Annotated in this window: 58 protein-coding genes, 1 tRNA gene and 1 pseudogene (1 of these 60 only partly in view); 24 read left to right on the top strand and 36 right to left on the bottom strand. The window is 70.0% G+C overall.

Features of this window, described 5'->3' with window-relative positions:
* Positions 1-170: 170 nt before the first annotated feature.
* Positions 171-1,565, bottom strand: coding sequence for a lyase family protein (locus tag ASC98_RS26695; protein ID WP_056808708.1), 1,395 nt, complete (start codon positions 1,563-1,565; stop codon positions 171-173).
* 95 nt (positions 1,566-1,660) lie between these two features.
* Here ASC98_RS26695 and ASC98_RS26690 point away from each other — a divergent pair.
* Positions 1,661-1,747 (top strand) — tRNA-Leu (locus tag ASC98_RS26690).
* A gap of 29 nt (positions 1,748-1,776) precedes the next feature.
* Here the strand turns inward: ASC98_RS26690 and ASC98_RS26685 are convergent.
* Positions 1,777-3,330: an Ig-like domain-containing protein gene (locus ASC98_RS26685; protein WP_157598266.1), complete on the bottom strand. Its 1,554-nt coding sequence runs from the start codon at positions 3,328-3,330 to the stop codon at positions 1,777-1,779.
* Here ASC98_RS26685 and ASC98_RS26680 point away from each other — a divergent pair.
* Positions 3,329-4,330 (top strand): annotated as a pseudogene (locus ASC98_RS26680) (alpha/beta fold hydrolase). The gene ASC98_RS26685 and the pseudogene ASC98_RS26680 overlap by 2 nt on opposite strands.
* Positions 4,331-4,378: 48 nt before the next feature.
* Here the strand turns inward: ASC98_RS26680 and ASC98_RS26675 are convergent.
* The gene (locus tag ASC98_RS26675; protein WP_056808710.1) at positions 4,379-5,542 is read right to left on the bottom strand and encodes an epoxide hydrolase family protein; all 1,164 of its coding nucleotides are present in this window, start codon (positions 5,540-5,542) and stop codon (positions 4,379-4,381) included.
* A gap of 196 nt (positions 5,543-5,738) precedes the next feature.
* Here ASC98_RS26675 and ASC98_RS26670 point away from each other — a divergent pair, with 196 nt between their 5' ends.
* Positions 5,739-6,635 carry a LysR family transcriptional regulator gene (locus tag ASC98_RS26670; protein ID WP_056808711.1) on the top strand — a complete coding sequence of 299 codons (897 nt, stop codon included), beginning with the start codon at positions 5,739-5,741 and terminating at the stop codon, positions 6,633-6,635.
* A gap of 92 nt (positions 6,636-6,727) precedes the next feature.
* On the opposite strand, the gene ASC98_RS26665 is transcribed toward ASC98_RS26670, so the two are convergent.
* The 3 genes from ASC98_RS26665 to ASC98_RS26655 all read right to left on the bottom strand — a co-directional run bounded on the left by ASC98_RS26665 (position 6,728) and on the right by ASC98_RS26655 (position 8,417).
* A complete protein-coding gene (locus ASC98_RS26665; protein WP_200953109.1) occupies positions 6,728-7,105 on the bottom strand; it encodes a hypothetical protein in 378 nt (125 codons plus the stop codon).
* A 20-nt stretch (positions 7,106-7,125) separates the two neighbouring features.
* The gene (locus ASC98_RS26660) at positions 7,126-8,016 is read right to left on the bottom strand and encodes an acetylhydrolase (protein WP_157598267.1); all 891 of its coding nucleotides are present in this window, start codon (positions 8,014-8,016) and stop codon (positions 7,126-7,128) included.
* Between the two features lie 149 nt (positions 8,017-8,165).
* Positions 8,166-8,417: a hypothetical protein gene (locus tag ASC98_RS26655; RefSeq protein WP_056808713.1), complete on the bottom strand. Its 252-nt coding sequence runs from the start codon at positions 8,415-8,417 to the stop codon at positions 8,166-8,168.
* An 88-nt stretch (positions 8,418-8,505) separates the two neighbouring features.
* Between ASC98_RS26655 and ASC98_RS26650 the strand changes: the two genes are divergently transcribed.
* Together ASC98_RS26650 and ASC98_RS29865 are read left to right on the top strand one after the other, a co-directional pair.
* Complete coding sequence (locus tag ASC98_RS26650) at positions 8,506-9,117, top strand: TetR family transcriptional regulator (RefSeq protein ID WP_056808714.1); 612 nt, start codon at positions 8,506-8,508, stop codon at positions 9,115-9,117.
* 110 nt (positions 9,118-9,227) lie between these two features.
* Positions 9,228-9,521, top strand: coding sequence for a hypothetical protein (locus ASC98_RS29865; protein WP_056808715.1), 294 nt, complete (start codon positions 9,228-9,230; stop codon positions 9,519-9,521).
* On the opposite strand, the gene ASC98_RS26645 is transcribed toward ASC98_RS29865, so the two are convergent.
* Complete coding sequence (locus ASC98_RS26645; protein ID WP_056808716.1) at positions 9,457-10,527, bottom strand: aldo/keto reductase; 1,071 nt, start codon at positions 10,525-10,527, stop codon at positions 9,457-9,459. The two genes, ASC98_RS29865 and ASC98_RS26645, sit on opposite strands and share 65 nt — an antisense overlap.
* A 142-nt stretch (positions 10,528-10,669) precedes the next feature.
* Between ASC98_RS26645 and ASC98_RS26640 the strand changes: the two genes are divergently transcribed.
* Positions 10,670-11,560, top strand: a complete 891-nt coding sequence (locus tag ASC98_RS26640) for an AraC family transcriptional regulator (RefSeq protein ID WP_056808717.1) — start codon at positions 10,670-10,672, stop codon at positions 11,558-11,560.
* A 122-nt stretch (positions 11,561-11,682) separates the two neighbouring features.
* Positions 11,683-11,985 carry a hypothetical protein gene (locus tag ASC98_RS26635; RefSeq protein ID WP_056808718.1) on the top strand — a complete coding sequence of 101 codons (303 nt, stop codon included), beginning with the start codon at positions 11,683-11,685 and terminating at the stop codon, positions 11,983-11,985.
* A gap of 21 nt (positions 11,986-12,006) precedes the next feature.
* Here ASC98_RS26635 and ASC98_RS26630 read toward each other — a convergent pair whose 3' ends face one another.
* Genes ASC98_RS26630 through ASC98_RS26610 form a run of 5 tightly spaced genes read right to left on the bottom strand, consistent with a single transcriptional unit; the run spans position 12,007 to position 18,581 of the window.
* Positions 12,007-13,491 (bottom strand): efflux transporter outer membrane subunit, encoded by a 1,485-nt coding sequence (locus ASC98_RS26630; protein WP_056808719.1) that lies wholly within the window; start codon positions 13,489-13,491, stop codon positions 12,007-12,009.
* A 17-nt stretch (positions 13,492-13,508) separates the two neighbouring features.
* Positions 13,509-14,621: an ABC transporter permease gene (locus tag ASC98_RS26625; protein WP_056808720.1), complete on the bottom strand. Its 1,113-nt coding sequence runs from the start codon at positions 14,619-14,621 to the stop codon at positions 13,509-13,511.
* Between the two features lie 5 nt (positions 14,622-14,626).
* Positions 14,627-15,790, bottom strand: a complete 1,164-nt coding sequence (locus ASC98_RS26620) for an ABC transporter permease (protein ID WP_056808721.1) — start codon at positions 15,788-15,790, stop codon at positions 14,627-14,629.
* Positions 15,787-17,577: an ATP-binding cassette domain-containing protein gene (locus tag ASC98_RS26615; protein WP_056808722.1), complete on the bottom strand. Its 1,791-nt coding sequence runs from the start codon at positions 17,575-17,577 to the stop codon at positions 15,787-15,789. The genes ASC98_RS26620 and ASC98_RS26615 overlap by 4 nt, the downstream gene beginning before the upstream one ends.
* Complete coding sequence (locus ASC98_RS26610) at positions 17,574-18,581, bottom strand: HlyD family efflux transporter periplasmic adaptor subunit (protein ID WP_056808723.1); 1,008 nt, start codon at positions 18,579-18,581, stop codon at positions 17,574-17,576. Before ASC98_RS26610 ends, ASC98_RS26615 begins: the two co-directional genes overlap by 4 nt.
* A 103-nt stretch (positions 18,582-18,684) precedes the next feature.
* Between ASC98_RS26610 and ASC98_RS26605 the strand changes: the two genes are divergently transcribed.
* Positions 18,685-19,365: a TetR/AcrR family transcriptional regulator gene (locus tag ASC98_RS26605; protein ID WP_056808724.1), complete on the top strand. Its 681-nt coding sequence runs from the start codon at positions 18,685-18,687 to the stop codon at positions 19,363-19,365.
* Between the two features lie 7 nt (positions 19,366-19,372).
* On the opposite strand, the gene ASC98_RS26600 is transcribed toward ASC98_RS26605, so the two are convergent.
* Positions 19,373-20,305 carry an AraC family transcriptional regulator gene (locus ASC98_RS26600; protein ID WP_056808725.1) on the bottom strand — a complete coding sequence of 311 codons (933 nt, stop codon included), beginning with the start codon at positions 20,303-20,305 and terminating at the stop codon, positions 19,373-19,375.
* Positions 20,306-20,430: 125 nt separating this feature from the next.
* On the opposite strand from ASC98_RS26600, the gene ASC98_RS26595 reads away from it, so the two are divergent.
* Entirely contained in the window at positions 20,431-21,267 is an 837-nt protein-coding gene (locus tag ASC98_RS26595) for an oxidoreductase (protein WP_056808726.1), read from the top strand.
* 10 nt (positions 21,268-21,277) lie between these two features.
* Here the strand turns inward: ASC98_RS26595 and ASC98_RS26590 are convergent, their stop codons facing one another.
* Both ASC98_RS26590 and ASC98_RS26585 read right to left on the bottom strand, forming a co-directional pair.
* Positions 21,278-21,811 (bottom strand): hypothetical protein, encoded by a 534-nt coding sequence (locus ASC98_RS26590; RefSeq protein ID WP_056808727.1) that lies wholly within the window; start codon positions 21,809-21,811, stop codon positions 21,278-21,280.
* An 18-nt stretch (positions 21,812-21,829) separates the two neighbouring features.
* The gene (locus ASC98_RS26585; protein ID WP_056808728.1) at positions 21,830-22,015 is read right to left on the bottom strand and encodes a DUF3606 domain-containing protein; all 186 of its coding nucleotides are present in this window, start codon (positions 22,013-22,015) and stop codon (positions 21,830-21,832) included.
* A 170-nt stretch (positions 22,016-22,185) separates the two neighbouring features.
* Here ASC98_RS26585 and xth point away from each other — a divergent pair, with 170 nt between their 5' ends.
* A complete protein-coding gene (gene xth / locus ASC98_RS26580) occupies positions 22,186-22,986 on the top strand; it encodes an exodeoxyribonuclease III (RefSeq protein WP_056808729.1) in 801 nt (266 codons plus the stop codon).
* Between the two features lie 37 nt (positions 22,987-23,023).
* Here xth and ASC98_RS26575 read toward each other — a convergent pair whose 3' ends face one another.
* Positions 23,024-23,467, bottom strand: a complete 444-nt coding sequence (locus ASC98_RS26575) for a GFA family protein (protein WP_056808730.1) — start codon at positions 23,465-23,467, stop codon at positions 23,024-23,026.
* A gap of 134 nt (positions 23,468-23,601) precedes the next feature.
* Here ASC98_RS26575 and ASC98_RS26570 point away from each other — a divergent pair, with 134 nt between their 5' ends.
* The gene (locus tag ASC98_RS26570; RefSeq protein WP_056808731.1) at positions 23,602-25,395 is read left to right on the top strand and encodes a YbhB/YbcL family Raf kinase inhibitor-like protein; all 1,794 of its coding nucleotides are present in this window, start codon (positions 23,602-23,604) and stop codon (positions 25,393-25,395) included.
* A 25-nt stretch (positions 25,396-25,420) separates the two neighbouring features.
* Here the strand turns inward: ASC98_RS26570 and ASC98_RS26565 are convergent, their stop codons facing one another.
* Complete coding sequence (locus tag ASC98_RS26565; RefSeq protein ID WP_056808732.1) at positions 25,421-26,206, bottom strand: SDR family oxidoreductase; 786 nt, start codon at positions 26,204-26,206, stop codon at positions 25,421-25,423.
* A 163-nt stretch (positions 26,207-26,369) separates the two neighbouring features.
* Between ASC98_RS26565 and ASC98_RS26560 the strand changes: the two genes are divergently transcribed.
* Positions 26,370-27,068, top strand: a complete 699-nt coding sequence (locus tag ASC98_RS26560) for a cysteine hydrolase family protein (protein WP_082542281.1) — start codon at positions 26,370-26,372, stop codon at positions 27,066-27,068.
* Here ASC98_RS26560 and ASC98_RS26555 read toward each other — a convergent pair.
* Together ASC98_RS26555 and ASC98_RS26550 are read right to left on the bottom strand one after the other, a co-directional pair.
* A complete protein-coding gene (locus tag ASC98_RS26555) occupies positions 27,011-27,274 on the bottom strand; it encodes a hypothetical protein (RefSeq protein WP_056820576.1) in 264 nt (87 codons plus the stop codon). The genes ASC98_RS26560 and ASC98_RS26555 overlap by 58 nt on opposite strands.
* A complete protein-coding gene (locus ASC98_RS26550) occupies positions 27,267-27,467 on the bottom strand; it encodes a hypothetical protein (protein WP_056820574.1) in 201 nt (66 codons plus the stop codon). Before ASC98_RS26550 ends, ASC98_RS26555 begins: the two co-directional genes overlap by 8 nt.
* 101 nt (positions 27,468-27,568) lie before the next feature.
* Between ASC98_RS26550 and ASC98_RS26545 the strand changes: the two genes are divergently transcribed.
* Complete coding sequence (locus tag ASC98_RS26545; RefSeq protein ID WP_056809214.1) at positions 27,569-28,888, top strand: chloride channel protein; 1,320 nt, start codon at positions 27,569-27,571, stop codon at positions 28,886-28,888.
* Here the strand turns inward: ASC98_RS26545 and ASC98_RS26540 are convergent.
* From ASC98_RS26540 to ASC98_RS26530, 3 genes are all read right to left on the bottom strand, one after another.
* Positions 28,875-29,876 carry an NADP-dependent oxidoreductase gene (locus ASC98_RS26540; protein ID WP_056808734.1) on the bottom strand — a complete coding sequence of 334 codons (1,002 nt, stop codon included), beginning with the start codon at positions 29,874-29,876 and terminating at the stop codon, positions 28,875-28,877. The genes ASC98_RS26545 and ASC98_RS26540 overlap by 14 nt on opposite strands.
* Before the next feature lie 91 nt (positions 29,877-29,967).
* The gene (locus ASC98_RS26535; RefSeq protein WP_056808735.1) at positions 29,968-30,564 is read right to left on the bottom strand and encodes a TetR/AcrR family transcriptional regulator; all 597 of its coding nucleotides are present in this window, start codon (positions 30,562-30,564) and stop codon (positions 29,968-29,970) included.
* A gap of 109 nt (positions 30,565-30,673) precedes the next feature.
* The gene (locus ASC98_RS26530; RefSeq protein WP_056808736.1) at positions 30,674-31,555 is read right to left on the bottom strand and encodes an aldo/keto reductase family oxidoreductase; all 882 of its coding nucleotides are present in this window, start codon (positions 31,553-31,555) and stop codon (positions 30,674-30,676) included.
* A gap of 93 nt (positions 31,556-31,648) precedes the next feature.
* Here ASC98_RS26530 and ASC98_RS26525 point away from each other — a divergent pair, with 93 nt between their 5' ends.
* Both ASC98_RS26525 and ASC98_RS26520 read left to right on the top strand, forming a co-directional pair.
* Positions 31,649-32,569: a LysR family transcriptional regulator gene (locus ASC98_RS26525; protein WP_056808737.1), complete on the top strand. Its 921-nt coding sequence runs from the start codon at positions 31,649-31,651 to the stop codon at positions 32,567-32,569.
* An 11-nt stretch (positions 32,570-32,580) separates the two neighbouring features.
* Positions 32,581-33,039, top strand: coding sequence for a hypothetical protein (locus tag ASC98_RS26520; RefSeq protein WP_157598268.1), 459 nt, complete (start codon positions 32,581-32,583; stop codon positions 33,037-33,039).
* A 6-nt stretch (positions 33,040-33,045) separates the two neighbouring features.
* Here the strand turns inward: ASC98_RS26520 and ASC98_RS26515 are convergent, their stop codons facing one another.
* The 8 genes from ASC98_RS26515 to ASC98_RS26480 are packed head-to-tail and all read right to left on the bottom strand — an operon-like array spanning position 33,046 to position 38,501.
* Entirely contained in the window at positions 33,046-33,453 is a 408-nt protein-coding gene (locus ASC98_RS26515) for a VOC family protein (RefSeq protein ID WP_056808739.1), read from the bottom strand.
* Positions 33,450-33,956, bottom strand: coding sequence for a helix-turn-helix domain-containing protein (locus ASC98_RS26510; protein ID WP_056808740.1), 507 nt, complete (start codon positions 33,954-33,956; stop codon positions 33,450-33,452). Before ASC98_RS26510 ends, ASC98_RS26515 begins: the two co-directional genes overlap by 4 nt.
* Positions 33,953-34,546, bottom strand: a complete 594-nt coding sequence (locus tag ASC98_RS26505) for a hypothetical protein (RefSeq protein WP_056808741.1) — start codon at positions 34,544-34,546, stop codon at positions 33,953-33,955. Before ASC98_RS26505 ends, ASC98_RS26510 begins: the two co-directional genes overlap by 4 nt.
* Positions 34,543-35,196: an SCO family protein gene (locus tag ASC98_RS26500; RefSeq protein ID WP_162249354.1), complete on the bottom strand. Its 654-nt coding sequence runs from the start codon at positions 35,194-35,196 to the stop codon at positions 34,543-34,545. Before ASC98_RS26500 ends, ASC98_RS26505 begins: the two co-directional genes overlap by 4 nt.
* A 19-nt stretch (positions 35,197-35,215) precedes the next feature.
* On the bottom strand, positions 35,216-35,659 hold the full coding sequence (locus ASC98_RS26495) for a group III truncated hemoglobin (protein ID WP_056808743.1): 444 nt from the start codon (positions 35,657-35,659) through the stop codon (positions 35,216-35,218).
* A complete protein-coding gene (locus tag ASC98_RS26490) occupies positions 35,652-36,242 on the bottom strand; it encodes a cytochrome c (protein WP_056808744.1) in 591 nt (196 codons plus the stop codon). The genes ASC98_RS26495 and ASC98_RS26490 overlap by 8 nt, the downstream gene beginning before the upstream one ends.
* 14 nt (positions 36,243-36,256) lie before the next feature.
* Positions 36,257-36,865 (bottom strand): cbb3-type cytochrome c oxidase subunit II, encoded by a 609-nt coding sequence (locus tag ASC98_RS26485; protein WP_056808745.1) that lies wholly within the window; start codon positions 36,863-36,865, stop codon positions 36,257-36,259.
* A 31-nt stretch (positions 36,866-36,896) separates the two neighbouring features.
* Positions 36,897-38,501, bottom strand: a complete 1,605-nt coding sequence (locus ASC98_RS26480; RefSeq protein WP_056808746.1) for a cbb3-type cytochrome c oxidase subunit I — start codon at positions 38,499-38,501, stop codon at positions 36,897-36,899.
* 196 nt (positions 38,502-38,697) lie between these two features.
* Here ASC98_RS26480 and ASC98_RS26475 point away from each other — a divergent pair, with 196 nt between their 5' ends.
* Positions 38,698-39,195, top strand: coding sequence for an Rrf2 family transcriptional regulator (locus ASC98_RS26475; protein WP_056808747.1), 498 nt, complete (start codon positions 38,698-38,700; stop codon positions 39,193-39,195).
* Between the two features lie 9 nt (positions 39,196-39,204).
* On the opposite strand, the gene ASC98_RS26470 is transcribed toward ASC98_RS26475, so the two are convergent.
* The gene (locus ASC98_RS26470) at positions 39,205-39,864 is read right to left on the bottom strand and encodes a peroxiredoxin (protein WP_056808748.1); all 660 of its coding nucleotides are present in this window, start codon (positions 39,862-39,864) and stop codon (positions 39,205-39,207) included.
* A gap of 52 nt (positions 39,865-39,916) precedes the next feature.
* Positions 39,917-40,624 (bottom strand): hypothetical protein, encoded by a 708-nt coding sequence (locus tag ASC98_RS26465; protein WP_056808749.1) that lies wholly within the window; start codon positions 40,622-40,624, stop codon positions 39,917-39,919.
* A gap of 159 nt (positions 40,625-40,783) precedes the next feature.
* Here ASC98_RS26465 and ASC98_RS26460 point away from each other — a divergent pair, with 159 nt between their 5' ends.
* The 3 genes from ASC98_RS26460 (at position 40,784) to ASC98_RS26450 (ending at position 44,194) form a co-directional block, all read left to right on the top strand.
* Positions 40,784-43,300 (top strand): winged helix-turn-helix domain-containing protein, encoded by a 2,517-nt coding sequence (locus tag ASC98_RS26460; protein WP_056808750.1) that lies wholly within the window; start codon positions 40,784-40,786, stop codon positions 43,298-43,300.
* A 138-nt stretch (positions 43,301-43,438) separates the two neighbouring features.
* Positions 43,439-43,786, top strand: coding sequence for an H-NS family nucleoid-associated regulatory protein (locus ASC98_RS26455; RefSeq protein ID WP_056808751.1), 348 nt, complete (start codon positions 43,439-43,441; stop codon positions 43,784-43,786).
* A gap of 18 nt (positions 43,787-43,804) precedes the next feature.
* On the top strand, positions 43,805-44,194 hold the full coding sequence (locus tag ASC98_RS26450; protein ID WP_056808752.1) for a nuclear transport factor 2 family protein: 390 nt from the start codon (positions 43,805-43,807) through the stop codon (positions 44,192-44,194).
* Here the strand turns inward: ASC98_RS26450 and ASC98_RS26445 are convergent.
* A complete protein-coding gene (locus ASC98_RS26445) occupies positions 44,145-44,732 on the bottom strand; it encodes a carboxymuconolactone decarboxylase family protein (RefSeq protein ID WP_056808753.1) in 588 nt (195 codons plus the stop codon). The two genes, ASC98_RS26450 and ASC98_RS26445, sit on opposite strands and share 50 nt — an antisense overlap.
* 126 nt (positions 44,733-44,858) lie before the next feature.
* Here ASC98_RS26445 and ASC98_RS26440 point away from each other — a divergent pair, with 126 nt between their 5' ends.
* Entirely contained in the window at positions 44,859-45,695 is an 837-nt protein-coding gene (locus ASC98_RS26440) for a helix-turn-helix domain-containing protein (RefSeq protein ID WP_056808754.1), read from the top strand.
* Between the two features lie 11 nt (positions 45,696-45,706).
* Here the strand turns inward: ASC98_RS26440 and murI are convergent, their stop codons facing one another.
* Positions 45,707-46,522 carry a glutamate racemase gene (gene murI / locus ASC98_RS26435; protein ID WP_056808755.1) on the bottom strand — a complete coding sequence of 272 codons (816 nt, stop codon included), beginning with the start codon at positions 46,520-46,522 and terminating at the stop codon, positions 45,707-45,709.
* Between the two features lie 200 nt (positions 46,523-46,722).
* Between murI and ASC98_RS26430 the strand changes: the two genes are divergently transcribed.
* From ASC98_RS26430 to ASC98_RS26415, 4 genes are all read left to right on the top strand, one after another.
* Complete coding sequence (locus ASC98_RS26430) at positions 46,723-47,472, top strand: electron transfer flavoprotein subunit beta/FixA family protein (RefSeq protein WP_056808756.1); 750 nt, start codon at positions 46,723-46,725, stop codon at positions 47,470-47,472.
* Positions 47,473-47,474: 2 nt separating this feature from the next.
* Positions 47,475-48,407, top strand: coding sequence for an electron transfer flavoprotein subunit alpha/FixB family protein (locus tag ASC98_RS26425; RefSeq protein WP_056808757.1), 933 nt, complete (start codon positions 47,475-47,477; stop codon positions 48,405-48,407).
* A gap of 192 nt (positions 48,408-48,599) precedes the next feature.
* A complete protein-coding gene (locus ASC98_RS26420) occupies positions 48,600-50,393 on the top strand; it encodes an acyl-CoA dehydrogenase (RefSeq protein WP_056808758.1) in 1,794 nt (597 codons plus the stop codon).
* A 34-nt stretch (positions 50,394-50,427) separates the two neighbouring features.
* Complete coding sequence (locus tag ASC98_RS26415; RefSeq protein ID WP_056808759.1) at positions 50,428-51,381, top strand: nitronate monooxygenase family protein; 954 nt, start codon at positions 50,428-50,430, stop codon at positions 51,379-51,381.
* Positions 51,382-51,429: 48 nt separating this feature from the next.
* On the opposite strand, the gene ASC98_RS26410 is transcribed toward ASC98_RS26415, so the two are convergent.
* Together ASC98_RS26410 and ASC98_RS26405 are read right to left on the bottom strand one after the other, a co-directional pair.
* Positions 51,430-52,434 (bottom strand): expansin EXLX1 family cellulose-binding protein, encoded by a 1,005-nt coding sequence (locus tag ASC98_RS26410; RefSeq protein WP_056808760.1) that lies wholly within the window; start codon positions 52,432-52,434, stop codon positions 51,430-51,432.
* 130 nt (positions 52,435-52,564) lie between these two features.
* Positions 52,565-53,404, bottom strand: partial view of a porin gene (locus tag ASC98_RS26405; protein WP_162249355.1) — the 3' portion only. The gene runs 525 nt beyond the window's last position; 840 of the gene's 1,365 nt are visible here — the last part of the coding sequence; its start codon lies beyond the right edge, outside the window — the gene reads right to left on this strand; its stop codon occupies positions 52,565-52,567.

Below are 53,404 nucleotides of genomic sequence, written 5' to 3'. Positions count from 1 at the left end.
CGGATGGTGCAAGCACCATCCGCCTGAAGAAGCCGCAGTGTCATTGGGAGGAGGGAGGAGGTAACTGCGGCTCCGTGGTCGATACTCTATCGCCGCCCATAGGCCCAATCTGTAGGACGACATGCCGTTTTTCGATGCATGAGTGTTTCCGCATGTGAGCGCCGCGGCGCTCATCCGCCACCGCCGCCTTCGCCCTCGCCATCGGCCAGGCGTGACGGGTCGAGCAGCCGCTCGAGCTCGGCGCGGCCGAGCGTGGTCTGCTCGTCGGCCACATCGATGATCGGCCGGCCTTCGCGGTAGGCCTGCTTCGCGATCTCGGCGGCGCGCGCGTAGCCGATCAGCGGGTTCAGCGCGGTCACCAGGATCGGGTTGCGCGACAGCGCATCGCGCAAACGATCGCCCCTCACGGTGAAGCCGGCGATCGCCTTGTCGGCCAGCAGCCGGCTGACGTTGGCCAACAGCTCCAGGCTCTCGACCAGGTTGCGCGCGACCAGCGGCAGCATCACGTTCAACTCGAAGTTGCCGGACTGGCCGGCGATCGTGATCGCGGTGTCGTTGCCGATCACCTGTGCCGCGACCATCGTGGTGGCCTCGGGGATCACCGGGTTGACCTTGCCCGGCATGATCGACGAGCCGGGCTGCAGCGCTTCGAGCTCGATCTCGCCGAGCCCGGCCAGCGGGCCGGAGTTCATCCAGCGCAGGTCGTTGGCGATCTTCATCAGGCTGGCGGCCAGGCCCTTCAGCTGGCCCGAGACGGCGAGCGCGGTGTCCTGCGCGCCCATCAGCGCGAAGTAGTCGTCGCCCGGGCGGAACACCTGGCGCACGAGCCCGGTCAGTTCCTCGCAGGCGAGCCGCGCGAAATCCGGGTGCGCATTGACGCCGGTGCCGACGGCGGTGCCGCCGAGCGCGAGCTGCGCCAGGTCGGCCCGCAGCGCCTCGAGCCGCGCGATCTGCGCATCGACCTGCGAGGCCCAGCCGCCGAGCGCCTGGCTCAGCCGCACCGGCATCGCGTCCATCAGGTGGGTGCGGCCGGTCTTCACGTGCTGGTGCACGCTGCGCGCCTTGTCGCGCGTCACCTTCGACAGGTGGTGCAGCGCGGGCAGCAGTTGTTCGGCCAGCACGACGCCGGCGCTGAGGTGGATCGCGCTCGGGATCACGTCGTTGCTGCTCTGGCCGTGGTTGACGTGGTCGTTCGCCGAGACCGGGCGGCCGAGGCGGCGCGTCGCGAGGGTCGCGATCACCTCGTTGGCGTTCATGTTGGAGCTGGTGCCCGAGCCGGTCTGGAACACGTCGAGCGGAAAGTGCTGCATGAAGTCGCTGTCGAGCAGCTCGCGGCAGGCCGCCTCGATCGCCTGCGCGGTGTCGGGCTCGACCGTGCCAAGGCGCGCATTGGCGCGGGCCGCCGCGAGCTTCAGCTGGATCAGCGCCCGGATGAAGGCTGCCGGCAGCCGGCCGCCGCTGACGGGGAAGTTCAGCACCGCGCGCTGGGTCTGCGCGCCGTAGAGGGCGTCGGCGGGGACGGCGATGTCGCCGAGGCTGTCGTGTTCGAGGCGGGTCGCGGGCATGGGGCGTGTCGCAGGAGGAGGGGAGGCTTGGATCATGGCCGAGGTGGCCCGACCGCGACGCATGCATTGATAATCCAGCGCCTGACGTGCCCGCTGCCGGCGTGGCGAAATCGGTATACGCAAGGGACTTAAAATCCCTCCTCTTCACGGAGATGCGGGTTCAAGTCCCGCCGCCGGCACCACCGACGCGCTCGCGTCGCGCGCTCGAACCTCAGCCCCCGATCTTCACCGACACCACGGCCGCCGCGACGCCGCCTCGCCGGTCGGTCGCGACATACACGAAGTAGTCGATCCCGCTCGTCACGCCCGCCGGCGGCGTGTACGTCACGGTGCGGCCATTCAGCACCGCCTGCCCGCCCAGGCTCGTCGCGCTGCCGGGCAACTCGAAGGCCAGGCCGAAGCCGTCGCGGTCGTGGGCCAGGGCCGACAGGTGGATGCGCCGCGGCGTGTCGGCGGGCGTGGCGACGTCGGCGAACGCGGCACGCGGCAGCCTGTTGTGCCCCAGTGCGGCGATGCGTGCGTCGAGCCACGCGGTCAGCTGCCCGATCGTGTCGTTCTCGATGCCCAGGTAGCCGTGGGCGCTCAGCGGCCCGCAGACGTCGGGTGTCGAGCCGTTGCCCGGTGCCGTGACCTGCACGCCGCCGGTGGCGATGTGGAACGCCGTATCGACGCCGGCCGCCACCAGGCTGTCGTACAGCGCGCGCGATCCGGTCGGCCACGATCCGAAGCAGGCGTCCTGCGCATGCCACAGCACGTGCGTCGGCCGCTGCACGAAGGTCGGCAGCAGGTTCGGCGTGTCGGGCCGGCCCACGTAGAGGTGGCGCCCCTGGTCGCCGGCGTCGCGGGTGGCGCTGCTCGACGTGGAGATGCCGGTCGCGATGCGGTTCTGCGCGATCACCGACATCGAGCCGCGGCTGGTGCCGACCAGGAACACCGGCAGTCCGCGCGGGTCGAGCGACTTCAGCACCGCGAGGATGTCGACCGAATGGTCCACCGACACGCGGTACAGGTCGGTGGCGGTGACGATATCGGTCGACCCCGGCGGTACCAGCGGCCCGGGTTCCGGCCGGTCCAGCGCCACCGTCAGGTAGCCGGCGTCGGCGAACAGCTGCGCGGTGCGCACGACGAAGTTGTTGGCGCCGCCGGTGATGTCGCCGATGCCGGTGGCCAGGTCGCCGCGGATCGCCATGTTGAAGTCGCCGCCGCCGAGCAGCACCACGACCGCCTTCGGCGCGGTGCCGCTGGACGGCCAGTTGACGAAGTAGTCCATCGTCACCGGCGTGCCGTTCGCGGTGGTGCGGGTGGTGGTCTGGCCGTAGAACGCGCAGCCGTTCGACTTGGTGCGGGTGGCCAGCACGCCTGCCGGCGTGACGGTGCTGTTCTGCCGGCAGGTGGCCAGCATCGCGTCGTCGTACACCACCAGCCGCGCGACGCCATCGACGCCGAGGCCGCGGTGGTCCTTCGCGCGGTACGCGAAATTGTCGGCACCTCGCGTCGCGGGGGCGGCGTACAGCAGCTGCCGGCCGTCGGCCGTGACCGAGGCCGAGCCGCTCACGGGGGCCGACAGCAGCTCGAAGTGGTGGTGGCGGTCCCACCAGTCCGGGTCCTGCACCACCGGCGTGAACGCGATGCTGCTGCCGGCATGGACGGCGCGGCGGGCTTCGGTGAAGGTGGGCGCGTCGTTTGCCCCACCGGCGGAGGCGTGGCCGTGGAGGGCGCCGAGCGCGAGGAAGAGGGCAGTTGCAAGACTTGGTTGATTGGGCATGCGCGGTCCAAAGCGCTGGATGCTGCGGGCACCGCAGGCGGGCGGCAACCTCCAGGTTGAGGATGAGCAGGCACTCGCGGCGCGTGGTCGGCGTGCCATTGACATCACCCGGGAGAACTGGATGTTCGACGGCTTCAAACTCGAGTTCATCGACGTCGGCGACGTGACGCTGCGTGTCCGGCACGGTGGACACGGCCCGGCGTTGCTGCTGCTGCATGGGCACCCGCGCACCCACGCCACCTGGCATCGGGTCGCGAAGCTGCTGGACAAGCGCTTCGCGGTGGTGTGTCCCGACCTGCGAGGCTACGGGCAGTCGACGAAGCCGGCGCCGCAACCGGACCATGCCTAGGCGAGCAAGCGCGCGATGGCCGCCGATTGCGCCGGCTTGATGGAACGCCTTGGACACCGCGAGTACGGCGTGGTCGGGCACGACCGCGGCGGCTTGGTGGCCTTGCGGCTGGCGCTGGATGTCCCGGACCGGGTGCGGCGCCTCGCGATCCTCGATTCGCTGCCCGTCGTCGAGCACCTGGAACGCTGCGACGACCGGTTCGCCAGCGCGTGGTGGCACTGGTTCTTCTTCCTGCAACCGGACAAGCCGGAGCGGGCGATCCTCGCGGATCCCGACGCCTGGTACGGCAGCAACGACACGAAGCGCGCGCTGATGGGGTGCGACGAGGCGTGGGCCGACTACCTGGCCGCGACGCGCGACCCGGCGACCGTGCGGGCCATGCTCGAGGACTACCGCGCCGGCCCCGGCATCGACCGGCGGCTCGAGACCGAGGACCGGGCGGCGGGCCGCCTGGTGCGGTGCCCGCTGCTGTGCCTGTGGTCGGGTCGCGACGACCTGGCCGAGCTGCACGGCGATCCCCGTGCGATCTGGGCGACGTGGGCGAAGGACGTGCGTGGGGGGCCCGTCGACTGCGGCCACCACATGGCCGAAGAGGCGCCCGACGAACTGGCCGGCGCGCTCGCTGGCTTCTTCGGGTCGCCCGCCGGCTAGCCGTCAACGCCAGGAAGCAACTGTCGCAGCAGGCCAGACGCTCCAGGATCAGGCGACTCGCCCGAAAGTGCTTCGAATGTCCGCCGCGAGAATCTCCGGCTGCTCCAACGCGGCGAAGTGTCCGCCCGCCGTGCCCTCGTTGAAATGGACGACGCTCGCGTACCGTCGTTCGATCCAGCGACGTGACTTGCGCACATGCTCGTTCGGCAACATCGTGAAGCCGCTGGGCACGGAGATGGGGCCGGCCGGCTGGCCCCCCGCTGGGCCGCCTGCACGCGCCATTTCCCAATACAGGCGGGCCGACGATGCCGCGGAGTTCGTCAGCCAGTACATCATCACCTCATCGAGGATCTCATCCTTCGAGAAGGTCGCTTCGGCGTCGCCTGGCGTGCCGCCGGTGTCCTGGAACATCGCGTAGATCCAGGCGGCCAGGCCGGCTGGGGAATCGGCGAGCGCGTAGCCGATCGTCTGCGGCCGCGTCGATTGCACCTTCGCGTAGCCGGAGAGCCGATCCCAGAAATGGCCCGCGCTCCTGAGCATCTCTTTTTCTTCGGGCGTGGCCGCTGCTGCTTCGTCGGGCGTCGTCATGAACATCGCGAAGTTCAGGTGCATGCCGACCAGCCCCGCCGGCTTCTTCCGGGCGATGGCGTCGCAGACGCCTGCACCGATGTCGCCGCCCTGCATGCCCCAGCGCGTGCCGTAGTCGAGGCGCGACATCAGCTCGATCCAGGCGTCGGCGATGCGCGGGAGGCCCCAGCCCGGCGCGGTCGGCTTGCCCGAGAAGCCGAAGCCGGGCATCGCCGGCGCGATGACATGGAAGGCCTGCGCACCGGGTGCGCCATGCGCCGCGGGAGCGGTCAGCGGGCCGATCAGCTTCTGGAATTCGAGCACCGAACCGGGCCAGCCGTGGCACATCAGCAGCGGCAGGGCGTCCGGGTCGGACGACCTCGCATGCAGGAAGTGGATGTCGAGACCCTCGATGCAGGCCACGAACTGCCCGAAGCCATCGAGCAGGCGCTCGACTCGGCGCCAGTCGTAAGCCGTGCGCCAGTGGTCGCAGAGCGCGCGCAGGCGCGCGAGCGGCACGCCTTGCGACACGTCGGGGACGGTCTCGCTGTCCGGAAAGCGGGTACGGGCCAGGCGCGCACGCAGGTCGTCGAGCTGCTCCTGTGGAACGGCGATCGTGTAGCGGCGAATGTCGTGAGCGGTCATGCAGGGTTCCTCAGCAGGTTGGCGAGCAGGTCAGGTCGACGTTCCGGTTCTCGCCGCCCGGTGGTTCCGGCGACTGCGACAACACGTTCCATGTCGGTTCCCTGAATCGATGACAGCGCGATCCTAGGCATCCAGCGATGCCGTCGATAGGCACGCGGGCTGGACGATTCGTTCCAGTTGTGGAACGATTTCAGGCATGGAACTCTCCGACTTGCGCATCTTCGTCCGGGTAGTCGACTCCGGATCGTTGTCGTCCGCGGCACGCTTCACCGGGCTGCCGAAGTCGTCGATCAGCCGTGCGTTGACGCGGCTGGAGGGCGACGTCGGTGCCGCGCTGCTCGATCGCAGCGGTCGTCGCATCCGGCTGACCGATGCGGGCAACGTGCTGCACCCGCATGCAGTGAGGATGCTCAACGCAGCCGCCGAGGCGCAGGCTTCGCTGGACGACCTTTCGGAGGTTCCGAAGGGCACCCTCAAGGTGAACGCGCCGTTCGCGTTCGCAGCCGGCCTGCTGTCGCCGATGCTGGCCGACTTCATCAAGCGGCACCCGCAGCTGCAGGTGGTGCTCGATGTCGACAACCGACGCATCGACCTGGCGGCCGCGGAGGCGGACCTGGCGATCCGTGTCGGCGCGTTGCCCGACTCCGAGCTCGTGGCGCGTCGCCTGGCGAGCATGGCGTTGTGGACGTGCGCGAGCCCGGCCTACCTCAAGGAGCGCGGCCAGCCCGCGCACCCCGGCGATCTGGAGGGCCATCGGCTTGTCTCGCGCGTCAACCAGTTGGCGCACTGGCGCTACACCGCGCCGACGGGCGAGCCGATCGACATCGCCGTCGCGCCGCGCACGGTCATTCCCGACGTTGCGGCGCTGCTGCCCCTGCTGGCGAACGGCTGCGGGGTCGGGCGCTTGCCGGACTTTCTCGCGGCGCCCGCCGTCCGCCGCGGCGAACTGGTGCGACTGCTGCCCGACTTCACGTCAGAGGTGGTCGATGTCCACGCGGTCTACACGAGTCGTAAAACGCTGGCGGCCAAGTCGCGCGCCTTCATCGATGCCGTTGCCAGACACCTCGAAGCGGAACAGGCCCACTGGCGATGAAGCGCGAGGCGACCACCGGACGCTCCAGGCACCAGCATCGGGAGCCGAAAGCGGACGCCCACCATCGACCACCGGAGAACCGGCGGCGCAGCTCATCCCGGCGCGATGTGCGTCACCAGGACGGCCAGTGCGAGCGCGCAGAAGATGCCGACGTTGACCTTCGGCTCCCAGTAGCTCATCGACAGGAAGGTGATCGCCAACCACCCCAGCCCTGCCAGCAGCGTGAGGACCAGCACGGCGGGCTCGGTCACGATCTCCATGGCGCGCCATGCGAGGTACAGGCCGAGGGCTCCGAAGGCCACCTGGCCCAGCGAGAACGCGGTGTTCAAACCGTAGTAGAGCGTCGTCTCCGGGCCCGGCGGGTGCTTGCCGCGCACTGCGTGCGACACCACGTCGATCAGGAAGTGCAGCGTGCCGCTCAGTGCGAGCCAGCCATAGCTGGCGTAGACGAGGTACTTGCTCAAGGTCATGGGGTCTCCAGGAAGGGGCGTCACGATGCGGTGCGAGGGAACCCGGCTCCCGGCTCCTGCGCCAGGATGGCTCGCCAGTCGGCGCGCCATCGCGTGAGGGCGGTGTCGTCGCCACCGAAGGCCAGGTCGAGGAATGCGATGGCGAGCTCGGCGGTGGCAGCCTTCACCTGGGGGTTCAGTGAAGTGCCGCCCGTGAGGGGCCGGTCGGTGAAGATGCTGTGAGAGCCGCCGCGGAAGACGGCGAGCAGCTTTCGCGGATCGCCGATGGCGTCGAACACGGCCAGTCGATCCTTCGCGCCCGAGCGGTACCCGGGGATCTCGATGACGTCGTCGGTGGCGGTCACGTGGACGGTGGGCACCGACACCGGGGCGAGGACCGCCGCGAGGTCGGTCTCGCCGTAGAACGGCGGCGCCGAGATGACGATGGCCGCCGAGAAGCGGCTGTCCTGGCAATGGACCGTGCGGCCTTGTCGGACCACCTGCGCGCCCACCGTCAGCAGCGTGGTGTTCGCACCGTACGAATGACCGGCCGCGACAAGGCGTCGGCGGTCCACGGCGGCACCGAGGGCGCCGGCTTCGTCCGAGAGCATCCGGTCGAGCGCGAAGCGCACGTCGGCAGCCCGCGCGATCGCTTCGCTTTCCTGTGCCGCAGCCTGCAGCCGGCCGACGATGCCGAACGGGTTGCCGCGCCAGACGGCGGCGTCGCTGCCCGCATGCTGCACGTGCAGGCTGGCAACGCCGTGGGACGACCAGTGCCGGCCGAGGTAGCTGTAGCCCTGCCGCGAACCGCCGATGCCGTGCGAGAACACGACCAGCGGAACCTGCGCCTGTGTCGGCAGGTCCGCCGGCCAGTACAGGCGCGATGGCACGGGGCGCGATCGGGCGGCGTCGATCCAGTCGAAGTCGAGCATCCGATACGGCGGCGTCGCAGGCTGGCTGCGTGCCGGGTTCGGCAGCGACAGTGGGAGTGGCAGTGCGGCTGCGAGCAGCAGCGCATTGAAGCGGCGGCGCTGCGGGTTCGCCGGGCTTGCCGGGTTCGCCGGGCTTGCGAGACCCGCGTTCAAAAGCGCACTCCGGTGAGCCGGGCCGATTCGTCCCACAGCCGCTGCGCATCCTTCCTGTCCAGCGCCTGGATCGGGATCCGGGCCGCTGCCGGGTGGCCGCGCGTCTCGCCGAGCCGGTCGGGCCCGTAGTAGAAGCCGCCTTCGGCCTGTGGCGCCGTGGCCGCGAAGAGCGTGGGCAGCGCGCCGCGTGCCGCGACCGCGGTGCGGCCTCTCTGCGAAGGGATGTCGGAAGCTGTCCAGTGCGCCATGGGTCCTCGTCGGTAGAATCTGAATGCATAAAACATGCACTGAGTGCAATTATTGATGCACCCGGTGCGAAAACGCAAGAGACTTCCCATGTCCGCAAATTCCCGTCCCACCGATGACGCGTCCGCCGAAGGTTTGCGGGACCGCAAGCGTCGCGAGACCCGCCAGCGCATCGCCGAGACGGCGTTGCGCCTGTTCCTCGCCGATGGCTTCGACGGCACGACGCTCGACGTGATCGCGGCCGAATCCGGCATCTCCCGGCGCACGTTCTTCTCGTACTTCAAGTCGAAGGACGACATCCTGCTGTTCTCGCAAGACGCGCACTGGCGGGCCATGTACGACGACCTGCTGAAGACCTCGCCGGACGTGTCTCCGCTGGAGGCGGTGCGCGACATCATGGTGAAGTACATGGCGCGTTACACCACCGAGGAGATGGTGGCCATCGACACGCTGATGCGCTCGAGTGCGACGCTGCAATCGCGCAAGCAGGCCTTCTATGCGGAGCAGGAGCAGGTGCTGTTCGCGCACCTGTGCGAGGTGTGGCGCCAGCCGGAGCGCCGCACGGCACTGCGCATGGTGGCGATGGTGTCGATGGGGGCGATGCGCGTGACGACCCAGACCTGGAACGAGCAGCCCGGTCCGCGCAGGCCGATGGCGAAGCTGCTGCGCGAGACCTTCGAGGGCCTGAAGTCAGAGCTCTGAGGCGCCTCTCAGTCGTCCACGCTTCCCATCGTCAGGTTCACCATGTCCCGTCATGCCGCTCGCACGGTCTGCCGCCGGTTGGAGGCATTCGATCATGTGGCGCACACCCTATGAAGCGATGGACCCAAAATGCGACGCTGTTCATCGATGCCGGCAGCACGGTGTCGCTGCTGGCCGAAGAGCTGGCGTCGCTGCGCGGGCTGACGGTCGTCACCAACTCGTTCGACGTCTCGCTGCGACTGGCCACGCCGGTGCTGGAAGGCGGCGCGGCCCGGCACGACGTGCACGTTCTCGGCGGGCGGCACGGTGACGCTGGCCTGACGGGAACACGCCGGCCGCTCACGCGCGGCGCCGGACCTTCGCGTCGCCGAAGATCAGGCGCTGCGGCATCGGCATGTCGATGAAGCGCGCCGGGAAGATCGGGGCGATGGCGCTGGCGTCGTCGAGCCGGGACCGCTGCGCCGCAGTCAGTTGCAGGCCGAGCGCGCCGATGTTGTCCAGCGCCTGTGCCACGGTGCGCGCCCCCATCACCGGCGCCGTCACGGCCGGGTTGGCCAGCGTCCACGCGATGGCCACCTGCGACGCGCTGGCGCCGACCTCGCGAGCCACCTCCTGCACCGCGTCGGCGATGTCCAGCGCCCGTTCGGTCATGTGGCCCGACGACGCGATCACGCCCTTGCGCGAGGCCGACACCCCGGCCTCGGCCTGCTGCGCCAGGTCGCTGCGGGTGTACTTGCCGGCCAGCAGGCCGCCGCCCAGCGGCGACCACGGCAGCACGCCCAGGCCCAGCTCGGCGGCCATCGGGATCAGCTCGTGCTCCACGGTGCGCTCGACCAGGCTGTATTCGATCTGCAGCGCCACCAGCGGTGCCCAGCCGCGCAGGTCGGCCAGCGTCTGCAGGCGCGCAACCTGCCATGCCGGCGTGTTGCAGATGCCGATGTAGAGCACCTTGCCGGAACGCACCAGGTCGTCGAGCCCGCGCATCACTTCGTCGGGCGAGGTGGTGAAGTCCCAGGCATGCAGGTAGAGCAGTTCGATGCGGTCGGTGGCGAGCTGGCGCAGGCTGGCCTCCACCGAACGCAGCAGGTTCATGCGGTGGTTGCCGCCGGAGTTCGGATCGGCCGGGTCGCGGGCCATCGTGAACTTGGTGGCCAGCACCAGCCGGTCGCGCCGCCCCTGCATCAGGCCGCCCAGGATGCGCTCGGACGCACCCCCTGTGTAGTTGACCGAGGTGTCGATGAAGTTGCCGCCGCGGTCGACGTACAGGTCGAAGATGCGACCGGCTTCGGCACCGTCGGCGCCCCAGCCCCAGTCGGTGCCGAAGGTCATCGTGCCCAGGGCCATGGGCGATACGCGCATGCCCGATCGTCCGAGCAGGCGGTAGTGGTCGAGTGCGAGGGCGGTGCTCATCGAGAAGTCCTTTCGAGGCAAGTTGTCTGGAAAGGATTCTGGTCGCGGCCCGCCTGCAGCCTGTAGACGCTTCGTCCGCCGTTCTTGCACGATCGTCCAGCCCGCGGCGACGGTGGGCCGCCACGGGCTGACAATGGCCGCCATGCCTTCGCACCCCGCCATGCTGGTCGACCTGCTGGACCGCCACACCATCACCGACGGCGTGCACGCGACCGCCATCCCGGGTGTGAGCCTGGTCCGCAGCTCGGCCCCGACGATGCCGATGCCGGTGGTCTACGAGCCCACGCTGTGCCTGGTCGCGCAGGGGCGCAAGCGCGCGATGCTCGGTGCCACCCGCTACGTGTACGACGCGGCGCAGCACCTCGTCGCGTCGGTCGACCTGCCGGTGGTGGGCACGGTGATCGAGGCCAGCGTGGCCAGGCCCTACCTGTGCCTGGTGCTCGACCTCGACATGGCCCGCCTGGGCGAACTGGCGCTGCGCCACCCGCTGCCCGAGGCCGGCAGCGGCCTGTCGCCGCGTGGCATCGCCCTCAACCAGACGACGCCCGAGCTGCTGGGTGCCGCGGTGCGCCTGGCCGCGCTGCTGGACGCGCCGCAGGACATCGCCGAGCTGGCGCCGCTGGTGCAGCGCGAGATCCTGTACCGGCTGCTGACCGGGCCGGGCAACAGCCTGGTGCGCCACATGGCGCAGGCCGACAGCCACCTGAACCAGATCGCGCGGGCCATCGCGTGGATCCGCGGGCGCTATGCACAAGCCTGGACCATCGACGAGGTGGCTGCGGTCGCGGGCATGAGCCGTTCGAGCTTCCACGCCCACTTCAAGGCCGTGACCTCGATGAGCCCGCTGGCGTTCCGCACCCAGCTGCGCCTGCAGGAGGCGCGCCGGATGATGGTGGCCGAGGCGATGGACGCAGCGAGCGCGGGCTTCCAGGTCGGCTACGAGAGCCCGTCGCAGTTCAGCCGCGACTACGGCCGCGTGTTCGGCATGCCGCCGGCGAAAGACGCGCAGCGCCTGCGGTCGGGCGCCGCCTAGGCGGTGCCCACGCGGTGCGATCGTGGCGTGTGCGAATCGACCGACACGCGCTCGCTGCATCGTCCGGCTGACGGAGTCGCTCGCAGGCGCCATGGTGGGTGCCTGGACTTCAAGGAGCGATCATGCCCAGAGGCGACAAGTCGTCGTACACCGACAAGCAGAAGCGCGAGGCCGCGCACATCGAGAAGGGCTACGAGCAGCGCGGCGTCGCGAAGGACGAGGCCGAGCGCCGGGCCTGGGCCACGGTCAACAAGGAGACCGGTGGCGGCAAGAAATCCGGCTCCGGCCGTGGCGAGCCCGAGAACCACGAGCCGGCGCGCAAGGGCGGGCGGCTCGGCGGCGCAGCGGCGGCCAGCCGCACCGCGGCCGAACGGTCGGCGTCGGCGAAGAAGGCCGCCGCCACGCGCAAGCGCAACGCCGGCTGAGCGGCGCGACGGGACGGGGCGTCAGTCGACCGGCACCGCGGCAATCGCCTTGTTGAGCGCGACGAAGCGCAGCTTCAACCGGTCTTCGCTGGCGACCCGCTCGCGCCCGGCCTGCAGCAGGCCGCGCTGACCGTCGAGCACCGACATGTGGTCGACGGTGCCGCTGCGGTACCGGGCCGTCGCCAGCGCATGGACCTGCCGCAGGCTGCGCTCGCGCTCCTGCAGCTGCAGCCACTGCTGGCGCTCGGCCGCGTAGGCATTCAACGCGTCGTCGATCTCGTGCCAGGCCTGCAGCACGGTGCGCTGGTAGGCCACCGCGGCTTCCTGCTGTTCGAGTTCGCGCAACTGCACCACCCGCAGGCGCCGCCCGCGGTCGAACAGCGGCAGGTCCAGCGTCGGCTCGACCGACCAGGTGCGGCTGCCCCAGCTCGCGAATTCGCTGCCGAGGTAGGACTCGGTGCCGACCTTGGCGCCGAGCCGGATCGTGGGGTAGAGATCGGCTTTTGCGACGCCGATGGTCGCGGTGGCGCGCCGCAGCCGGGCTTCGGCGGCCTGGATGTCCGGTCGGCGTTGCGCCACGGCCGACGGCAGGCCGAGTGCCAGCTCGGGTAGCGTGGCGCTCGCCGGCGGCGCCGGGGTGGCAAGCAACGCGCCGAGCGCGCCGGGGCGCTCGCCCAGCAGCAGCTCGACCTGGCCGGCGGCGGCCGCCTGCTGCACCAGCAGCGCCGGCCCTTGCCCCTGGCTCGCGGCGAGGTCGGCACGCAGCGGTTCCAGCGCCAGCGCATCGAGCACGCCGGCGCGGACCCGCGCGTCGAGCAGGTCGATGCGCTGCTGCTGCGCCGCGATGTCGTCGCCCAGCAGCTGCGATTGCTGCTGCGCCGCGCGAAAGTCCAGGTAGTGGCGGGCCACGTCGCTGGCCAGGCTCAGCCGGGCCAGGCCGAGCAGCGCGGCCTGTGTGGCGACGTCCGCGTTCGCCGCGTCGACGGCCTGGCTGACGCGGCCCCACAGGTCCAGCTCCCACGACGCATCGAACCCGGCCTGGTACAGCGTGAAGGGCTCGCCGAGCACCCCGGCCAGGTGGTCCCGGTCGCCGCCGATCGCGTCCAGCAGCCGTGTGCCGGCACCGAACTCGCTCTGGCGCTGGCGAACGACGCCGGCATTGGCCCGCAGCTGCGGGCCCGCCTGCGCTTCGACCGCGCCGCGTTGGGTGCGCGCCTGCGCGAAGCGAAGCGCCGCGGTGCGCAGGTCGGGGCTGGCGGTCACGGCGCGTCGCTCCAGTTCGTCGAGCACCGGGTCGCCGAGCACGGACCACCAGGCCAGCGGCCAGGCCTGGTCGGTGGCCACCGGCGGATGGAGCGCTTCATCGCCGCTGCGCCATTGGCGCCAGTCCGACGGTGTCGGCGTCTCGGGCGGGACGTGGACCGGCGCGTCGGCACAAGCCGCCAGCACCAGCGCCAGCACCAGCGCGATCGACGGCAGCCAGCAGCTCGCAGGAGCAGGACACATCGCAGGACCTCCGAGGATCAGGACAGGCGGTTGCGGAACAGCCAGGCCGCCAGCGGCAGCGTCACCGCGGCCACGGCCAGCATCGGCACGAAGTCGAACGCGACCTCGTGCAGGCCGGCGCCTTCGAGGTAGACGCGGCGCACCAGGTCCATGCCGAAGCGCAGCGGGTTGGCATAGGTGGCGATCTGCAGCACCGGCGGCATGTTGCGCACCGGGGTCAGCAGGCCCGACAGCAGCATCAGCGGCATGATCAGCAGGAAGGTGTAGAGCATCGCCTGCTGCATGCTGACCGACAGCGCCGAGATCGACAGCCCGATGCCCACCGCCGCCAGCGTGAAGGTGACCAGGCCCAGGTACAGCAGCGCGACCGAGCCCTGCATCGGGATGCGGAACCAGAACACCAGGACCCCGAAGATCAGGGTGGACTGCAGCAGCCCGACCAGCATCGACGGCAGCGCCTTGCCGACCAGCAGCTGCATCGGCGTGAACGGCGTCACCAGCAGTTGATCGAAGGTGCCTTGCTCGCGTTCGCGGGCCACCGACAGCGCCGCCACCAGCAGGGTCTGCATCATGCTCAGCGCGGCGATCAGGCCCGGCATGATGTTCCACCGCGATTCGAGGTTCGGGTTGTACCAGGCACGGCGCTCGATGCCGACGGCGGCCGCGGCGCCGCGCGCCTGGTTCATCTGCGCGACGATGGCACCGACCTGCGCCGCCGCCGCGCCGGCGGTCGACGAATTGCGGCCGTCGAGGATCAGCTGCAGCGGCGCCGCCTGGCCCGCGGCCAGCTTCTGCTCGAAGTCCGACGGGAAGACGAGCACCAGCAGCACGCCGTCGTCGTCGATCGCGCGGGCGATGTCGCGGCTCGAGGCCAGCACCGCGTCGCGCTGGAAGACGCCGGTGCCGTCCAGCCGGTCCAGCAGCGCGGCGGCGGTGGCGCCGCGGCTCGGGTCCAGCACCGCATAGGGCGCGTGGGTCAGGTCGTAGGTGGCGCCATAGCCGAAGAGCAGGGCCTGCATCAAGGCCGGCGCGATCAGGATGACCCGGCTGCTGGGCTCCTTCAGCAGTGCCAGCAGCTCCTTGCGGCACAGGAAGCCGATGCGCACCAGCGCGGCGATGAAGTCGTGCATGGTGTTCAGTCCAATGTCTTGCGCAGCAGGCGTCGCGTGGCCAGCAGCAGCACGATGGCGTAGACCGCCAGGATCGAACCGTCGCGCAGGATCATGGCCCGGTTGTCGCCGGCCAGGAACAGCGTCTTGACGAGCCCCATGAAGTGCGTGGCCGGCAGCAGCTGGCTGATGACCTGCACGACGACCGGCACGTTGCGCAGGTCGAAGACGAAGCCCGACAGCATCATCGCCGGCATGAAGCTCGCGAGCATCGCGATCTGGCTGGCCTCGAACTGGTTGCGGGTGACGCCCGAGATGAACAGCCCGAGCAGCAGCGCGACCGTGAGGTACAGCATCGAGGACGCGACGATCACCGCCAGCGAACCGCGGATCGGCACCTCGAACAGGTAGCGCGCCGCGAGCAGGCACATCGCCAGGTCGATTGCGCCGACGACCAGGTAGGGCACCAGCTTGGCCAGCACGATCTCGAGCGGCCTGACCGGCGTGACGAACAGCGATTCCAGCGTGCCGCGTTCCCACTCGCGGGCGATCAGCAGCGAGGTCAGGAAGGCGCCGATCAGCGTCATCACCAGCACGATCAGGCCCGGCACGAGGTACCAGGTGCTGGTCGATGCCTCGTTGAACCACATCCGCTGCACCAGCTCGATGCTCCCCGGCCCGCCGGTCGCCTTGGCACCGCTGCGCGCGGCCTGCAGCAGCGCCGATTGGCCGAGGGCGCCACCGACGTAGCCTTCGACCGACGCGGCGGTGTTGGAGTCGACCCCGTTGAGCACCAGCTGCAGCCGCGCCTGGCCGACGGCGAGTTGCCGCGAGAAGTCGGCGGGCACGCGCAGGATGGCCTGGACCTGGCCGTCGCGCAGGCGTTGCTCGGCCGCCGGGGCGCTCGTCATCCAGACCGGCGACAGGTACGGCGAGCCGTTCAGGCCGGCGACGACATCGCGCGCCGTCGGGGAGCTGTCCTCCATCACCACGGCCAGCGGCACGTTCTTCACGTCGAACGACAGCCCGTAGCCGAACAGCAGGATCAGCATCACCGGCAGCAGCAGGCCGACCGCGAGGTTGCTGCGGTCGCGCAGCATCTGCCGCGCTTCCTTGCGCAGCAGCGCGGTGAAGCGGCGCAGGAAGCCGTTGCGTCCCGTTGCCGGCGTCGGAGTCGAGAGCGCGCTCATGCGGCCGCCGCGCTTGACGCCTGCCGTCGACGGCCCTGTTCGACGATCGCGATGAACGCCTCGTTCATGTCGCTGCCATGGCCGGTACCGGCCTGGTCCCGCACCTGCTGCGGCGTGCCGAGGGCCAGCACGCGGCCGGCGTCCTGGATCGCGATGCGGTCGCAGTACTCGGCCTCCTCCATGAAATGCGTGGTGACGACGACGGTGACGGCGCGCTGGGCGAGCCCGGTGATCGTGCGCCAGAACGCGCGCCGGGCCAGCGGGTCGATGCCGCTGGTGGGTTCGTCGAGGAACAGGATCTCCGGCTCGTGCAGCAGGCTTGCGGCCATCGCGAGGCGCTGCTTGTAGCCGTTGGGCAGGTCGCCGCTGCGGGCGGCGGCGTCGAGGCCGAACTGGGCCAGCAGCGTGGCCACGCGCTGCCTCAGGGCCTGGCCGCGCAGGCCGTAGGCGCCGGCGAAGAACTCCAGGTTCTCGCGCACGCTGAGGTTGCCGTACAGCGCGAACTTCTGCGACACGTAGCCGATGCGCTGGCGGGCCTGCGCGCGGGCGCGCCGCAGGTCCACGCCGGCCACCTGCAGCTGGCCGCTGGTGGCCGGCAGCAGGCCGCACAGCATGCGGAAGGTGGTGGTCTTGCCGGCACCGTTGGGGCCGAGCAGTCCGAAGATCTCGCCGCGACCGACCTCGAAGGAGGTGCTGGCGACGGCGGTGAAATCGCCGAACCTGCGGACGAGATCGCGCACCTGGATCACCGGCGCCTGCCGGCCTGGCGCCTGTGCCGGTGGCCGCTCGACGAGCGCCGGAGGCGGCGCGACCGCAGCGGCGTCACGCGGGCGGGCGGGCGACGACGCCTGCGCCGCCAGCATCATCATGAAGGCGTCTTCCAGCTCGTGCGGACGCGTTCGCACCTGCGCCCCCTGCAGCAGGTCGCCGAGGGCGTCGGCGTCGGCCCCGGGCTGGCGGATGAAGCGCACGCCGTCGCCTTCGGGCACCGCATCGACGACACGGTCGCGCGCATCGATGAGGCGCGCCTGCAGGTCGCGCGCAGCGACGCCCGCGGGCGGTGCCGCGAGGAAGGTCAATCCCGTCGCGCGCTCCTTCAGGCGATCCGGCGGCCCCTCGGCCAGCACCACCCCCTGGTGGATCACGAACACCTGGGCACAGCGCTCGGCCTCGTCCAGGTAGGCCGTGCTGACGACGACGCTCAGCCGTTCTTCGTCGATCAGCTGCTGCAGGATCTGCCACAGGTCGCGCCGCGACAGCGGATCGACGCCGACGCTCGGCTCGTCGAGCAGCAGCAGCTGCGGCGAGCGGACCAGCGTGCAGGCCAGGCCGAGCTTCTGCTTCATGCCGCCCGACAGCTGGCCGGCCGGGCGGTCGGTGAAGCGGGCGAGGTCGGTCATCGCCAGCAGGCGCGCGAAGCGCGCGCGGCGCACCGCCGCCGGCACGCCGTGCAGGTCGGCATACAGGTCGAGGTTCTCCTGGACGCTCAGGTCTTCGTACAGGCCGAAGCGCTGCGGCATGTAGCTCACGCGGTCCTGCACCGACTGCGGGTCGGCGACCACGTCGGTGTCGAGCACGCGCAGCGTTCCCGCATCGGGCGTCAGCAGGCCGGCCACCATGCGCAGCAAGGTGGTCTTGCCGGCGCCATCGGGCCCGACCAGCGCGGTGAGCTGCCCCGCGTGCACCTGCAGCGCCAGGCCGTCGACCGCGACGATGCGGCCGCCCGCCGGCGCGGCGAAGGTCTTGCGCAAGGCCTGGGCGGCCACCGTGACGCGGCCGTCGGTCATGGCGGCGTCGCGGCGACCGACAACTGCACGGTCGCCGGCTGCCCCATGCGCAGCACGTCGGCGCTGTCGTCGATCCGGATGCGCACTTCGTAGACCAGGCTGGTGCGCAGCTCCTCGGTCTGCACCGATTTCGGCGTGAACTCCGCGATCGGCGACACGAAGGCCACCTGCCCCTGCAGGGCCTGCCCCGGCTGGCTGTCGGTGAGCACGCGTGCGGGCTGGCCGGGGCGCACCCGCCCGAGGTCCGGCTCGCCGATGTAGACCCGCACCCACTTGGGACCGCCGAGCGCCAGCGCGAAGACCGGCCGCTGCGGCGTCGCCATGTCGCCGGCTTCGAGCAGGCGCGAGCGCACCACCGCATCGGCCGGCGCCTTCAACTCGCCGAGGTCGATCTGGTGTCGAAGCAGCGCCAGCTGGGCCCGTGCGCCTTTCAACTGCGCCGCGGTGGCGGCCACGTCTTCCTGGCGGGCGCCGCGTTCGACCAGCTGCAGCGCTTGCGCCTGTTCGTTCGACCGGGCCCGCGCCACCTGCGCGGCGGCTTTGGCGCGATCCAGGTCCTGCGCACTGACGCCGCGCCCCTCGGTCGACGCCGCGACCTGTTGCAGCCGCACGAGTTCCTGCTCGGCACGCGCGGCGCCGACCTGCGAGGCGGTCGCGCGGCTGCGGGCCTGCGCGACTTCTTCCGGGCGCGCGCCGCGTTGCAGGCGCAGCAGGTTCTGCTGTTGCGCGTCGATCTGCGCTTCGGCCTGGTCGGCCTGCAGGCGCAGCGTGCTGACGTCGAGTCGCGCCAGCACCGCGCCGGCCTGGACGCGATCGCCTTCCTGGACCCGCAGCTCGGCGACGCGCCCGCTGCCGTCGAACGCGAGCGAGACTTGCCGGATGTCGACGTTGCCATGCAGCTCCAGCACCCCGCTGTCGCGCGCCGGGCGGTGATGCCGCCACCACAGGCCGGCGGCCAGCAGCGCGACGGCCAGAATGGCAACGAGAATGAGCGGCTTCTTCATCGGCGTGTGGCCACGGCAAGAGGAACAGGCTGACCGGAACGGGCTTACTTTAAATGCAATTTAGACTAAATTCAATGCTGCTTCAAGGGCCGCAGCCGACGCCATGACGAAGACGCCACCACGTCGCAGCACGCGGGTCGACGGCGACCAGACCTACGCCCGCATCCTCGAAGCCGCGGGGCCGCTGTTCGCGGCGACCGGTTTCGCCGAGACGACCAGCAAGTCGATTGCCGCCGCCGCCGGCGCCGATGTCGCGTCGATCAACTACCACTTCGGCAGCCGCAACGGGCTGTACCAGGCCGTGCTGGCCGAGGCCCATCGGCGGCTGATCCGGCTCGACACGCTGCAGGACATCGCCGGCAGCGGCCTGCCGGCGTCAGACAAGCTGGCGCGGCTGATCGACACCTTGCTGGCCGCCACGACCGGCGAGCATGGCTGGCCTGCGCGCGTGCTGGCGCGGGAGGTGCTGGCGCCGACGTCGAACGCCCGCCTGCTGCTGGATGCGGAGATCGAGCCGAAGCTGGTCGTGGTGCAGGGCGTGCTGAGCGAGGTGTCGGGCATCCCGCTCGGCGACCCGGCGCTGTTGCGCTGCATGGTGAGCGTGGCGGCGCCGTGCCTGATGCTGCTCGTGGCCGGCAACGGCCTGCCGGGGCCGATCCGGCCGGTGCTGAGCGGTTCATCGGCCGATCTGGCGGCCCACCTGCATGCGTTCGCGCTGGCGGGCTTGCATGCGGTGGGCCAGCAGTACCGGGACCGGCCGCGCCGCAAGAAGAAGGCGCCGTGACGGCCGGTCAGTGCGACGTGACCCAGGCCGGCTCGCGCGGTGGCGGCGGCATCGCGAAGCTCGATTTCAGCCGCGCCACCTCGGCGCGCGGGCTGAGCCCGAAGAAGCGCTTGAACTCCCGGCTGAATTGCGACGCGCTTTCGTAGCCGACCGCGACGCTGGCCGCCGCCGCCGTCAGTTCGTTTCGCAGCATCAGCAGGCGTGCCTGGTGAAGGCGCACCGACTTGAGGTACTGCACCGGAGAGCTCTGCGTGACGGTGCGGAAGTGGGCGTGGAAGGTCGGGATGCTCATGCCTGCCTCGCGGGCCAGGCGGTCGACGCTCAGGCGTTCGGCAAACGACGCGTGGATGCGCCGCACCGCCTTGGCAATCTTGCCGAACTGGCCCTGGCTCGCCAGCGCGGCGCGCATCGACGCCCCCTGTTCTCCGGTGAGAACCCGGAAGTAGATCTCGCGCACGATCGCCGGCCCGAGCAGCACGGACTCCACCGGCGAGCTCATCGCTTCGAGGAAGCGCAGGACGGTCCCTGCCAGCGCATCGTCCATCGGCGTCGAGAACATGCCGACCGGCGCGGACCGTGGGCTTGCGGTGAGTTCGTCGACCTGCAACGCGAGGGCGGCCAGCACGGTGAGGTCGAGGCTGAAGTAGATCGCGAGCAGCGGCTCGTCGGCGCTGGCGTCGGTCTCCATCGTGAACGGCACCGGCACCGACACCGCCAGGTAGTGCTGCGCATCGTAGAGGTAGACCTGCTCGGCCCAGTAGCCGCGCTTGCGCCCCTGGCAAACGATGACGATCCCGGGCTCGTACAGCACCGGGGTCGAGGCCAGCGGGCGATCGGAGCGCAGCAGGCGCACGTCCGGCAGGGCCGTCAGCGTGTAGCCCTCGCGAGGGGCGAGTCGTTTCAACAGCGCAACCATGCGGGCCTGGCGTGATATCCCCATGCAGCGTACTGTGCATCAACCAGGTCGAAGCTGCCATCGGCAGCCGCGGCCTGCTCATAGGAACAGGCAAGCATGGCAGAGGATTGCGGCTGGCTCCGCCGGCCGCCCGATTCCAGAATCCACCCATGCAAAACACCAGGACATTCTTCATCACCGGCGTCAGCAGCGGCTTCGGCCGTGCCCTCGCCAACGCTGCGCTGCAGGCCGGCCACCGGGTCGTCGGAACGGTGCGCAGCGCGCAGGCGGCGACCGAGTTCGAACGGCAATTCCACGGCAAGGCGCATGCGAGGCTGCTCGACGTGACGCAGTTCGACGCGGCTGCACCACTCGCCGCGGCCATCGAGGCGGAGATCGGGCCGGTGGACGTCGTGATCAACAACGCGGGCTACGGCCACGAGGGCATCCTCGAGGAATCGTCCCTCGACGAGATGCGCCACCAGTTCGACGCGAACGTGTTCGGCGCGGTCGCGGTGATCAAGGCCTTCCTGCCCTTCATGCGGCAGCGCCGGCGCGGCCACATCGTCAACATCACGTCGATGGGCGGCTACATCACGATGCCCGGGATCGCGTACTACTGCGGCAGCAAGTTCGCGCTCGAAGGCATCTCCGAGACGCTGGCGAAAGAGGTGAAGGGCTTCGGCATCGCGGTGACAGCCGTCGCGCCGGGTTCGTTCCGGACCGACTGGGCCGGCCGCTCGATGCAACGCAGCGCGCGTTCCATCGGCGACTACGACGCGTTGTTCGATCCGATCCGGCAATCGCGCATCGACAAGAGCGGCAGGCAGCCGGGCGACCCGGACAAGGCCGCGTCGGCGATCCTCGCACTGCTGGAGATGCCGGAACCGCCGGTGCACCTGCTGCTGGGCAGCGATGCGCTCGGGTTGGTGCGCTCGCAGCTGGAGGCGATGCAGGCGAGCCTGGCCCGCCATGAAGCGCTGACGCGCTCGACCGACACGGCCTGACGGCGCAGATCTACGCGTCGCCCGCGAGCAAGGACTGGTGCTGCACCGACCAGCGCCAGCCGACGTCGTCGTCGCGGGCGAACACCCAGACCTCGTCGTAGCAGTCTTCATCCCAGCGGCGCGTTGCCGCTTCGGCCACGCCCAATGCGCCCGCCAGCACCGGGATCTGCTCGTGGCGCCAGCAGAGCAGCACCGGCCCGTCGACGGCGAGCGCGCGGCGGATCACCTCGTGTTCACCGCCGTCGGAGCGATGCTCCGACTGCACCGGAATGCGCAGCGCCGCGGCGAGCGGTGCGACGGTCAGGGCAGGGCGCCGGGTGCGGCTGTGCGACGCCGCGGCAAAGATGCTGGCCGGCGGCGCGATGCCGGGCTGTCGCGACGAACTCGTCCGCGACGCGAAGTAGGGCACGAGGGCGCCGGCGCGCTGCCATCCGCGCACCGACAGCCCCGCGGGGTCGGCCATACCGCGCTCGTCAACCGCGGTCTCGTCACCGCCGGGCCGGGGCTTCTCGGCATGGCGAATGACCATGACGAGGTGCGCCATGGCGGTGCAGCCTGCCGCTCAACGCGGCTTCGCGCTCAGGTGCTTCTCCACGTCCTTCGCGGCGGTACCGACTTCCTTCACCGCGGCTTTCAGCCGGTCCGGGCTCACGTTGAGCTTCTTCGCCCAGTCGCGCAGTTCGTAGTCTTCGTTGACGTTGATGCGGGTGCGATCCTGCCCGCCCGCCTTGCTCTTGTCGTCAGCCATGTGTGCTCCTGGTCTGTCCACGCCCGAACGCCGGGACATTGCCTGCATGGTGGTCAAGGACGAGGCTGCACGGCGCAGGACAAGGCCGCAATCGCGTGACGGCATCGTCCGACAGACCGAAGGGCCGTGCTCCCACAACCAGGGGCTGCTCGCCGCGCAAGACTCGCGCGATGAAGATCGCGACCTACAACATCAACGGCGTGCGCGGGCGCCTGCCGTCGCTGCTGGCGTGGCTGGCGTCCGATCAGCCGGACGTCGTCTGCCTGCAGGAGCTGAAGACCTCGCAGGCCACGTTCCCGCGCGCCGAACTGGAAGCGGCCGGCTATGGCGCGATCTGGAGCGGCGAGAAGGCGTACAACGGCGTGGCCATCCTCGCGAAGGGCGAGCAGCCGATCGAGACCCGCCGCGGCCTGCCGGGCGACGCGAAGGATGTGCAGAGCCGCTACATCGAGGCGGCGGTGAACGGCGTGCTGGTGGCCTGCCTCTACCTGCCGAACGGCAACCCGCAACCCGGGCCGAAGTTCGACTACAAGCTGGCGTGGTTCGAACGGCTGATCGAGCATGCGGCATCGCTGGTCGACCGGGCCGAACCCGTGGTCATCGCAGGCGACTACAACGTCGTGCCGACCGACGACGTGAACGACATCTACAACACCCGCTCGTGGCTGAAGGATGCGCTGCTGCAGCCGCAGAGCCGCGCGGCCTACTTCCGCCTGCTCGACCAGGGCTGGACCGACGCGCTCGCGAAGAAGCGCCCACGCGAACCGCTGTACACCTTCTGGGACTATTTCCGCCAGCACTGGCAGCGCAACGCCGGGCTGCGCATCGACCACCTGCTGCTGAACGCCAGCGCGGCGAAGCGGCTGAAGGCGGTCGGCGTCGACCGGGCCTTGCGCGGCTTGCCGAAGGCCAGCGACCACGCGCCCGCGTGGATCACGCTGACGCGGAGCCGGGGGAGCCGGACCCGATGAACCCGAAGGCCTGATCGCTGTCCGGTTCAGGCCGGCATCAGCGCGCCGCCAGCGCCTGCGCCAGGTCTGCTGGCGGGGCGGCTTCGGGCCAGGTCGGCACGCCCTCGGGCAGCGTCAGCCACGGCTGTTTCCGCTTCACCCAGATGTGGGCAGCGATGTGCAGTTCATCGCTTCGGTCCAGCGTGCCAGCGCGCACCACCGCGATGCCCGGCCGGGCACTGTTCGAGTTGTAGATGCGGGTGTGGCAGGTGCCGCAGATCCGCTGCGTCGAGATCCTGCCGCTGGGCGTCGTGAACTCGAAGATCACTACCGGACCGGTCACGTCCAGCGCTGCCTCGGGCACGAAGGCCTGCTGGCTGAAGGCGCTGCCGCTCCAGGTCTGGCAGTCGCTGCAGTGGCAGGCATACGTCGGCGGAAGCGCGTCCAGCGCGAGCGTGTAGCGCACTGCGCCGCACCGGCATCCACCTCGAATCCCGCTCATCGCGACCGCCTCTCATGCTTCGGATGGCCGCGATTTGAACGTCAATGCCCGGGCACCGTCAATGGCTGGGCACACCGGTTGCCGCCGCATCGCATGCACCGGTCGCCCGGTGCGCCACTCCAGGGACTTGCGCCATGCATTCGCTTCACTTCACACGTCTTCTCGCGTTGCTTGCGGCCGCCGTTGCCGCAGTTTCCGCCCCGGCCCAGCAAGGCGACGGCACGCAGGAGCGCATCCGCGCCAACGTCTTCAAGCCCGCCAAGGTCAACGCGACGCCGGATCGCATCGCCGCGTTGAAGCTGCCGAAGGGCTTCAAGGTGTCGGTATTCGCCGATGGGCTGAAGAACGCCCGCATCGTCGCGGTCGCGCCTGACGGCACGGTTTACCTGAGCCGGCGCGACCAGGGCGACGTGCTGATGCTGAAGGACGCCAACGGCGACGGCCATGCCGATGGCCCGCCGGTCAAGGTGGCCAGCCGGCCGGGCGCGCATGGCCTGGCCATCCACGACGGCAAGCTCTACCTCGCGACGGTGAAGGAGATCTTCGTCGCGCCGATCCAGCCCGACGGCACGCTCGGCGCGGTCGAGATGATCGTCGGCGACCTGCCCGATGCCGGCCAGCATGCCAACCGCACGATCGCGTTCGGGCCGGACAACATGCTGTACATCAGCGTCGGCTCCACATGCAATGCCTGCAACGAGAGCAACCCGGAGAACGCCACGTTGTTGCGGGCGTCGGCCGACGGCAGGAGCCGCACGATCTTCGCGACCGGCCTGCGCAACACCATCGGCTTCGGCTGGCATCCCGCCACCGGCGAGCTGTGGGGCATGGACCATGGCATCGACTTCCTCGGCGACGAGGTGCAGCCCGAGGAACTGAACCGGATCGAGGCTGGCCGGCAATACGGCTGGCCGCACGTCTGGGGCGCGGGCGAGTTCAACCCGCAGAGCACGCCGGTCGGCGACATCGGCAAGGCGCAATGGAAGGCGCTGAGCACGCCGATGGCGATGGGCTACACGGCACATGCGGCGCCGATGCAGATGGTGTTCTACCCGGGCGGCTCGTTCCCGGCGGAGTACACCGGCGATGCGTTCGTCACGATGCGCGGTTCATGGAACCGCAACCCGGCGTCCGGCTACGAGATCGTGCGGATCCGCTTCTCGAACGGCGCGCCGCAGCGCTTCGAGCCGTTCGCGACCGGCTTCCTGACCGACGGCGGCAGGACGCACATCGCCCGGCCGGTGGGCCTCGCGGTGGCGAAGGACGGCGCGCTGTTGATGGCCGACGATGCGAATGGCGTGCTGTACCGCATCGCCTACACGGGCGCGTCATCGGCCGCTGCTGCGGCGGCGACGCCTCCCGACGGGCCGATGCGGGCCCAGGCCACGCGCGGCATCGGCGTGCCGCTCGCGAAAGACCGCGATGAAACCCGCGCCACGGCAGCGATGACCGTGTCGTCCGTGAGCTTCGGCCCGGGTGCTGCGGTGCCACTGAAGCACAGCGAGTACGCCGACGGCCTCTCGCCGCACCTGCAATGGACGCCGGTGCCGAACGCGAAGTCCTACGCCATCGTGATGGAAGACCCCGACGCGAAGCCGATCACGCCCTTCGTTCACTGGCTCGCCTGGAACATCCCGGCCAGCACGCTGATGCTGCCCGAAGGCCTGCAGGAGCAGCCGCGCCTCACCGATCCGGACGGCATGTTGCAAGGGCGCACAAGCCGCGGTTCACCGGGCTACTACGGGCCGCGGCCGCCGGTGGGCGACCCGCCGCACCACTACCACGTCCAGGTCTTCGCACTCGATTCGACGCTCGAGGTGCAGCCGGGAGCCGACCGCGACACGCTGCTGGCGGCGATGAAGGGGCACGTGCTGGCGAAGGGCGAGCTGGTCGGCGAGTTCCAGCAGACCGTGAAGCCCCTCAGGTAGCCGAAGGGCTTCACGGAGCTTGCCGTCAATGCGCGCTGCCCGGCTCGGCCATCTTGCGGTGCTGCTCCGCGAGCACCGATGCGGGCGTGACGCCGGCCAGCGCGACCTGCACCTTGTTCTTCCAGCCGGCGACGACATCGCCTTCGCCGGCCTGCATCGCCTCGAAGCCCAGCTTCGCGACGTCGGCCGGATCGGCCTTGCTGTCGGTCGCGACCTTGGTGTCGAGCATGTCGGCGCGGGCGAAGAATTCCGTGTCGGTGGGGCCGGGCATCAGGCAGGTCACCGTGACGCCGGTGTCCTTCAGCTCGTTGCGCAGCGCCCACGAGAACGAATCGATGAAGGCCTTGCTGCCGTTGTAGACCGCCTGGAAGGTGCCGGGCATGAAGCCGGCGATCGAACCGGTGATCAGGATCTTTCCGCGGCGGGCTTCCCTCATGCGCACGCCGACCTCGTGGATCAGGCAGACGGTGCCGGTGATGTTGGTGTCGATCACGTTGCGGATGTCGTCCAGCGTCTGCTCGAGGAAGGCGCGGCCCAGGCCGTGGCCGGCGTTGGCAAGCAGCGCGTCGACCGGCCGGCCGCCGATGGCCGACAGCAGGGTCTCGACGCCGGCGCGCGTGGCCAGGTCTGTCTGCACGGTGGTGACCTGGGCGCCGAGCCGCTGCACGGCGTCGGATGCCGGCTGCAGATCGCGGTCGGCGGCGAGGATCAGGTCGTGGCCGTTCTTCGCGCACTGCTTGGCGAGTTCGAGCCCGATGCCGGACGATGCGCCGGTGACGACGGCGAGGGGATGAGCGAGGGTGGTGGTCATGGCGACTCCTGTTGAACAAGGACACGAGTGCGCCATGCTCGGCCTCGGTGCCCGGCCTGTGAGTCAGGCGGATGGGCGTCTGCGGGTAGGAGAGTTCAACCCCGCATGCAGGATCGGTGCGGCGCACGGCTCGCAGTGAATCGACCGACACATCCCTCGCACCATGGCCACCACGACCCCCCCACGCAAGCGCACCGGCAAGCTCTCGGAGCCGTCCGTCGAGGCGAGCCCGACCGTGCTGCTGATGGTGGACTTCATCAACCCGCTGTCGTTCGACGGCGCCGAGCAGCTCGCGCCCTGCGCGTTGCGTGCCGCGGCCGCTACCGCGCGCCTGCGGCGCGAACTGGCGGCGCGCAGCAAGCGCATGCCGCTGTGCATCTATGCGAACGACAACTACGGCGTCTGGCGATCCGACTTCAAGGCCTTGTGGCTGCGTTGCTCGCGGATGCCGGGAGAAGCCGGGCGCATGGCGCGGATCCTCAAGCCGAAGCCCGGCGACTGCACCGTGCTGAAGCCGCGCCATTCGGCGTTCTACGAGACGCCGCTCGACATCCTGCTGCGCCAGGTCCGGTGCAAGCGGCTGATCGTGACCGGCCTCGCCGCCGACAGCTGCGTGCTGTTCACCGCGATGGATGCGTATGTGCGCGGCTACGAGCTGTGGGTGCCATCGGACTGCGTCGCCAGCGAAACGGCCGAGGCCGCGAGCTACGCGCTGGGCCACATGGAACGCGTGCTGAAGGCGGCGGTCAGCCCGGCGTTCCAGCCGCAGGCCCACGCCACGCCCGGGGCATCGCTGCGGGCCCGTCAGGCCAGCCAGGCCGGAGGCACCTCGGTCATGGCGGCAAGCGGCCGGGCTTCGTGAGCAGCATGCTGCAACGCGGCATCTTCCGACGGAAACTCGCCCTCGAGCAGCATCGTCCGCTCGTAGGTGTTTTCGCCCTGGTCCCACCACGCGGTCAGCTCAGCCTCCCAGCGGCCGTTGCCCACGGGGTGTGCGGCCGGCCGCAATGTCATGGCCTTGCCTTCGATGTCCTGCGCGGGGTCGCCCCCGGTCTTGCCGTCAGTCATGGCCTTGGCGGACGTTGTCCAGCGCGGTATCGCTTTGCTCCTTCTGCCGGCGTGCGCTGTCGCGTGCCGCGTCGCCGTCTTGCGCGGTCTCGCCTGGCGCTCTGGTCAGTTCGTCGCCGCTGCCCGGCTTGTCCGGTTGCAGCGGTTCGGCCCGCGGCGGCTTGCGCGCGGAAGGGGTGCGGTCCTGGTTCATGCGGTGCCCTCGCAGGTTGCAGGCCACCCGGCGTGGGCGGCCCTTGCCGCAATCGGGCAAGCGGCGTTCCTGACCGGCCGACAGCAGGTATGGTTCAGGCGATGAAACACAGCGAACCCGATTTCCTTCACCACCTGCGCGCCGAGCTGTCGAACGGTCGCATCTGGTTCGACCGCGCCATCGTGCTCGGCTACGCGGTGGCTGCCGGCCTGTCCGTCGTGGCCTTCACGCTCGCGAGCGACGCGGTCTCCGGCCTGTTTCTGCAGTACCACCGCGGCTGGCCGTGGGCCGTGCTGCTGACGACGCCGCTGCTCACGGCCGGCATCGTCTGGCTCACGATCCGCTGGTTCCCGGGCGCCTCGGGGTCCGGCATTCCGCAGATCAAGGCGGCGCTGGACCCGGCGCTGCCTGAAGAGCGCCGCGCGCTGTTCGCGTCGCTGCGCCTGACCGTGGCCAAGATCGGCCTCGGCGTCGCAGGCTTCGCGGCCGGCCTGTCGATCGGCCGCGAAGGGCCGTCGGTGCAGGTGGCCGCCGGCGTGATGCAGGACGCCCGGCGCTGGCTCTCGCCCGGCACGGCGATCGACGGCCGCGCGCTGCTGGTGGCCGGCGGCGCGGCCGGCATCGCGGCGGCCTTCAACGCCCCGCTGGCCGGCGTGGTGTTCGCGATCGAGGAGCTGTCGGGCCGGCTCGAAGCGCGCTCCAGCGGGCTGATCATCACCGCCATCGTGCTGGCCGGCCTGGTGGGCGTGTCGGTGTTCGGCAATGCCAGCTACTTCGGCGTGATCAGGGTGCCGCGGCTCGGCTGGGATGCGCTGTGGCCCGGGCTGCTGGTCACGCTGCTGAGCGGCGCGGCCGGCGGGCTGTTCGCACGGCTGCTGATCGCGTCGTTGACCGGTGCGCCGGGCCGCCTGAATGCGCTGCGGGCGCGCTTTCCGGTGCGCTTCGCGGCCGCCGGCGGGCTGGCGGTGGCCGTCATCGGGCTGGTGTGCGGCGGTGTCACGTTCGGCGCCGGCTCCGAGGCGGTCAAGCAGATGCTGAACGGGCACGACGAACTGACGCCGCTGTACACCGGGCTGAAGTTCATCGCCACCTGGCTGACCGCCTGGTGCGGCGTGCCGGGCGGCATCTTCGCGCCGTCGCTGGCCATCGGCGCCGGCATCGGCGATGCGGTGGCCCGGCTGGCCAGCAGCGAGCTCGGGCCGGCGCTGATCGCGATGGGCATGGCCGGCTTCCTGGCTGCCGTCACGCAGGCGCCGCTGACCGCCTTCATCATCGTGATGGAGATGGTCGACGGCCACTCGATGGTGCTCAGCCTGATGGCCTCGGCGATGCTGGCCAGCCTGGTGTCGCGCATGATCAGCCGGCCGCTCTACGACACGCTGGCGCACCACATGGTCGACAAGGCCGTCACTTCAGCTTGATGACGACCTTTCCCTTGGCCCGACCGGACACGACATGGGCGATCGCGTCGTTCGTGGCGGCGAACGGAAAGACCTTGTCGATCACCGGCCGGATGGCGCCGGCTTCGATCAGGCGGGTGATCTGCTGCAGCTGGCTGCCATCGGCCTTCATGAAGAGAAAGGCGTAGCCGATCCCGCGCGCCTTCGCCCGGCGCCGGACGCCGAAGCTCAACAGCCGCATCACCAGCTTCACGAAACCGGGTGCCGCGATGTCCCTGCCGAACTCCGGATCGGGCGGCCCGGAGATGGAGATCAGCTTGCCGCCGGCCTTCAGCACCCGAAGGGATTTCTCGAGCGTCTTGCCGTCCTGGCTGTTCAGCACCACGTCCTGCTCGCGCAGCACGTCTTCGAAGTCCTGCGTCCTGTAGTCGACGACGACATCGGCGCCCAACCTCTTCACGAGCGCGATGTTCGCCGCGCTCGTCGTGGTCGCGACCGTCGCGCCGAGGTGCTTGGCCAACTGGATCGCGAAGGTGCCGACGCCGCCGGAGCCGGCCTGGATGAAGACCTTCTGCCCCTTTTTGAGCGAGGCCTTCTCGACCAGCGCCTGCCACGCGGTCAGCCCCACCAGCGGGATCGACGCCGCTTCCTCCATCGTCAGGCCCTGGGGCTTGAGCGCCAACGAGGCTTCCTTGACCGGCACGAACTCGGCGAAGGTGCCGATGCGGAAATCGTCCGTGCGCGCATAGACCTCGTCGCCCGGTTTGAACTGCCGCACCCGCGGTCCGACCTTGACCACGACGCCGGCGACGTCGTGGCCGAGGACCAGCGGCATCCGATACGGCAGGATCAGCTTGAACTCGCCGTCGCGGATCTTGGCGTCGAGCAGGTTCACGCCGGCGGCATGGACCTCGACCAGGACTTCGTCGTCGCGCAGCGCCGGGGTCGGCAGTTCCGCCAGTTTCAGGGCGCGCTGTTTGCCGTAGCGCTCGAGGATGAATGCTTTCATGGGGTTCCTTGCAGTGAATTTCGAATGACGATCATCATGTGTTCAGGCGAAAAAAACCGGACCCGCGTGCGGATCCATCTGCCGACGGGGCTCAAGGGCTCAGTCGCTTCAGCGCCGTCTGGCGCAGGTCGTGAGACAACGCGGGGTCATCGACGGCGCGGGCCAGCAGCATGGCACCGACCATCGTCGAGATGGTGACGAGCGCGCGCTCGTGGGCCGCGGGCTGTCCCCAGTCGGGCAACTGGCGCGCCAGCAGGTCGATCATTTCCTTGATGTACCGGGTGGTCGCGCGACGCACTTCCGGCGCCTGGCGCGAGGTCTCCGACCCCAGCGCGACCAGCGGGCAGCCTCGTTCGGCGTTCTCCAGGTGCTCGCTGGAAAGATAGGCCCCGAGCATCGACGCCAGCGCCAGGTCGGCCGGCACGCTGGCCACCACGTCGGCCGCCGCCGCGGACGACTCCGCGCAGGCCTGCGCCGACGCTTCGGCCAGCATGGCTTCGCGGGAAGCGAAGTGGGCGTAGAACGCGCCGTGCGTCAGCCCGGCCTCTTTCATGATGTCGGCGACGCCGGTGCCGTCATAGCCGCTGCGGCGGATGGCACGGGCGGCCACCGCCACGATGCGCTCGTGCGTGGCCTCCTTGGCGGCGGCTCGGGCGCTGGTCGTCGAATTTCGCATGACGATCATCATACACAATTGATCGCTGGCCTGCAATGCGATTTCGCGCAGGACCTGGAAGCCGCGTTGCCGATGCTGCTGCGGAGCCTGTCGCCGGACTGAGGGACCGGCGACAGCCCGGCTAGCGCGGCGACGTCCCGCCGGCGATCCGATCGAGCGTCGCCACCGCGTCGTTCGGCAGGCGCAGCTCGGCCGCCGCCAGGTTCTCGCGCAGGTGCCCGACCGACGACGTGCCCGGGATCAGCAGGATGTTCGGCGCGCGTTGCAGCAGCCACGCGAGCGCCACCTGCATCGGCGTCGCGCCGAGGGCGTTCGCCACCTCGGACAGCGCCGTCGACTGCAGCGGGCTGAAGCCGCCGAGCGGGAAGAACGGCACGTAGGCGGTGCCGTGCCGCGCCAGCTCGTCGACCAGCGCGTCGTCGTCGCGGTGCGCGAGGTTGTACAGGTTCTGCACGCAGGCGATCGTGCAGACCTTCCGGCCGTCGGCCACCTGGGTCGGCGTCACGTTGCTCAGGCCGATGTGGCGCACCAGGCCCCGCTGCTGCAATTCGGCCAGCGCGCTGAGCGGCTCTTCGAGCGAGCCCTCGACCGGCCCGTGCACGTCGAGCATGCTGCGCAGGTTGACGACCTCCAGCACATCGAGGCCGAGGTGGCGCAGGTTGTCGTGCACCGCCTGTGTCAGCTGCTGGCGCGAGAGGGCCGGGTTCCACGAGCCGTCGTCGCCGCGCAGCGCGCCGACCTTGGTGACGATGACCAGGTCGTCGCGGTACGGGTGCAGCGCCTCGCGGATGATCTGGTTGGTGATGTGCGGGCCGTAGAAGTCGCTGGTGTCGATGTGGTTCACGCCGCTGTCCACCGCGGCGCGCAGCACCGCGACCGCGCCGGCCCGGTCCTTCGGCGGACCGAAGACGCCCTTGCCGGCGAGCTGCATCGCGCCGTAGCCCAAGCGGGTGACGGCACGTGTGCCGAGCTTGAATGTTCCTGCCTTGTTGATGTCGGTCATGGTCGTTTCCTTTCGTGTGACCACGAATCTATCGGCCATCGACTGCAACGATAAGATGGCTCAATCGGCACAGGCTGTACGGAATCTCGAACAATGGCGGTCGACCTCGGTGATCTCACGGCCTTGTTGGCCGTTGCGCGGGCAGGGGGGTTCCGCGACGCGGCGCGCGCCACCGGCAGCAGCGCGTCGAGCCTCAGCGAGGCCGTGCGCCGGCTCGAAACCCGGCTCGGCGTGCGGCTGCTGCACCGCACCACCCGCAGCGTGGCGCCCACCGAAGCCGGCGCGCGGCTGATCGATCGGCTGGAACCGGCGCTGGTCGAGGTCGAAGCGTCGCTCGACGTGGTCAACGGCTTTCGCGACCGGCCGGCCGGCACGCTGCGGCTGAACGTGCCGATCAGTGCGGTGCGGCTGGTGCTGCCGCGCATCGTGCCGGCGTTCCTCGCGGCCTACCCCGACATCCGCCTCGACATCGTGGCCGAAGACAGCTTCGTCGACGTGCTGGCCGCCGGCTGCGACGCCGGCATCCGCTACGACGAGCGGCTCGAGCAGGACATGATCGCGGTGCCGATCGGCCCGCGAGTGCAGCGCTTCGCGGCGGCGGCCTCGCCGGCGTACCTCGACCGCTGCGGCCGCCCCGAGCATCCGCGCGAGTTGCTGGCCCACGCCTGCCTGCGCGGCCGCTTCAGCAGCGGCGCGATGCCGCCGTGGGAGTTCGAGCGCGACGGCGAACTGCTGAAGGTCGACCCCACCGGTCCGCTGGTCGTGCGCCTCGGCGCGGCCACCGACCTGGCGGTCGACGCCGCGGTGGCCGGCACCGGCGTGATCTACCTGTTCGAGGACTGGTTGCGGCCGGCGCTCGACAGCGGCGCGCTCGAACCGGTGCTGCAGCCGTGGTGGCCGTCGTTCACCGGTCCGTTCCTCTACTACCCGAGCCGGCGCTACCTGCCGGCGCCGTTGCGCGCGTTCGTCGATTTCATCGGCGGGAAGCGGCCGGAGGCTGCCGCGGTTCCCTGACAATGCTGCCGATGAAAGCAGCCCACGCGCTCGCCGTGCTGACGGCGCTTCTCGCTTCAGCGTGCTCGCCTTTCGAGGACCGGGTGTCCGCGACGATCGGCGCAGCGGCGCGTGCCGAGCACGCGCAGGAGATCCGCATCGCGTCGATCACCGATTTCAAGTGGGACACGATGCTCGTGTTCGACGCCTACGCGCCGCGTGCCTACGTCTGCCAGGCGCTGGCGGTGCCGGCCGGCGACTGCGCCAGCGTGGTCCCGTTCGAGTCGGTCGACGACGGCATCATGAGCCTGGCCTTCGTCTCGGACGGGAAGGTGGTGCGCTACGTCCGGCATGGCCGCCGCAACGGCGACTTCGCGCCGAGCCCGAAGGGGCAGGCGATCCCGGCGTCGAAGGCGGTGTTCAAGGTCGTGCTGTCGGATCCCGAACCCGATGGCCGGCGCCGGGTCCGGCTGGTGTTGAGCGAGGCCTGACGGCCCTCAGCCGCGCGACTGGATCATCTTCCAGCCGTTCCCCGACGGATCGCGGAAGCCGGCATCCACCGTGCCGTAGCGCTCGATCGGCTCCTGCGTGAACTCCACGCCGCGGCCGAGCATGCGGTCATAGGCGGCACGGCAATCGTCCACCTTCAGTACCAGCGGCGGCATGCCGCCCTTGGCGACGATCGCGCGCAGTGCCTGCGCGGTCTCGGCGTCGTGCACCGGCGCGCCGGGCACGCTCAGCCCGAGCTGGAACGACGGCTGGTCCGGGTGCTGCACCGTGAGCCAGCGGTAGTCGCCGTTGCGCACGTCGGTGTGGACGCGAAAGCCGATCTTGTCGACATAGAACTTGAGCGCTTCATCCTGGTCGCGCACATACAGGCTGACCACCTCGATGCCTTGGGTCATGGAACTTCCTTTTCGCCGGAGCTGTTGCTGAAGGCGTCGTTTATAGCGGCCACCTCCCGCCGCCGCTTCTCCGAAACTGCGATCGTCAGGTCCGGCCGGTGCGCCGCGCCCAGCACGCAGGCGGGCACGCGGCCGGGCTCCTGCACTGCCGCCCGCGCGCGCGAACGCACCGCGCTCGGGCTCTCGCCGGTGATGTCGCGGAAGGTCCGTCCGAAGGTGCCCAGGCTCTCCCAGCCGGTCTGGAACGCGATCTCGGTGATCGGCAGTTCGGTCTCGCGCAGCAGCGCGGTCGCCCGCTCGATGCGCCGCGTCAGCAGGTAACGGTGCGGCGGCGTGCCGAAGGCCTGCTTGAACGAGCGCGCGAAATGCGCCTCGGAGACCTCGCTGACGCGGGCCAGCCGCTCCACCGGCCAGGCCTCGTGCGACGCGGCGTCCATGCGGTCCTTCGCGCGCAGCAGGCGGCGCAGCAGCTCGGGGTCCTGGCTTGGCGACAGCTCACTCATGCGGCGGCATTGTGCCGCCCTGCGGGAGCGCTCGCCGGCTCATCCATCGCCATGCGGATCGCGAGCGCGCCGAGCAGCAGCGCCACGCCCAGCAGCCCGGTGCCGGCCCACCACTGCTGGTCGACCAGGTAGTTCACGCACAGCCGGCTCTCGCTCTCGCGGTACAGCAGCCCGGCGGTCGCCATCATCCAGGCCAGGTTGAACAGCACGAACAGCCGCAGCTCGCGGGGCCAGCGCTGCAGCGCACGCGCCAGCACGGCGCCGGCCGCCAGCCAGTTCAGCGCCTTCGCGAGTGCGATCCAGGGGTCCAGCAGCGCCAGGTCGAGCGCCACCGGCAGCATCCAGAGCGCGCTGGTGAGCATCACCAGCACCGCGCTCGACAAACCCTCGACATCCCAGCGTGAATCGCGGCCTGCCGCGCGCGGCCGCTGCGCGGCGGCGGCCCAGCCGACGGCGAGCAGCAGCGGAAACTCCACCAGCATGTGCAGCGCCATGCTCGCTTCCAGCAGGTGACGCAGCGGCGGCGCGAGCAGCAGCGGCACCGCCACGGCGAGCACCGCGATGCGAGAGATGTTCGGCGCTTGGTTCACGGTGCGGCCTCTGCCAGGCGCTGTGCCGCCGCGAGCGCCTGCGGCCAGTCGTCGTAATCGAACACCTCGCGCAGCCGGCCATTGCCGTCGAGCAGGTGGATCGCGCCGTTGTGCACATAGCCGCCGAAGCCGTCAGGCACCGCGACCACGCCGAGCTCGCCCAGCAGGCGTTGCGAATCGGCGGCTGCCGGCACGCCGATCCACCACTGCGCCGGCGCGGCGTGGTGCTGCGTGGCGTAGCCGGCCAGCGCGGGCACGTCGTCGCGCGCGGTGTCGAACGACAACGACAGCAACTGCACCGGTGCTTCGCTGCGCGCCAGTTCCTCCTGCATGCGCTGGTATTCCGAACCCAGTGCCTGGCAGATGCCCGGGCAGCGGGTGTAGATGAAATCGACAAGGAAGGCGCGCGGCGCCGCGCCCTGCGCCCACAGCGTGCGCCGGCTGCCGTCGCTCAGCGTCGCGGCGAGCGGCGAGGCCTGCAGCAGGCCCTGCTGCGCCTGCGCGCGCCGCAGCGATTCGAAGGTCCACAGCTCGAAGCCGTTGCTGATGCGTGCGATCGCGCCGATGAAATGCGCCAGCAGCACACTGCAGCACAGCAGCGTGGGCCACAGCGGCCGGTGCGGGGCGAGGGGAGGGGCGGGGCCGTTCACGTCCGTCGTCCACGCCGGCTCAGGGTGCGACCCACACGTCCGGCTCATGGCCGATGGCCACGCCGTCGCGCATCACGAACTTCGGGAACTCGCCGAAGAAGCCGTGGAACAGGTTGCGGCCGATGCCGTGCGCAGTGCGCTGGAGTTCTTCGGCGACCTCGCTCGAGAACAGCCGGTCGGTGTGGCGGTGCCACAGCGTGATCCAGCGCAGGAAGTGCTCGGGCCGCACGCCGTCGATCGCCATGTGCTTGCCGTACACGTTGCCGCGGAAGGTTCGCGTGCCCAGCATCACCGTGCTCCAGAACTCGACCAGCCGATCGAGGTGCACGCTCCAGTCGTCGCCGATCACCCGGTTGAACACCGGCGCGAGCAGGTCGTCGCGCCGCACGTCGGCGTAGAAGTCGTGCACCAGGGTCTCGACGCCGGCGCGGTCCAGCGCGTGGGCGCTCAGGTCTTCACTCATGAGGGGGAAGCTCCTTGTCGCCCGCGAAGCTCTCGCTGCGGGCCTGGGTCTGTTCGCGCACCTGGGCCACGGTGGCGGCCGTCACGGCCGCCGCGCTGTTGCCCCATTGGCTGCGCACATGGCTCAGCACCGCGGCGATCTGCGCGTCGCTCAGCTGGGCCTTGAAGGCGGGCATCGCGCCGTTGTAGACCGTGCCCTTCACCGTCACCGCGCCGGTGATGCCGTGCAGCACGATCGCGGCGGCCGTCGTGTCCTTGCCGGCCACCCATTCGCTGCCAGCCAGCGGCGGGAACACGCCGGGCAGGCCGAGACCGGTCGGCTGGTGGCAGGCGGCGCACAGCGACGCATAGAGCGCGCCGCCATCCACCGCGGCGCCGGCGGTCTTGGCCTCGCCTTCGAGGTCGGCGCGGCTGCGGCCATCGCCCCAGGCCGACGGCGTGTCGATGTGCGAACCGGCGATGTAGACGACGCCGAAGCCCACCAGCAGCGTCACCAGCATCAGCAGCGGCCACGGGATCGGGTTGCGCTCCTCGTGCGGGTCGGGGTTCTCGCGCCGTTGTTGGGGGGGCGTGTTCGAGTCCATGGCTGTCCTCCTCGTCAGCGGGTCGTTGCGGAGGCCGCGGGTGCAGGCGCCGCCAGCACCGGGTAGCTGCGGTCCAGCGATTTCAGGTACGCGACCAGGTCGAGCGCTTCCCTGCTCGCGATCACCGCCTTGCCGCCGGGCGCATAGCCGGCCGGCACGCGGACCTCGACATCGCCGGGCTCGGGCTTGTCCTTCAGCTCGAACATGAACGGGTAGCTCGGCATGATGCTGCCGCGCACATAGGCGCGCGGCTGGAACAGGTGCCCCAGGTGCCACTGGTCGCTCGGCTGGCGCACGCCGATGTTCATCAGGTCGGGGCCGGTGCGCATCGTGCCGAGCAGGTGCGGCGCGTCGTAGGCATAGTCGCCGGCCACCGTCGCGCGGCCCCAGCCGCGCTGGAAGTCGGGTGCGAACTCGCGGGCCCGCGGCTGCTGCGAATGGCAGTAGACGCAGCCGTTGCGGATGTATTCCTCGCGGCCGCGCAGCTGGGCGCTGGTGTAGGGCTTCAGGCCGGCGACCGGCGGTGCGTCGCGCACCGTCATGTACGGGATCACGACCAGCGCGCTGGTCGCGATGCCCAGCATCGTCATGCCACCGGCGAGCAGGCTGACTTCGTTCTTCATGGCGTTGTCCGTTGAGGTGCTGCAGAGGGCATCAGGCGATTTCCAGGCGGGCCGGCGCGCCGCGCTGCGGCGACCGGTCCATCAGCAGCCGCACGAAATGCAGCACGAACACCAGGTGGCCGGCCACCATCAGCGCGCCGCCGATGCTGCGGCCCTTCAGGTAGGGCAGCGTCAGCGCCACCGATTCCATGAACGGCCGGCTCGCATCGAGCATCGCCTTGCCCTGCAGCCAGCCGCCGATGCTCAGCGACACGAAGTACACCGTGATGCCGATCGCCGACAGCCAGAAGTGCGCCGCGATCAGCGCCGGCGACGGCCATTCCTTCGCGGTGATGCGCGGCACGATGAAGTAGATCGCGCCGAAGAACACCATCGTCACGAAGCCGTACAGCCCGAGGTGCGCATGCGCCACCGTGTAGTGCGTGAAGTGCGTGACGACGTTGACGCTGCGCAGCGCCTCGTACGAGCCCTGGATCGAGCTGGCGGTGTACATCAGCCCGCCGAAGCCGATGAAGCGCAGCGTCGGCGACCAGCGCAGCGCCTGCAGGTGGCCCTTCAGCGTCTGGTGCTGGTTGACGGTGAAGGCCACCACCGGCACGACCATCATCACGCTCTGCACGATCGACAGCGTGACCATCCAGCCCGGCACCGGCCCGCCGATCAGGTGGTGGCCGCCGACCTGGCCGTAGAAGAATGCCAGGCCCCAGAAGCCCAGCAGCGACAGGTTGTACGACTGCACCGGCCGGCCGATGATCTTCGGCAGGAAGTAGTACACCGACGCCAGTGCGAGCGGCGTGTAGAACAGGCCCAGCACGTTGTGGCCGAACCACCAGTTCATCGTCGCCTGCTCGACACCATGGTGCAGGCCCGGAACGTTCGCGACGAAGAACAGCACCGGGAACCAGAACAGCGCGCAGCCCATGTACCAGACCGAGACGTACAGGTGGTCGACGCGGCGGCGCAGCAGCGTCAGCACCAGCGGCACACCCACCAGGGCGCCGCCGGCGACGAACAGCATGTCGATCTGCCACGGGATCTCCAGCCATTCGAGGCCGTCGCTGACGCCCACCGCGATGCTGCCGAGCCCGGCGATCAGCGCGGCGTTCCACAAGGCCGCGCCGAGGAAGGCGTAGCGCGCGCCGACCAGCTCGGTCTTCAGCAGCCGCGGGATCACGAACAGCGCGATGCCCAGGCCCGCCATCGGCGCCCAGCCGTAGGCCACCGCATTCAGGTGGATGGTGCGGATGCGGCCGAACGTCAGCCAGGCCTGCGACACCAGCCAGTCCGGCTCGTGCAGCTTGATCGATGCGGTGAGGCCGGCCGCCGACGCGACCAGCAGCCACGCGAACGCGCAGCAGAAAAAGAAGAACACCAGCGGCGCGGTGGAGGCATCGGCCTTCAGCCGGTCGGCCAGCTCGGGCAGGGCCGAGTCGGCGGTGGGCGCCTGGTCGATGCGTGCGCGCTGGGCGGCGCTCAGCGACGGGTCTTCGGGCGAGCCGATCTCGCCAGGCGCGAAGATCACTTCGGCGCCGCGGGCGTTCTGGTCGAGCAGGCCGCTGCGCTGGCTCCAGATGAAGACCAGCAGCGCGACGACCGACAGGACGAAGGCCGACAACAGGATGGCGACGGTGCTCATGGGGCTCTCCTCGGAGGTGGGGTGCGCATCAGCGGTCCTGGCCATCCAGGCACGTCGAACACCGCCACGGCAGGGCTTATTAATGCATTTGAAAAGCATCTTAAAGCCGGCGATCCGCTGCTGGCAAGCCAGGCGGGTATGCCACTTTGTCCCACCCTAAAGTAAACTTCACGTGCCTTTTTTGCTGGAACGTGCTGTGCGCCTGACCGTCTACACCGACTACACGCTGCGCGTGATGATGTACCTCGCAGTGGCGTGGCCGACGGGTCGCGTCTCGACCATCGACGAGATCGCCGGGGCCTACGACATCTCGCGCAACCACCTGACCAAGATCGTCCACGAGCTGGGGCTGAACGGCTTCATCGTGACGACGCGCGGCCGCGCCGGCGGCGCGACGCTGGCCCGGCCGCCGGACGAGATCTCGGTCGGCGACATCGTGCGCATGGCCGAAAAGGATTTCTCGGTCGTCGCCTGCCACGACACCTCGGTGGCGCACGGCTGCCAGATCTTCGCGGCCTGCAACCTGAAGCGCGGCCTCGCGCGGGCGGTCGGTGCGTTCATGGCCGAGCTCGATGCGATGACGCTGAAGGACGCGATCTCCGCGCCCACCGTCGCGGCCGGCCTGCTGGGCCTGGCGCCGCGCGCGCAGCCGATCAAGGTCGCGCGCGCGCCGCGCCGGACGGCGGCGGGTTGATCCGGCGCGTCAGCCCGGTTGCTTCGTGACGCGCAGGTAGGGCTTCGCCGCCTTCCAGCCGCCCGGGAACATCGCCTTCGCGTCTTCGTCGCTGACCGATGGCACGATGATCACGTCGTCGCCCGGCTGCCAGTTCACCGGCGTCGCGACCTTGTGCTTCGCGGTCAGCTGCATCGAATCGAGCACGCGCAGGATCTCGTCGAAGTTGCGGCCGGTCGTCATCGGGTAGGTCAGCATCAGCTTGATGCGCTTGTCCGGGCCGACGATGAAGACCGAGCGCACCGTCGCGTTGGTGGCCGCGGTGCGGCCCTCGAAGGTTCCTTCTTCGTCGGCCGGCAGCATGTTGTAGAGCTTGGCCACCGCGAGGTCGTGGTCGCCGATCATCGGGTAGCGGGGCAGGTGGCCCTGGGTCTCCTCGATGTCGGCGGCCCACTTCGCGTGGTTGTCGACCGAGTCGACGCTCAGCCCCATCAGCTTGGCGTTGCGCTTCGTGAACTCGGGTTCGATGCGCGCCATGTAGCCGAGCTCGGTGGTGCAGACCGGCGTGAAGTCCTTCGGGTGCGAGAACAGGATGGCCCAGCTGTCGCCGATCCACTCGTGGAAGCGGATCGTGCCGCGGGTGGTCTGGGCGGTGAAGTCGGGGGCGATGTCGTTGATGCGCAAGCTCATGGTGATCTCCGTTTGAAAAGTGGGGCAGGGTGGGAAAGCAAGCTCATGCAGGTCATGCGGGCAGGGGCGTGCCCGCCTCGAGGCTGGGCACGTCGGTCAGCACGCCCGCCCAGACCTGCGGCGGCGCAGCACGCCGCGCCACCGGCAGGTACTGCGCCCATTGGGCGGGGGTGCAGAGGGTTTTCAGCGAATGCAGGAACACCCGCGTGGCGCCCACCGGGGTGTTCTTCGCGCTGCCGAAGGTGGCCAGCGACTGCACGCCATGGGCCACGAAGTGTTCGAAGCCGCCGTGGGCGATGCCGGCCGACAGGCACCAGCTCGCGAACAGCGGCGCCTTCGGCGCCGGCAGGCGGGCCACCAGCGGCATCATGATGTCCTCCTCGTGCAGCAGGTGGAACTCGGCGAACGCGCGGTAGGCCATGAAGGCGTCAAGCACCGCGGCGGCGCCGTCGTGCAGGGCCTGGGTCACGGCATGCTGCGCCGCATGCTCCCGCACATGCTCGTCCTTGAACGCTGCCGCCCCGGCGGCGCCGTTGAAATGGAAGTCCAGCATCGCCGCGCTGCCGCCGCCGGCGCCCGGCACGCCGTCTTCCATCGCGGCATGCACCGCGATCGCCGCGGTGTAGGCCTGCCACGCGGTCGCGAAGCCGGCCAGGTCGCCTGATCCGGCGAGCGGCGCCAGCACCTTGGCCAGGTCGTTGCGCAGCACCTCGTGGTAGTTGCGCATCACGGCCGGCACGGAGACGTCGGGTTCGGTCATGTCGGGCTCCTCGGGGTGCGTGGTTTCGATGGAATGGATTCTGGGGATCGTCGCGCCGGAAGTCCTTCAGCGCATCTTCAAAGTTGTTAAACAGGCAGCCGCGGGTCGGCGCGGCGCTGGCTTAAGCTTCGGCCGCAACCACACAGGGAAGGGACCGAGTTGGCACGAACCGAACGCACCGCCGCGCTGGCGCAGCCGCTGCGCTTCGGGCCTGCCGGCCGCTTCGAGTTGCGGCCCGCCGAATACCGGCTTCTGGTGGACGGCCAGCCGGCCACACTGGGCGGCCGCGCGCTCGACCTGCTGATGGCGCTGGCCACGCGCCCCGGCCAGCTGCTGACCAAGGGCGAACTGCTCGACCTCGTCTGGCCCGGGCTGGTCGTCGAAGAGAACAACCTGCGGGTGCAGGTCAACACGCTGCGCCGACTGCTCGGCGAAGACGTCATCGCGACGGTGCCGGGGCGCGGCTATCGTTTCAGTGTCGCCGTGCAGGCAGGGCCACAGGCTGCTCCCGCTGCGGTGCAGGCAGCCGAGTCGCCGGCGGCGGCAGGTGCCGCCTCGCCACACCTGTTCGGCCGCGATGCCGACCTCGCCCGGCTGGAGGCGCTGCTGCAAACCGATGGCGGCTGCATTACGCTGGCCGGCATGCCCGGCGTCGGCAAGAGCAGCCTGGCGCGCGTGGCGCGGGCCCGCTGGCCGGGCCGCAGCGCCTGGGTCGACCTGGCGCCGCTGACGCATGGGAGCCAGGTGGCCGGCGCCATCGCGCGTGCATTGGACGGCCAGGCGGGCGACGGCGACCTCGCCGCGCAGTTGCCGGGTTTCGTGCCGCAGGGCGAGCGCTGGCTGCTGGTGCTCGACAACGCCGAGCACCTGATCGAGCACTGTGCCGGGTGTGCGGCCGAGCTGCGCGCCGTGGCGCAGCTGCGCCTGCTGGTCACCAGCCAGCTGCCGCTGGCGGTGGGAGGCGAACAGGTGCTGCGGCTGGAGCCGCTGCAGGTGGGCGCGACGGCCGGCTCGGCCGCGTCGCCCGACGGTGCGCTGGCGATGCTGATCGAGCGCATCGGCGCGGCCGACCGCCGCTTCCCGATCGCGTCGGCGAACTGGCCGCTGCTGGAGGCCTTGTGCCGCCAGCTCGACGGCCTTCCGCTGGCGCTGGAGATGGCGGCCGCGCGCGTGCCGCTGATGGGCTTGCAGGCGGTGCACGACGCGCTGGCCGAGCGCTTCGCGCTGCTGTCGCGCGGCCGCCGCGATTCGCCGGCGCGCCACCGCACGCTGCGCGATGCGCTGGACTGGAGCTACGGCCTGCTGGGGGCGCCGGAGCAGAAGTTGTTTCGCGCGCTGGGCGTGTTTGCCGGCGGCTTCACGCTCGACCTGGCGGTCACGCTCACCGCCGACGAGCATGTGATGCGCTGGGACGTGGTCGACGGGCTGGCGACGCTGGTCGAGCGCTCGCTGGTCACCGTCAGCGGCGAAGACCCGCCGCGCTACCGGTTGCTCGAGACGATGCGCGCGCATGCGATCGAGAAGCTGGCGTCGTCGTCCGCGGAAGGGGGGCCCGGCGAGGGCCAGTCGCTGCGCCGGCGCCATGCGTCGGCGGTGCTGGCGCTGTTCACCCGCGGCGAGCAGGACGCGCAGTGCCTCGCCGAGATGGACAACGCCCGTGAAGCCTTCCTGTGGGCGCGCGACAACGAGCTGGCGATGGCGGTGCAGCTGAGCGCGTGGGCGGCCCACGAGGTCGGCTTCACGATCTGGCGCCAGGAGGTGACGGAGTGGATGCTGTCGATGCAGCCGGTGATGCAGCAGGCGGCCGGCGAGGCCTTGCCGCTGCCGGTGCGGGCGTTCTGGTGGTCGATGCTGACCTACGTCCTGAACGTGCGCCGCGACCCGGCCGGCCGCGTCGCCGCGAGGCATGCGGTGTCGCTGTGGCAGCAGCTCGACGAACCCGACCGGCTGCAGGCGGCGCTCGCGAACTGGGTGCGCGCGATCACCGAGCCGGGCGCCGAGCTCGACGAGGCGTGCGCCGCGTTGCAGCAGGCCGCGGCGACGGTCGCGGATTCGCCGCGCACCCGGCTGCGCACGAACGGCGCGCTGGCCGAAGCGGCGCGCCTGCGGGGCGACATGCAGGCCTTGCTGGCCTGCCGCGAGCAGGAGCTTGCGATGTCGCGCGAACTGGGCTGGGGCGACATGGCGCAGGCGGCGGAGAGCAACGTCTGCGCGGCGCTGGTCGCGTTGGGCCGGCATGCCGAGGCGGCAACGCGGGGACAGGCGCTGCTGCAGCGCATCGACGCCGACGGTGGCGACACCAACGGCAGCCTGCCCTGGGCCCTGAACGTGCTGATCGAAGCGCGGGTGCTGCTCGGCCAGGCGGCCGAGGCCCGGGCGCTGGTGCCGCGGTCGCTGGCGGCGGCCCGGCGCTTCGGCACCACGGTGGCCTGGCAGGGCGTGTTGCTGCTGTTGCTGGAGCAGCAGCGGTTCGAGGTCGCCGGTCGACTGGTGGGGCATGTGAGCCGCTTGTGGACCTTGCGCGGTGCGTCGCCCGACCGCGACGAGCGGGCCCGGCTCGCGCAGGCGGAGGTCGCGGTGCGCGAGCGTCTGGGCGCCGAGGTGGCGGCCGCCCTGGCCGCAGAGGGACGGGGGCTCGGCGCTGACGCCGCGGCGGCGCTCGCGGAGGGCGGCTGACACGGCGGCCGTCGCCGGGGGCTTGGCGAGAAGATCATGGCTTCGCGGCCCGCGGACGGGTCCGGCCTCCAAAAAACAGCCCATCGGCACATAGACTACCGGTCATCCCATTTTCCGATCCACGTCAGGACCATCGAGATGACCGAACTGAAGGGTATGTCGTACGCCGAGCTCCGCGCTCTGCTGGAAGAAACCGAGGCCGCGCTGGCGTCGAAACGCACCGAGGAGCTGAAAGTCCTGGCTGACGGCTATGCCAAGAAGCTGCAGATGGGCGGCTTCAGCATCGCCGAAGGGATCGAGGCGCTGAAGCCCTACCTGCCCGCGAAGGCCGCCAAGGCGCCGTCGGCCCCCGGCGATGAGCGCAAGGCGAAGTACGCGAACCCGGCCGACCCGACGCAGACCTGGGTCGGGCTGGGCAAGCCGCCCCAGTGGTTCCGCGACCAGATCGCGAACGGCCGTGCCCGCGAGGACATGCAGATTCCCTGACCCATCGAGAGGACACCCATGAGCATCGACACGCTGGCCGTCTGGCACGAGCTCGTCGCGACGCGCAACGCGAAGGGCCTGGGAGCACTGCTCTCGGACCAGGTGGTCTTCCACTCGCCGGTGGTGCACACGCCGCAGGTCGGCAAGGCCGTCACGGCGCAGTACCTCGGCGCGGCCTTCCACGTCTTCTTCAACGAGACGTTCAAGTACGTGCGAGAGATCGTCGGCCCACGGGATGCCGTGCTGGAGTTCCAGGTGGACATCGACGGCATCGCCGTCAACGGCGTCGACATGCTGAAGTGGGACGACGAAGGCCGGATCGTCGAGTTCAAGGTGCTGATCCGGCCGCTGAAGGCGATCAATCTGATTCACCAGAAGATGGGCGCGATGCTGCAGGCGCAGCAGTAGCTTCGGTGGCCTGCAGGAAGTCTTCCAGCGGCGGGTGCACGACGTTGCCTGCGTAGTTCGTCAGCGTCGACGCGGCGACGACGCCGATGAGTTCCAGCAGCTGGTCGGGCCGGTAGCCCGCCGCGTCGAAACCGGCCCGGGCGGCTGCGTCGAGCTGTCCCCGGTTCTCGATCAACGATCTGGCGACCGCCGACAGCGCCGCGTGCCGGCTGTCGGCCGGTGCCCGATGCGCCCGGAGCGCGTCGACATCGGCCTGGGACACGCCTTGCGAGAGCGCCAGGTGCGTGTGGAACCCGATGGCCCAGCGGCTGCGGTTGGTCAGCGCATTCGTCAGCAGCAGCACCTGGATTTCTGCCTCGCTGAAGCTGCCGGCATGCACGTTCTGGAACAGGCCGACGAAGCCCTTGATCAGGACCGGCGACTCGGCCATCGCCCGCGCCAGGTTCGGCACGAAGCCGAACACCTCGTCGAGCGCGCGCAGCGGCGCCTTCGACGCCTCGGGGGCGGATTGCGGGGAATGGAGGGTGAAGTTCGACATGGAGGCTGCCTTTCAGTTGACGAACGGATGTGTTCGCATGAAGCGGCAGGTTAGGCAGGGCCTCTGCACGCGGCAATTACCTGCGAGGTCGTTGAGGCGGACAACCGCCGCGATACCCTCTGCGCCATGAGCCCGCCCAGTTCCTCCGCTCGAAGCGAACGAGCCGACCTCGGCCCCCTGCTGCGCCATTGGCGCGCCGTGCGGGGCCGCAGCCAGCTCGATCTCGCGCTGGAAGCCGGCATCTCGCAACGCCACATCAGCTTCATCGAGAGCGGCCGCAGCGCGCCCGGTCGCCAGACGCTGCTGCAGATCGCGCAGACGCTCGACGTGCCGCTGCGCGAGCGCAACGCCTTGCTGCTCGCCGCCGGCTTCGCGCCGTTGTATTCGGAATCGCCGTGGGATGCGGCCGAGATGCAGGGCATCGAGAGGGCGCTGCGGCGCATGCTGCGGCAGCAGGAACCGTTTCCGGCCGTGGTGATGGACCGCCACTGGAACGTGCTGATGACCAACGATGCGGCGCCGCGGTTCTTCGGTCGCTTCGTCGACCTGTCGCGCCGCGCCTCGCCGCGCAACCTGCTGCACCTGATGTTCGATCCGGACGGCATGCGCCCATTCATCGCGAACTGGGACGACGTGGGCCGCAGCCTGATCCAGCGCGTGCACCGCGAATCGACGGAGCGCGTCGTCGACCTGCAGACGCAGGCGCTGTTGTCCCGACTGCTGGCCTATCCCGGCATCGATCCGGCGTGGCAGCACACGAAAGCCCTGCTGGTGGACGCGGCCGCCTCCGCGCTGCCGATGGTGCCGATCACCTTCGCGCGCGACGGTGCCGCGATCAGCCTGTTCTCGCTGGTGACCACGGTCGGTACACCGCAGGCGGCCGCGTCGCAGGAGCTGCGGCTGGAGACGATGTTTGCGGTGGACGATGCGTCGGAGCAGGCCTACGCGCAGTTCGTCGCGTGATTCGCCGCCGATCAGACCTCGGCTGCGCCGACCGCGCAGCGGAACGACAGCCAGCGCTCGGCCACCCACTGCAGCGCGGCCGGATCGCCGGTCGTCTCGAGTGCCACCACGTCAGCGGCCGCCGATGCTGCCCCGGTGGACTGCCACAGCTGGGCCGCGCGCCGCGCCACCGCGTCGCCGGTGTCGATGACCCGGACCTGCGGCCCCATCGCCGCGGCGATCAGGTGCTGCACGAACGGGTAGTGCGTGCAGCCGAGCACGACGGTGTCGACCTCCGCGTCGCGCAGCGGCGTGCAGCAGCGCTCGACCATCGCCCGCAACTCGGGCGTGTCGAGTGCGCCGCGTTCGATCAGGTCGACCAGGCCCGGGCAGGGCTGGACGACGATCTGCACCGCGTCGCCTTGCCGTGCGAGCAGCTGGCGGAATTTCTCGCTGCGCAAGGTGCTCGTGGTGGCCAGCACGCCGATGCGACCGTTGCGGGTCGCGGCCACCGCAGGCTTCAACCCCGGCTCGACACCGACGATCGGCAGCGCCGACCAGCGCTCGCGCAGGCGGGCGACCGCCGCGGCGGTCGCGGTGTTGCACGCGACCACCAGCAGCGTCGCGCCATGCGCCACCAGGTGCTGCGCGATGCGCTGCGAGCGTTCGACGATGAAGGCCTCGCTGCGGTCGCCGTACGGCGCATTCGCCGAATCGGCCAGGTAGCGCAGCGGCGCCCGCGGCAATTGCCGGCGCAGCGCCTGCAGCACCGACAGGCCGCCGAGCCCCGAATCGAACACGCCGATGCAGGCGACGGCAGGGGACTCGGCAGGCTGGGGCTCGGGCATGGCGGCGCAGTCTAGCAACGCATTCGACGCGAACGTCTCGCAGGCGACGCCGAAACTGCCCCGACCTGTGCGAGAATCAAAAAAGCACGATCGTTCTATTTCGATGCCGCAGCAGGGTCTCCCCCGGTGCGGCACGCGGGGGCTCCAAGGCCCCGCCACTAGAATCGATCAACCCTTTCAGAGTCATCAGGAGCGTGCGAATGAAGGTATTGGTCGCGGTCAAGCGCGTTGTGGACTACAACGTCAAGGTGCGGGTGAAGAGCGATGGCAGCGGCGTGGACATCGCCAATGTCAAGATGAGCATGAACCCGTTCGACGAGATCGCCGTCGAAGAAGCGGTCCGCTTGAAGGAGAAGGGCGCGGTGACCGAGGTCATCGCCGTCTCGCTCGGCGTCACGCAGTGCCAGGAGACGCTGCGCACCGCGATGGCGATCGGCGCCGATCGCGCGATCCTCGTCGAGACCACCGAAGAGCTGCAGCCGCTGGCGGTGGCCAAGCTGCTGAAGGCGCTGGTCGACAAGGAGCAGCCGGGGCTGGTGATCCTCGGCAAGCAGGCGATCGACGACGACTGCAACCAGACCGGGCAGATGCTGGCCGCGCTGGCCGACCTGCCGCAGGCCACGTTCGCGAGCAAGGTCGAGATCGCCGATGGCGCCGCGACCGTCACGCGCGAGGTCGATGGCGGCCTCGAGACGCTGAAGGTCACGCTGCCGGCCATAGTCACCACCGACCTGCGCCTCAATGAGCCGCGCTACGTGACGCTGCCCAACATCATGAAGGCGAAGAAGAAGACGCTCGAGGTGCTGAAGCCGGCCGACCTGGGTGTCGACGTGACGTCGCGCCTGAAGACGCTGAAGGTGAGCGAGCCGCCGAAGCGCAGCGCCGGCATCAAGGTGGCCGACGTGGCCACCCTCGTCTCCAAGCTCAAGACCGAAGCCAAGGTGATCTGATCATGACCGCACTCGTAGTTGCTGAACACGACAACGCCTCGATCAAGGGCGCCACCCTCAACACCGTGACCGCCGCGGCCCAGTGCGGCGGCGAGGTGCACGTGCTCGTCGCCGGCAGCAATGCCGCGGGGGCCGCGCAGGCCGCCGCGCAGATCGCCGGCGTCGCCAAGGTGCTGCATGCCGACGGCCCGCAGTTCGCGCACGGCCTGGCCGAGAACGTCGCGGCGCAGGTGCTGGCCGTGGCCTCCGCCTACAGCCACATCCTGTTCCCCGCCACCGCGAGCGGCAAGAACATCGCGCCGCGCGTGGCGGCGAAGCTCGATGTCGCGCAGGTCAGCGACATCACCAAGGTCGACAGCCCCGACACCTTCGAGCGCCCGATCTACGCCGGCAACGCGATCGCCACCGTGCAGAGCAGCGACAAGGTCAAGGTGCTGACGGTGCGCACGACCGGCTTCGACCCGGCCGCCGCCAGCGGCGGTTCGGCCGCGGTCGAGAGCACGACCGCCGCGGCCGACAACGGCAAGAGCAGCTTCGTCGGTTCCGAGATCGCGAAGAACGACCGCCCCGAGCTGACCGCCGCGAAGATCATCGTCTCGGGCGGCCGCGCGCTCGGCTCCAGCGACAAGTTCAACGAGGTGCTGACGCCGCTGGCCGACAAGCTCGGCGCCGCGCTCGGTGCGAGCCGCGCCGCGGTGGATGCCGGCTACGCGCCGAACGACTGGCAGGTCGGCCAGACCGGCAAGATCGTCGCGCCGCAGCTGTACATCGCCGCCGGCATCTCCGGCGCGATCCAGCACCTGGCCGGCATGAAGGATTCGAAGGTGATCGTCGCGATCAACAAGGACCCCGAGGCGCCGATCTTCAGCGTGGCCGACTACGGCCTCGAAGCCGACCTGTTCACCGCCGTGCCGGAGCTGGTCAAGGCCCTGTAAGCCGGCCGGCGCCGCACCGCAAGCCCGTTCGCTCGACACGCGCAGCAACGGGCTTTTTCATGCCCACAACAACCAGGAGACACGCATGTCAATGCCGTTGAACGCGCGGCCGGCCGAGCGCCGGGCCGCTCCCAAGCCGGCCGGCATCCCCTCGGGGGATCGGCTGATGTATTCATCGGACGAGGGGTTGTCATGAGCTACATCGCGCCTGTGAAGGACATGCTGTTCTGCATGAAGGAACTGGCCGGCCTGGAAGCCGTTGCGCAACTGCCCGGCTTCGAAGACGCCGGGCTGGAGACGGCGCAGGCGGTGCTCGAGGAATGCGCGCGCTTCAACCAGGAGGTGCTCGCGCCGCTGAACTTCGAGGGCGACAAGAACCCGTCGTCGTGGAAGGACGGTCAGGTCACGACGACGCCGGGCTTCAAGCAGGCCTTCCGCCAGTTCGCCGAGGGCGGCTGGCAGGGGCTGCAGCACCCGTCGGATTTCGGCGGGCAGAACCTGCCGAAGACCATCGGCGCGGCCTGCATCGAGATGATCAACAGCGCCAACATGAGCTTCGCGCTGTGCCCGCTGCTGACCGATGGCGCGATCGAGGCGCTGCTGACGGCCGGCACGCCGGAGCAGCAGGCGCTGTTCCTGCCGAAGATGATCTCCGGCGAATGGACCGGCACGATGAACCTGACCGAGCCGCAGGCGGGCTCCGACCTGGCGCTGGTGCGCACGCGCGCCGAGCCGCAGCCCGACGGCACGTACAAGATCTTCGGCACCAAGATCTTCATCACCTACGGCGAGCACGACATGGCGGGCAACATCGTCCACCTGGTGCTGGCCCGCGTGGTCGGTGCGCCGGAGGGCGTGAAGGGCATCAGCCTGTTCCTGGTGCCGAAGTTCATGGTCAACGCCGACGGCTCGCTCGGTGCGCGCAACGATGCGCATTGCGTCAGCATCGAGCACAAGCTGGGCATCAAGGCCAGCCCGACCGCGGTGCTGCAGTTCGGCGACCACGGCGGCGCCGTCGGGCAACTCATCGGCCAGGAGAACCGCGGCCTGGAGTACATGTTCATCATGATGAACGCCGCGCGCTATGCGGTGGGCATGCAGGGCATCGCGGTGGCCGAGCGGGCCTACCAGAAGGCGGTGGCCTATGCGAAGGACCGCGTGCAGTCGCGCCCGGTCGACGGCTCGGTGGCCGGCAGCGCCAGCATCATCCACCACCCCGACGTGCGCCGCATGCTGATGACGATGCGTGCGCTGACCGAAGGCTGCCGTGCGATGGCGCTGACGGCCGCGGCGGCTTACGACGCGGCGCATGCGCACCCGGATGCCGGGGTGCGCAAGCAGAACCAGGCCTTCTACGAGTTCATGGTGCCGCTGGTGAAGGGCTACAGCACCGAGATGAGCCTGGAGGTGACCAGCCTGGGTGTGCAGGTGCACGGCGGCATGGGCTTCATCGAGGAGACCGGTGCGGCGCAGTACTACCGCGACGCGAAGATCCTGACCATCTACGAAGGCACGACCGCGATCCAGGCGAACGACCTGGTCGGCCGCAAGACGGCGCGCGACGGCGGCCAGACCGCGAAGGCGATTGCCGCGCAGATCGAGAAGACCGAGGCCGAGCTCGCCACCCGCGACAGCGCGGCCGCCCGCGCGGTGCGCAAGCACCTGGCCGCGGCCCGCGGGGCCTTCGTGCAGGTGGTCGAGTTCGTCGCCGGCTCGACCAAGGCGCACCCGAACGCGGTGTTCGCCGGCTCGGTGCCGTACCTGATGCTGGCCGGCAACCTGATGGCCGGCTGGCAACTCGCGCGCGCGCTGCTGGTGGCCGAGACGCAGCTGAAGGCGGGCGAGGGCGATGCGGGCTTCCTGAACGCCAAGCTGTCCACCGCGCGCTTCTACGCCGAGCACCTCCTGAGCCGCGTGCCCGGCCAGCGCGACGCGATCCTCGAGGGTGCCGACAGCGTGATGGCGCTGCCGATGGACGCGTTCTGATCGATCACGACCACAAGACCACCGGAGACCTGCCTTGTCGCTTCCGCCCGTTCTGCAGAACCTGCCGCTGCCGGTGATCGGCTCGCCGCTGTTCATCATCAGCAACCCGAAGCTCGTGATCGAGCAGTGCAAGGCCGGCATCGTCGGCGCGATGCCGGCGCTCAATGCGCGCCCGGCCGAACTGCTCGACGACTGGCTGGCCGAGATCACCGAGACGTTGGCCGCGCACGACCGCGCGCACCCGGAACGCCCGGCCGCGCCGTTCGCGATCAACCAGATCGTGCACAAGAGCAACGACCGGCTCGAGCACGACATGGCGCTGTGCGCGAAGTACAAGGTGCCGATCGTCATCACCTCGCTCGGTGCGCGCACCGACGTGAATGACGCGGTGCATGCCTGGGGCGGCATCGTGCTGCACGACGTCATCAACAACTTCTTCGCGAAGAAGGCGATCGAGAAGGGCGCCGACGGCCTGGTGGCGGTGGCGGCCGGTGCCGGCGGCCATGCCGGCGTGAAGAGCCCGTTCGCGCTGGTGCAGGAGATCCGCCAGTGGTTCGACGGCCCGCTCGCGCTGAGCGGCTCGATCGCGAGCGGCGACGCGATCCTCGCGGCGCAGGCGATGGGTGCCGACCTGGCCTACATCGGCTCGGCCTTCATCGCGACCGACGAGGCGCGCGCGAGCGACGACTACAAGCAGATGATCGTCGGCAGCAACAGCGACGACATCGTCTACAGCAACCTCTTCACCGGCGTGCACGGCAACTACCTGAAGGGCTCGATCGTGAAGGCCGGGCTCGACCCCGACAACCTGCCGGAGAGCGACCCGAGCAAGATGAATTTCGGCGGCGATGCGCGCAAGGCCTGGAAGGACATCTGGGGTTGCGGGCAGGGCATCGGCGCGATCGACAAGGTGCTGCCGACGCGGGTGCTGGTCGAGCGGCTGGGCGCTGAATATGCGGCGGCGAAGGGGCGCTTGCTGGCCGCCTGAGCGGCCGCGGTGAATTCGAGCGCGCCGCCGCGGGCCGCCGGCACGCTCTCAGCGATTGGCGCAGAACCCGAACGACGTGCTCGCCCCCGCCTGCAGCACCTGGTTCCACGACACGCCGCTCGCCGTGACGGTGCCGCCGCTTTGCGACACGGCGGCATTCCACGATGTGTAGGTCGTGCCGGCGACGGGGAACGACACGGTCCAGGTCAACGGCGTCGGGTTCGGGTTGGTCACGGTGACGGTGCTGCAATAGCCCTGGCCCCAGTCGTTGTCCACGCCGATGGCTGTCGTGGCAGGCACGGCGCCACCGGTGTTCCCGCCTCCGCCTGATGGACTGCCGGGGGATGGCAGGACCTGCGGGAACTGCAGGCCGAGATCGATCTCCGTCGTGACCGCCAGCGCCACGCCCGTCGCCGTGATCTGCTGGCCGAACACGTCGGTGACCTGGATGTCGTACGGCCCCGCACCCATGCCGCTGGGGGCGATGAAGTAGTTGTACATCTCGCGGCCGAGCGACGTGAACGTGCCGCCGCTGCCGCTGGCCCGGTAGCCGAGCGACGCGACCGGGCCGCGGTGGTCGCGCACCTGCACGCCGGCCCACCACTGGCTGGAGCCTTCCTTGAAGTACAGCTTCGCCGCCGGCGGCGTGCACGAGACGTACTTCCAGCTGATCGGAATGCGCCCGGCCCCCAGCGGCGAGATCTTCGCGAAGGCCTCCTGCGACAGGTCCACGTCACCGGGTGCGCACTCGGGGCAGCGGTCGTCCACCCGCACGACGGTCGACTGTTGCGTGTTCAGGTTCGTCACCTCGATGCACGCACCGCAGGCCTGGGCGGTGTTGTAGTCGGCCGTGTTCATGGCCGCGGTGAGGATGCCGGTGGGTTGGGGGAAGGAGCAGTTGCCGCCGCCGCCGTATCCGTAGAAGGTGCCTTGGCCGGTGTGCTGCTGCTGGTAGTTGCCCTGGGCCGCGGCCATCAGAGGCGCTGCGGCCAGCAGGCTGCCGATCAGCAGCGTCTTGAGGTGGCGGCGTTCCGTCGTGTCTGGCGATTGCATGGTGTCCCCCTTGTGCGCGCCTTGGTGGCGCGAAGGAACTGTCATGCAAGGTCGCCGACAACGCCAGAAGCGAAACAGTTGGCTGCACCTGTTGCACCGGTGCGGCTCCGGCACCGCACCGCGCACCCGGTCAGAAGCTGTGGCGAATGCCGAGGGCCAGAAGGCTGGTCCTGCCTCCAGGGGAAATGCCGATGCCGTTGAAGGCCGGCGTCTCGCGCAACCCCAGCGCGGTCAGGACGGCATCGGGGCCCCCCGCCACGTTGATCGGCCGCAGCCCGGCGGCCGTCACGCCAGGAATCGGAAGAAGGTCCCTCTGGCGATCCTCCGCGACCGCCAGCCGTGAATACAGGACCGTGCGTTTGGAGAACTCATAGTCGGCGCCGAGCAAAGCGCCGATGTTCTTGCCGCGCGTGAAGTTCGTGAACCGGCTCTCGCCGAATTCTCCAATCCACACCAGGTTGCCGGTGGGCAGGCGGGCGCCCAGCACCAGGGTGTCGATTCTCGGTTTCAGCTGTCCGGCGCCTGGCATCCGGATCGGAGCCTGGCCGGGCAGATTCAGGGTATCGCCGTCCTGATAACGCGCCGTGTGATACACCGCGTGGAAAGAAAGTCCTCCCGGCGACACCAGGTATTTACCGGAGAATGCCAGGCCCCAGAACTTGTCGAGCTCGAAGATCGACCCGCCCTGGGACAGGACCGGCACGCCGAACTTGTTGTAATGAAAGCCCGTGCTGACGCTGTAGGTCGGATCCGAATAACTCAGGAACAAGCCGCCGGAACGCCCCCGCCCTGCGCCCGGCTCCGACCCCGAGGTTTCCGCACCTGCATCGGCTGCACCCAGCATCGATCCCGTCGCCGCCGATGCGGTGCTTCCTCTGGCAGGACTGACCATTCGCGACACGCCTGCGTTCGGGCTCGCCGATGCGGCAAAGGCGAAACCTCCCGTCCGAGCCCAGTAACTGATTTGATT

The organism is Rhizobacter sp. Root1238 (genome assembly GCF_001425825.1).
Taxonomy (GTDB): domain Bacteria; phylum Pseudomonadota; class Gammaproteobacteria; order Burkholderiales; family Burkholderiaceae_C; genus Rhizobacter.
The sequence above is the reverse complement of the archived record's forward strand: the minus strand, read 5'-3'. Positions and strand labels throughout refer to the sequence as shown.

Coding starts and splice junctions, on each gene's coding strand:
- ASC98_RS26440 (WP_056808754.1), top strand. CDS start 44,859: ATGAGCCCGCCCAGTTCCTCCGCTCGAAGCGAACGAGCCGACCTCGGC.
- ASC98_RS26675 (WP_056808710.1), bottom strand. CDS start 5,542: ATGACCGCTCACGACATTCGCCGCTACACGATCGCCGTTCCACAGGAG.
- ASC98_RS26695 (WP_056808708.1), bottom strand. CDS start 1,565: ATGCCCGCGACCCGCCTCGAACACGACAGCCTCGGCGACATCGCCGTC.
- ASC98_RS26570 (WP_056808731.1), top strand. CDS start 23,602: ATGCATTCGCTTCACTTCACACGTCTTCTCGCGTTGCTTGCGGCCGCC.
- ASC98_RS26640 (WP_056808717.1), top strand. CDS start 10,670: ATGCCTTCGCACCCCGCCATGCTGGTCGACCTGCTGGACCGCCACACC.
- ASC98_RS26645 (WP_056808716.1), bottom strand. CDS start 10,527: ATGAGCACCGCCCTCGCACTCGACCACTACCGCCTGCTCGGACGATCG.
- murI (WP_056808755.1), bottom strand. CDS start 46,522: ATGCCCGAGCCCCAGCCTGCCGAGTCCCCTGCCGTCGCCTGCATCGGC.
- ASC98_RS26555 (WP_056820576.1), bottom strand. CDS start 27,274: ATGACTGACGGCAAGACCGGGGGCGACCCCGCGCAGGACATCGAAGGC.
- ASC98_RS26540 (WP_056808734.1), bottom strand. CDS start 29,876: ATGAAAGCATTCATCCTCGAGCGCTACGGCAAACAGCGCGCCCTGAAA.
- ASC98_RS26420 (WP_056808758.1), top strand. CDS start 48,600: ATGAGCTACATCGCGCCTGTGAAGGACATGCTGTTCTGCATGAAGGAA.
- xth (WP_056808729.1), top strand. CDS start 22,186: ATGAAGATCGCGACCTACAACATCAACGGCGTGCGCGGGCGCCTGCCG.
- ASC98_RS26515 (WP_056808739.1), bottom strand. CDS start 33,453: ATGACCCAAGGCATCGAGGTGGTCAGCCTGTATGTGCGCGACCAGGAT.
- ASC98_RS26585 (WP_056808728.1), bottom strand. CDS start 22,015: ATGGCTGACGACAAGAGCAAGGCGGGCGGGCAGGATCGCACCCGCATC.
- ASC98_RS26465 (WP_056808749.1), bottom strand. CDS start 40,624: ATGACCGAACCCGACGTCTCCGTGCCGGCCGTGATGCGCAACTACCAC.
- ASC98_RS26495 (WP_056808743.1), bottom strand. CDS start 35,659: ATGAGTGAAGACCTGAGCGCCCACGCGCTGGACCGCGCCGGCGTCGAG.
- ASC98_RS26545 (WP_056809214.1), top strand. CDS start 27,569: ATGAAACACAGCGAACCCGATTTCCTTCACCACCTGCGCGCCGAGCTG.
- ASC98_RS26615 (WP_056808722.1), bottom strand. CDS start 17,577: ATGACCGACGGCCGCGTCACGGTGGCCGCCCAGGCCTTGCGCAAGACC.
- ASC98_RS26480 (WP_056808746.1), bottom strand. CDS start 38,501: ATGAGCACCGTCGCCATCCTGTTGTCGGCCTTCGTCCTGTCGGTCGTC.
- ASC98_RS26620 (WP_056808721.1), bottom strand. CDS start 15,790: ATGAGCGCGCTCTCGACTCCGACGCCGGCAACGGGACGCAACGGCTTC.
- ASC98_RS26595 (WP_056808726.1), top strand. CDS start 20,431: ATGCAAAACACCAGGACATTCTTCATCACCGGCGTCAGCAGCGGCTTC.
- ASC98_RS26530 (WP_056808736.1), bottom strand. CDS start 31,555: ATGACCGACATCAACAAGGCAGGAACATTCAAGCTCGGCACACGTGCC.
- ASC98_RS26455 (WP_056808751.1), top strand. CDS start 43,439: ATGACCGAACTGAAGGGTATGTCGTACGCCGAGCTCCGCGCTCTGCTG.
- ASC98_RS26630 (WP_056808719.1), bottom strand. CDS start 13,491: ATGTGTCCTGCTCCTGCGAGCTGCTGGCTGCCGTCGATCGCGCTGGTG.
- ASC98_RS26550 (WP_056820574.1), bottom strand. CDS start 27,467: ATGAACCAGGACCGCACCCCTTCCGCGCGCAAGCCGCCGCGGGCCGAA.
- ASC98_RS26665 (WP_200953109.1), bottom strand. CDS start 7,105: ATGACCTTGAGCAAGTACCTCGTCTACGCCAGCTATGGCTGGCTCGCA.
- ASC98_RS26445 (WP_056808753.1), bottom strand. CDS start 44,732: ATGTCGAACTTCACCCTCCATTCCCCGCAATCCGCCCCCGAGGCGTCG.
- ASC98_RS26655 (WP_056808713.1), bottom strand. CDS start 8,417: ATGGCGCACTGGACAGCTTCCGACATCCCTTCGCAGAGAGGCCGCACC.
- ASC98_RS26575 (WP_056808730.1), bottom strand. CDS start 23,467: ATGAGCGGGATTCGAGGTGGATGCCGGTGCGGCGCAGTGCGCTACACG.
- ASC98_RS26685 (WP_157598266.1), bottom strand. CDS start 3,330: ATGCCCAATCAACCAAGTCTTGCAACTGCCCTCTTCCTCGCGCTCGGC.
- ASC98_RS26450 (WP_056808752.1), top strand. CDS start 43,805: ATGAGCATCGACACGCTGGCCGTCTGGCACGAGCTCGTCGCGACGCGC.
- ASC98_RS29865 (WP_056808715.1), top strand. CDS start 9,228: ATGAAGCGATGGACCCAAAATGCGACGCTGTTCATCGATGCCGGCAGC.
- ASC98_RS26425 (WP_056808757.1), top strand. CDS start 47,475: ATGACCGCACTCGTAGTTGCTGAACACGACAACGCCTCGATCAAGGGC.
- ASC98_RS26605 (WP_056808724.1), top strand. CDS start 18,685: ATGACGAAGACGCCACCACGTCGCAGCACGCGGGTCGACGGCGACCAG.
- ASC98_RS26660 (WP_157598267.1), bottom strand. CDS start 8,016: ATGCTCGACTTCGACTGGATCGACGCCGCCCGATCGCGCCCCGTGCCA.
- ASC98_RS26510 (WP_056808740.1), bottom strand. CDS start 33,956: ATGAGTGAGCTGTCGCCAAGCCAGGACCCCGAGCTGCTGCGCCGCCTG.
- ASC98_RS26525 (WP_056808737.1), top strand. CDS start 31,649: ATGGCGGTCGACCTCGGTGATCTCACGGCCTTGTTGGCCGTTGCGCGG.
- ASC98_RS26590 (WP_056808727.1), bottom strand. CDS start 21,811: ATGGCGCACCTCGTCATGGTCATTCGCCATGCCGAGAAGCCCCGGCCC.
- ASC98_RS26430 (WP_056808756.1), top strand. CDS start 46,723: ATGAAGGTATTGGTCGCGGTCAAGCGCGTTGTGGACTACAACGTCAAG.
- ASC98_RS26565 (WP_056808732.1), bottom strand. CDS start 26,206: ATGACCACCACCCTCGCTCATCCCCTCGCCGTCGTCACCGGCGCATCG.
- ASC98_RS26610 (WP_056808723.1), bottom strand. CDS start 18,581: ATGAAGAAGCCGCTCATTCTCGTTGCCATTCTGGCCGTCGCGCTGCTG.
- ASC98_RS26485 (WP_056808745.1), bottom strand. CDS start 36,865: ATGAAGAACGAAGTCAGCCTGCTCGCCGGTGGCATGACGATGCTGGGC.
- ASC98_RS26635 (WP_056808718.1), top strand. CDS start 11,683: ATGCCCAGAGGCGACAAGTCGTCGTACACCGACAAGCAGAAGCGCGAG.
- ASC98_RS26470 (WP_056808748.1), bottom strand. CDS start 39,864: ATGAGCTTGCGCATCAACGACATCGCCCCCGACTTCACCGCCCAGACC.
- ASC98_RS26410 (WP_056808760.1), bottom strand. CDS start 52,434: ATGCAATCGCCAGACACGACGGAACGCCGCCACCTCAAGACGCTGCTG.
- ASC98_RS26490 (WP_056808744.1), bottom strand. CDS start 36,242: ATGGACTCGAACACGCCCCCCCAACAACGGCGCGAGAACCCCGACCCG.
- ASC98_RS26520 (WP_157598268.1), top strand. CDS start 32,581: ATGAAAGCAGCCCACGCGCTCGCCGTGCTGACGGCGCTTCTCGCTTCA.
- ASC98_RS26535 (WP_056808735.1), bottom strand. CDS start 30,564: ATGATGATCGTCATGCGAAATTCGACGACCAGCGCCCGAGCCGCCGCC.
- ASC98_RS26600 (WP_056808725.1), bottom strand. CDS start 20,305: ATGGGGATATCACGCCAGGCCCGCATGGTTGCGCTGTTGAAACGACTC.
- ASC98_RS26670 (WP_056808711.1), top strand. CDS start 5,739: ATGGAACTCTCCGACTTGCGCATCTTCGTCCGGGTAGTCGACTCCGGA.
- ASC98_RS26560 (WP_082542281.1), top strand. CDS start 26,370: ATGGCCACCACGACCCCCCCACGCAAGCGCACCGGCAAGCTCTCGGAG.
- ASC98_RS26625 (WP_056808720.1), bottom strand. CDS start 14,621: ATGCACGACTTCATCGCCGCGCTGGTGCGCATCGGCTTCCTGTGCCGC.
- ASC98_RS26650 (WP_056808714.1), top strand. CDS start 8,506: ATGTCCGCAAATTCCCGTCCCACCGATGACGCGTCCGCCGAAGGTTTG.